Raw genomic sequence first — 57,671 nt, 5'->3', positions numbered from 1 at the left:
TTCAAACGCAATCGCCGTCGCCTCGTCGGGGTCGGAGGTCACCTGCGCGTTCGAGCAGCTGTGTTGCACCTGTGCGTTTTCTCGCTCAAGCTCTGCTCTCCCCGTAATCCTATCCCGGACCCGACCCAGCCCATAGGCCGGGTTGATAGCATCGCTTTCTGTGGGTTCGTCCTGGTACCGCCACGACCCGTCCGCATTCTGCTCGACCTTTGCGGCATTGAACACGAGCCCCCCACTGAAGCTGACGGCGAGCGCAGCAGATTCCTCGACCCTGATGGCCAGCGTATTCGGCTCGGGCTGCAGGATAAGGAGGTTGCGCCGCACTTCCATCTGCTGCTGGTCGACCGTGTTGGCTTCGACGGTAATGCCGTCGGACCCGAGACGCATCTTGTCGATCGCGATGTCGAACCCGACGGAGAGTCCGGGGAGCCCCAGCGTGCCCGCGAGCTCCAGCCCGAAGCCCGGACCGTCTGGGATGGTCATCCCGCCGGCCTCGTACGTGAATGTTCCTTTTGTGCCGACGGGTAGCACGCCCCCCGACGCGTTATTTTCTGGTGTCACGTTCCAGGCCGTTCCCGACCACGAAGCGTCGTAGTGTACCACCGCAGGGCACGTCTCAATCGTGGCTGATGCTGCATACGCGCTCGTGCCATCTCCTCCGCCCAAATGGAACGGCCCCGGCTCCTGCTCGACAGGGGCGCCGTAGGCACACCCCGCATTCGGATCCAACTCTACCCGCCCAAGCACCGGACTCGTGATATCGCCATGGATACGGAACTGGCCGTTGGCATAGTCGATGGTCGCCCCGCGAGACAGGACTGTCACGGCCTCTTCGATTGTATAGCTCTCTCGTTGAGCCGTCGGGGCTGTCTCAGCGAATGTCGCATCGTAATGAACCGTGTCGATTGGGGCGGTCGTATTCATGCTGGCGGCATGACGATCGGACGGTTGGACACCGACTATGATCTCGCCGTCAGCGAACCCGTTAGTCGCGGCGATGCCTTCAAATGGAATCGCCAACCCGGCGCCGCCTGCATCCATGTCCATGTCCATCGTGCCAACGACTGTGAGCCCCTCATTTTCGCTGTACTCAATGTCGTGGATGCGGAGCGGCGTACCGGTCACCGTGGCGGTGTCGGCAAGCGCCGTTCGGGACAGTGACTGGAGTTGAAAAGCATTATTTACGCGAATATCGTAGCTGATGGCTCCTTCCGAATCGCCCAACCCGACAAAAACGACGGGCGCGGGCGTGCTATCTTTCGTCTGGATGCGCCAACCGCTCGCGACCTGTTCGGTGGTGACGAGAAGCGTTCCGTCAGCGCTGCGGAGCGGGAGGTAGCCGATCTCTTCGGTGCCCAAAGCAATCCGGTCTGGCAGGTCTGGAGTCTGTGATTCTGGAACGCCCTCAATCTGCAAACCGCTCGCATCAACCCAGGCGCGAAGAGCTGCCCCTTCTTTGAGATCGACGCGTCCGCTCGTTACGCGCATCGTTGTCTCGAAGGCAAACGTAAGCGCGTCGTACGCAGCATCCAGGCGCGTTTCTTCATACAACGTCGCATCTGCGCCGGTACCTATAGTTGTGGTGTACGAACCGGTGCCAGACCCATCCACCTGTAGTCCGGCCCGGGTCAACGTCTGCCCGGAAGGAACCGTAAGCCGCAGTGCGTCGGTGGCAGCGTCGGGGAGCGTCTCGCTATCGGCTATCGACCACACCAGGCTCGGAAGCGTCCCGGCCAGAACAAAGGACTCGTTGAACTGAACCTGTCCAGACAGAATCTCGTGGCCTTCGAACGGCACTTGTAGGGCGTCGAACGTCACAGGGACATCGGCCGGCCCCACACGTCCGTCTCCTCGAAAGGAGAGTCCGGTGGTGGTAATGTCGGCGGTCTCAACCCGAAAGTCGAAGACCGGTGCCTGTTTGGGATAAGACCAGTGAATATTCTGCATCGTAAGGTCGGACTCTCTCACCTCACCACTCACAAGATCCATGGCATACCGTCCGCTGCCCTGTCCGTTTGTGAACGCACGGCCGTCTGCAAATGTAGCCGCCACGGTGCCATCTATAATCACCTGTTGCACACCGCCATCGTAAGTGAATTCGACGGTCGAACCGGATGACGTGCCCGTGGGCGTGTAATCCAGCACCAGCGGGTCCTGCGCGACTGTTCCACAGACTGCGTGGGAGGCAGGGCCGTTCACCGACGCCAGACCAGCATTGCTCTTCAGCATGACTTCTGTCTCGTTCGAGCACTGGGAGCCGGCTGCGTCTGCCCCTGACAGCGTCACGATGTTGCTTGTCGCAATTTGGCCGCGCAGGCGCAGGTCGACGCCGTTCGCCTGCGGACCATCAAGCGGAATCACACGACCGGAAACCGAAGAGACGCGAAATACGGCACTTCCCAGCTTTACATCTGCGCCCCCATCCAGTACCCGCTCCAGCCATTCGCCGTCGATTCCGTTCTCTACAAAACGCGCATTTTGCACGGTGAAGGCTTCTTGCGACAATGCCGGCGAGCGGTCTACAAATCCCGGAAGCCTTGCTTCGAAGTCCAGATCAGGGGAAATCCCCGACGGCTGCCCGGGCGACCACGCAAACCAGTCGAAGGTTGTGGTCGGCAGGCGCAGCCCAATCAGCCCGAGCCGAAGGGCCCCGTACTGGAATGGACGAATCTCTGAATTGGTAGAGCCTTCTTGCTGAAACGACTGGCTCGGAATAAAGAATCCGTCGCGGTCCAGCTGAACATCCGCAAGCGGCACCGTGAACGGCACGTCGGGATGCCCGATTTCTGCGGCGAGAGTTGCGCGAAGCATCTGCGAGCCATCCGCCCGATACACCGCCTCCAGCGTCTCCACGCGATTTAGATCGAGCAGAGCATCGCCGAGATCAAGCGGCGTCATGTCGGTATTAGGGAGGCTCGTGACGCCAAAGAGCTGAATCCCGGATGGCGTAACCTCCATTTGTAGCTGCGCACCCGCTGCAGGCGAGGCGTTCTGCTGAATCAGATACGTACCGTTCAGATCTACATTGTATGTGGGATCACCACCCAGCAGAGGTAGATTTAGCGTCGCCGTGACCTGTGCGGGTTGAAGAACCACATTGTCTGATCCCTCCACGATGCGGATGTCATCGCCTCCGAGTTTCGAGTCGGTACCTCCAATACGTCCGTCTGGACCCACGCGGTAGCTCAGTGGCTCACGCTGTGGCAAAACCCCTTCCAGGACACGGAAATGCCCGTTCATGCGCAGTCCTCCATTGATCGGGTCGTATACAATCCCGGTTAGCAAAAATGGAAGGTTTCCCCATGTGGACTGCCCGAAGTCAAAAATCGGATTGCTGGGACTTTGGATCGCTGCGACATTCCCGTCCAGAAGGGTGGTAGTTACGGGATCAATCGTGAGGTACGGATCGAACTGGGCATCAACGGTCACGTAATTCGACTGCCAGGTGCTCCGAAGCGCGGGCACATGAATGACTGGAGCCGCGTCGCTGTTAGCGCCACTGTTAGCGAACGTGACGCTCCCATCGCCATTCACCTGTGGATCGACCAGCCACTCGCCATCGGGAGCGCCGTTTTCGCGGACGCGTAGAAAGGCAAGGTCCGAAGTGGGCAGTGGAATATCGGCCGGGATTTGTGCGAGGATGCGCTCCTCATCCCCGATCGGAGTCTCTGCTTTCGGCACGGTGAGATGAAATCCATCTCGGTCCAGCGTAGCAATCGTTGTGAGACCACGGACGAATTCCGCTTTCCCCGTCCGGACCTCCAGCGGATCTCCGTCGAGAACAAAGTCGGTGCTAAACTCGACGGTCAATGCGCCCGGCCGAATCGTCGCCTCGCCTGGCCGTGGTTGCGGGTACTTGATCATACCCACACCTGTCCCTGTGATGCTCATCCCGTTCAGGTTTACCTCCACCTCTCCGGGCTCAAAGATAAACCCGGCGTCCCCTTCAGATGGAAGCTGGATCGTACGGCCACTCGCAACGGCTTCCAGCGCTCCGACATCGAACGTTCGGGTCGTCTCCTCGGATGATGTCTCTTCCAGAAGAACAGCCTGCAGCGCGAATAGATGTGGACGAGGCTCCTCATCTTCTGCATCCGCCTGTGCAGGGTTACGATCGCTTACCTTTTCGTCTGAAGCCACCGAAGAAGCCGGCGAATTACGAACCGCGTTCGCATCTCCCCAATCAGTATCTCTCGTTACACCACGGATTGGTACATCTGTATAGACGTGAGTGGCCTTCACGGAAGACGAAGCGTTGGAAAGCCCGCCTGCCGCGACACTCGGAAATGCCCCGAACGATAGGAGAGCAGTCAGGACGCACGCAGCAATCAGGCGTCTTGCACGATTCCAGAGCAGCAGATAAGAAGTCTCAAGCTTTACCATTTGCAAGAATGCATGTTAAACGCTGGAAGTCTGTAAAAGAGGAACTGCCTGAAATTGCATTTGCGTGCTCAAGCATGCACTCCTGTTTATGCCAATGCATTACAACAATCCGAATGCAAGTGGCCACGCGTCTCGTTCAGTGTTGCTTTGGGGATCGCCTTTCGGTTGGCCTGCGCCGAAACACACATTCATTACCCAATCCGAAGCTGATGTCGCGCATTATGAACCACGCACCGCAAACCACAGCTCCGGATTTGCGGTTTATCACCCAAAGCTGTTCGCAACACGGACAATAAGATGTAACGCTACTATTTCAAATGCGTATCACTGACGTTTCATTCCTGTTGCTCATGTTGCATAATTTGGTTGATGTGTGTCTATTCACACTAACTAAAATGGACAATCGTCGCTTACTAAGTGCGTGTCTGTTGAATGGATATACAGGAACTCAACCTCATTTGTGTATCTTATATTGGACGTTTGGTAACTGACGCCAACTATCACTGCAAGCAGATGCAGCGAGACCATCTGCGCGTTGATGTTCATGCACCGTAAGCTCTCCCCCCGTTTACTACACTATTTTCCTTCTTGACTGACCGGCTTCTTTCTTTCCCTCAGGGTTCACCTTTTTGCCTCTTTCGGTTTCGGCACGCCCTCAAGCGCGGAGTGCCCATGTGCCTGATGTTTCAGCTTAACGTTTTTGCTCTGAGAACCTGTTTTGATTTCACACGTCGCGAGTGAAAACGAACGGGAGTCCGCCTCGTTTTCGGTGGTGAACAGACGTTTCACCGAAAGCGACACCGAAGCTATGCGCAAAGACTATAGCTCCGATTTGACGGACTCCCAATGGCACAACATTAAAGCGGTTCTCAATACCTCGCGCCACCGCCAACATGACCTGCGCCGCGACATTCTGGATGCGATTTTCTACGTGGTCAAAACGGGATGTCAGTGGCGAATGTTGCCTGGTGGATTTGCGCCGTGGCAGACGGTGTACTACTACTTCCGAACGTGGAAACAGCGCGGCGTAATCGCACGTCTGCTCAGCATAGCCCGGCGAGGCGCACGGCGAGAAGCCGGGCGCGAACCCGAGCCCAGCGTGGTAATTATTGACTGCCAATCGGTTTCGATCACCCGCTCAGGCGGTCTGTGCGGCTTTGACGGCAATAAAAAAGTCAAAGGGCGCAAACGGCACATACTCACGGACACGCAGGGCTGGACGTGGGCCGTCGGCATTCACGCCGCCAATGAGCACGAAAGCCAGCACGCCTTCAAGCTCATTGAACGGGCTGAACAGCGAAGCGAACGTCTTGAAGCGGTCTTCGCTGACAAGGCCTACCGCGGCGATCTCGAAGACGACCTTGAGGAAGCGCTTGGGCTTCGGCTTGAGATCACCGAATCCGACTCCGAAGAGCCGGGCTTCTCCGTCGAGCCGAAGCGCTGGATTGTCGAACGAACACTCGGCTGGTTGGGGGGCTGGCGGCGACTTGCGAAGGAGTACGAGCGCCTGGCCGAGACGAGTGCCGCCATGGTCCGGCTCGCGTCGCTACGATTGGCCCTCAGCCGCCTCTAACGGCATATCAAAACAGATTCTGATTCTCTGGGCGTTCGGTTTTGCTGATTTCATCTCTCCAGTTCAGGCCCAGAACCAACGCTCACCGCAAGAGCAAGGCCGACCCGGTATCGAACTGTACGCAGCCGATTCCTACGGCACATGGCAGGGCGACGTAAAGATCGGAAGTCGGCAGAACTGGGGTGTGACCCAGGACAGCGACGGCGTTGTCTATGTCGCGAATCAGGACGGGGTGCTAAGCTATGATGGCACCCGCTGGTCCGTTATCCCTGTTCGGTCTGAGGATCTCGGACGCTCGAATCAGGAGTCACAGACGAGCGTCTTTGCCATCGAACGCCTTCCCTCTGGTCATTCGGATGCCGGACGTATCCTGGTTGGCGCGACAGGAGCATTTGGGATGCTCCACGAAGACGACGTCGGACGGCAGACCTTCCATGCTCTCTCGCAGTACCTCGACCCAGACGAAAAGCAACAGCTCGGCACTGTGTCGCAAATTGCAGCCACGCAGTACGCGGCCTACTTCCTCACGGACCGCCGCCTCTATCGCTGGCAAGACGACTCTGTCTCTGTCTGGTCAATTGCTGACCTCCCCGACCAAAACTCTTCCGATCAACACAGTAAGGGAAACTCTGGGGACCGTCTCCGTGGTGACCGTACTGCTGACGAAAAACCCCCCGCTCCCGAATTTTCGTCACTATATACCGTGCGGGATACGCCGTATGTCCACGTGAAAGAGACCGGGCTCTTCCGGGTTAATGGTGGAGAACTTCAACCGGTCTCTCCTCAGCGGCCCTTCGCAGATGTGGATGTGCGGGTCGTTCTTCCCTCAGGAACGGCAGATCGCCCGTCGCTTCTCGTTGGAACGAAGGAAGGGGGCTTCTTTGACCTTGCAAGAAGCGGGGCGGTACGGGCGCTGGAGTGGCCCGTCGAGTCCTGGCTACGGGCCCACGACCTGTCGCATGGTGTTCGTCTGGCAGATGGCACCCTGGCCCTGGCAACGCGCGATGCAGGCGTAGCCCGCGTGACGGACGCGGGGCGCCTTCTGCATGTGCTGGGTACCAACACTGGACTCCACACCAACGTAGTCAACCATCTTTTTGTCGACGATGCGGGAAGCCTCTGGCTCTCCCTCGGAGATGGAGTCTCGCGAGTAGATGTATCGGCTCCCTTTACGTACTTTGATGAGGCATTAGGCCTCTCGGCTGGTGTGCAAGCCCTAGCAAGGCACGAAAACATGCTGTATGCTTGCACCCGAAACGGCCTCCACCGGCTCGACACATCGGAGGGCGCATTTCCACAGATGACTGCTGTACCTGGCATTGAGGCCCACTGCACCGGGCTCGCCTCCACGCCAAACGGCCTGATCACAGCAACCAACAAGGGCACCGTCGTTTATCGCACGAGTGGAACCGTGTATCCTGTGGACGCCAAGGCTGCCCCCTCGCCATCGTCCGCTACGACTGTTCTCCACCCGGACGACGACCTTGCTTTCGTCGCGGGCACCCCGAGTGGCGTACGGCGCCTACGCCTTGTCAATGGACGCTGGACTCCTGACCCAACGTTTACCCAGCCTCCCGAGCTTGCCTCCACCTCCATCCATGACCTGGCGTGGGATGACACTGGCTCTCTCTGGGCTGCCGGTCCTGATGCCGTGCTACGGGTTGCAAATGCGGACTCCCCGTCACCCACAGTCACCCGCTTCGACGAAACCAGCGACCTTCCCGTGTCGCGGGACATGCGCGTCTTTGCCGTAGATGGCAACGTCGTGGTCAGTACGCGACACGGATTGCACCGCCCGGCAGACGCGCTCGCGCCCCGTACCTTTGTTCCAGAGCCATCGTTTGGAGCCTCGTGGGCAGAAGAGGATGCATACGTCACACATCTCATCGAAACGGAGGGCGGCGGCGTGTGGGGACGCGCTATCGAAGCCGGACCGGACGGCAGCCGCGTCATTACATCAATGCACAAGGGGCCCGCCGGCCAATTCCGCAACTCCCGACCCTTTGTCCCCTTTCGCGATGGGGTTCACGGTCCGTTCTTCATTGAAGGCGCAGTCGTCTGGATCGGTGACCGCGGCCTCGCTCCGCTCTCCCGACTCGACTTTTCGAGCATCTTGCAGACATCAGCCTCTCCGCCTGGCCCGGCCTCCCGCGTCACCCATGATGATGCCTCCACCGGCGCTTTCATCCGGCGCGTCTCTCTCGGACCTCAGGACTTGACCATCGCGGGGAGACTGCAGACAGGTGCATCGCTCCGCATCCCTTTTAGCCGCCAGAATCTGACTATCGAGTATGCCCTTCCTCGATTCGTCCTCGTGGCAACACCCGTCGAGTACCGAACGCGGTTAGATGCTGGGGATGCGTGGTCATCCTGGTCTCGACACGCGGCCGTCAGCTATGCCAGTCTTTCTCCAGGAACGTACCGGTTTCAGGTACAGGCCCGACTGCCCGGCGAAGCTCCAAACGCGGTCACCACGCTATCTTTGCAGGTCGTGCCTCCGTGGTACCAATCGTCTTGGGCGCTTGCTCTCTGGGTTGTGTTGGGGCTTACCGCCCTCGGAGGACTCGTTCTTGGTGGAGTACGCTGGCGCACGCAGACCCTTGAGCGTCGGCAAAGGCGTCTGGAAGACACAGTCGAGCAGCGCACCCGTCAGGTTCAAGCCAAGAACGACCAGCTTGCCAACCAGGCCGACCGGCTCCAACGCATGGATCGCGTCAAAAGCGAGTTCTTTGCGAATGTCTCCCACGAATTCCGGACGCCGCTCACCCTCATCATTGGCCCGCTCGAGGACCTGCAAGCGGCCCCCCGAAGTTCGCTGTCGGCCGTTGCACAGCAGAACGTGGCGTTTGCCCTACGCAACAGCCAACGACTCCTCCGCCTCATCGGGCAGCTTCTCGACACCGCCAAACTGGAAACGGGGAATCTGACGCTCAATACGCAGGTCCTCAACTTAAACACGTTCGTGCACGGCCTCACTCGCTCGTTCGCACCCCTCGCCGAACGCGGAGGGGTCGAAATACAGGTCGATGTGCCGGATGCGCCAACCCCGGTCGATGTAGACCCGGATAAGATGGAGAAGATACTTGGCAACCTGATCTCGAATGCACTCAAGTTCACTCCCAACGGCAGCACGGTGTATGTGACGGTCTACCGCAAAGAGAAAGATGCCTTGCTCACCGTGCAGGACAGTGGACCCGGTATCCCCGAAGAAGAGCAGATGCGCATCTTTGACCGGTTCTACCAGGCGAATACCGCCAAACGCTCCACCCAGCCCGGAACAGGAATTGGTCTGGCTCTTGCCAAGGAGCTCACGGAACTTCACGGGGGAACGATTACCGTGCAGAACGGAGCGGAAAACGGCGCTGTCTTTACCGTCCGGCTTCCGATCAGCGACCGATCTGCCCGAGACGCTCTCTCTGTCTTTTCGCCTGCGAGGCCGATCGATTCAGAAGCGGCGGCTCAGGCTTCCATGGCGTCTGGAGACGGTGCCACGGCAAACTCCGAGTCATCGTCAACACCAACGGATTCTGATTACCAGAGTGCGAAACGTAGCAACGGAGACGGGTCTCGTAACGGCGGCACAGGGCGGTCCAGAAACGGAGCAGAAGACCGTAGCATCGACGAACGCACAACGCTTCTCATCGTCGACGACAACGAGGAGATCCGCGCGTACGTGCGCAGTTATTTCGAGCCACAGTACCAGATCTTTGAAGCTCGAAACGGGCACGAAGCTCTTGGCACGGCGCGCACCCATCTTCCCGACCTCATTATCAGCGATGTGATGATGCCGGACATGGATGGCTTCGAGCTTGTCCGCACGCTACGCTCCCAGCCGGAAACGGACTTCCTCCCGATCATCCTGTTGACTGCGCGGGCCACAGAGGACGACCGGATTACCGGCCTCGACGAGGGGGCAGATGCCTATGTTACGAAGCCGTTCAGCATGCGCGAGCTCCACACGCGCGTCGAGAACCTGATCGCCTCTCGGATGCGACTCAAGGAGCGGTACGCCGCAGCGTCGGTCGCAGCAGAAGACATACCGGAGGCAAGAGAACTGGAACACCTATCCCCCGCCGAGCGAGCGTACCTTGAACGCGCTCGGGACGTGGTCATAGCCCATCTCGAAGACGAAGACTTCGGGGTTGAAGATCTTGCCGAGGCGCTGTCCCAGAGCCGAAGTACCGTGTACCGCCGCCTTCGCGACTCTATCGAGCAGTCGCCGACAGCGTTCATCCGCGAGGTTCGTCTGCAACACGCGGCGGCTATGCTTCGGGAGAAGCGGGGTACGGTGAGTGAAATCGCGTACGCCGTCGGGTTCAAGAGCGTGTCTCACTTCTCGCAATCGTTTCGAGACGTATATAGCGTCGTCCCGTCGGACTACCTCAACCGCATGCAGCAAGGATAGCCCTGACGCTCATTTCCAGCTGTCCCCTTCTCATGTCTCATGGCGCAGGACAACGTCTTGATGCGTAGCGCAGTCTTGATGCGCAGCGCGCATTCTACATCTGCTCCCGGGCCCTCATATTCTCTCTTGAGCCCTGGAGCTCCCTTCAGGCCTGGTAGCCCCTTTCAGACCTAAAATTCCCTCTCATGCAACGTCAGTGCAACAGATTGCAACGTGGATGTAAGCGGTTCGGCGGATTCCTCTTTATATTACTGGTATCAGAATTGTCGCGTAGCGTAAGACGCCGCCTAAGCTGCAGCATAAACTGCGGCATACTTCCACACCTTGCATCATGATCATGCCCTGCATCACGATGTCACGATGTAAGGTCGCGCATCTACTACCCATTCCCTTTGCTTAATTATTGTACTTAACACACCAATGCCCACCTCGCTACGTGAAAATTCGCAACGGGACGCCTCACAATACAACTCGTTTTCTGCGCCGGCCATCCATCTGTTAAAGACCTTGCACCGGTCGAAAGCCAGCATAACAGGCTCCGCCCTGCTGAATGCAGTGCTGGATGCGTTGAAGGGGTGCTCATTGAGACAGGGGCGAGCCGGGCTATGTTTGATCGTCTCAGCCTTCTTGGAATAGCGGCGATGCCCCCATCGGCCCACGCCCAGATCTACGTGGATGCTTCGGCGTCCGGCGCAGCCGATGGCACGTCCTGGAGCGATGCCTACACCAATCTGCAAGACGCGCTGGATGAAGCCGACGGCACCGACGAAATCCGTATTGCAGAAGGCACCTACTACCCCGACGAGGGCGGGACGGCGACCAACAATGATCGTGCAGCAAGTTTCCGGATCACCGGCGCCCAGGACGGCATCGAGATCAATGGGGGATACCCGGCCGGGGGAGGAGCGCGCGACCTGGCCGTTCACACAACCATCCTCTCCGGTGATATCGACGGCGACGGCACCCCGGTTGGCAACAGCTATCACGTCTTTTACATCGATGGCGTATCCAACGGCGAGATCACCCGAGCGACGGTACTCGACGGCATAACAATCCGCGATGGCAATGCCAATGGAAGCGGATCGGCATCCGCATCCAGACGAAGTACGGAGTCTTCCCAGCTTCCCACCGCCGATCCGGACCCGGAGGATCTGATTCCCGGCCAGTACATCATCACCTTCGCGGATGCGCAGCCGTCGCCCGAACTCTTTGGGAATGCCCCGGCGTGGGAGTCGGCCCGTGAAGCTGTGCGGCAGCGCGCTGAAGAGGTATTGGGCGCGGCTACTTTGTCAACGACCGGCTCATCCTCGCAACAGGCCACCGACCCTGTAGTGGAGCGTACGTATGCCGCTGCGCTCATCGGATTTACAGCATCAGGACTTACCGAGGAAGTGGTCCGGGCGCTCCGCGCTGACCCGCGGATTAAACGCGTTGAGCAGGATGCAATGGTCTACGCTGGAACGAACAGGGAAGACGCTGGCAGGGGAGCCTCCTCACATTTGGAAGCCCCATCCGGTTTGGAAGCCCCACCCATGACACAAACGGATGCCCCCTGGGGCCTCGACCGTATTGATGCCCGTGCCGGCCTCGACGGTACCTACACGTATGATCGCACAGGGACGGGCGTCACGGCCTACGTTCTCGACAGCGGCATTCGGCCGACTCACGCCGAGTTCGAGGGGCGGGCATCCATCGGGGAGGACTTTATCGGAGACGGACAAAATGGTCAAGACTGCCACGGCCACGGCACGCACGTCGCCGGAACCGTCGGAGGAGCGACCTACGGCGTAGCCAAAGAGGTGGACATTGTGGCCGTCCGTGTCCTGAACTGTCAGAACTCAGGGTCCAAAAGCGGCGTGATTGCAGGGATGGACTGGGTAGCTGCCAACGCAGCGCTTCCGGCAGTGGCGAATATGAGTCTCGGGGGCGGTGCCAGCGCAACGCAGGACGAGGCGGTTACCCGACTGGCAACAGCCGGCGTCACAACCATTGTAGCTGCCGGGAACGACGACACGGATGCCTGTGCCTTTTCACCCGCCCGAGCCCCGGATGCGATCACGGTGGGAGCTACGAACGATGGAGACGTCCGTGCTTCGTTTTCGAACTATGGCTCCTGTGTCGACATCCACGCTCCCGGCGTGGACATCCCCTCGGCCTGGTACCAGAGCGATACCGATGTCAACACAATCAACGGCACGTCCATGGCCGCGCCTCATGTGGCCGGGATTGCGGCGCTCTATCTCGAGGCCAATCCCTCTGTCTCCCCAACCGATGTACGCAACGCGCTCCTCGGCACAGCAACAACCGGGACGATCTCGGACCCAAACGGGTCGCCCAACCTTCTCGCGTACAGCCCCCTGCTGGAGCAGGCCACGACAGCGGAGTGGAAAGGAGCAGGCATCTACTGCGACGGCACTGGGGGGGTATGCAGTCCCACACTTACACGGATCGTGTTCGTGCAAAACACCACCGACGGCATAGGCGGTGCCCTTTACGCGGGAGGCCAGAACAGCGGAGAGAGCAGTCCGCTCGTGATCAACGGACTCTTTGTAGGCAACCAGGCGTCCCGCGGGGCCGCAATCTACAGTGATGGGCGGGATGAAGGCCTCAGTTCGCCGATCATCCTCAACTCGACCTTTTCCCAAAATGGAGTGGGGGTCGGTCGAGCGATCTTTGCGAATGGATCCGGGAACGGAATCAGCAACCCGCAAACGATCAACGCCATCCTCGCCGAAAGCGGAGCCGAAGTCGGATTCAACGAGGGCACGACGACGCATGACCATACGCTCATTGAGGGCGGATGCCCAACCGAAGCCACGTGCACAGCCGCTGTCTCAGGGCCCGTTCGCTTTGCCAACGCCTTAAGACCGGACGGAGACGACGGCACGTTGGGAACTCCCGATGACGGGCTGGTGCTGCTGGGAAGTAGTCCCGCCCTGAATGCCGGAAGCAATGACGCCCTGGACCTCAACGGCGACGGCACCCGGGACGTAGAAACGGACCTCCTGGGGCGGAGCCGGACGATGGATCCGACGGACACGGTCGATCTCGGCGCGTACGAAGGCGCAGTTCCCATTCGCACGATCTACGTTGACGCAAGCGCAACGGGCATGGAAGATGGCCGGTCCTGGGAGACGGCATACACGTCGCTTCAGGCAGCGATTCGCCGTGCAGGACCCATCGCCGAGATCTGGGTAGCCGCCGGGACGTACACGCCCGGGCCGGAGCGCACGGACAGCTTTACCCTGACCGGTGCAAAGCCGGAGCTCAAGATCTACGGCGGCTTTGCGGGTACGGAAACCTCCCGCGAGCAACGCGACCTTTCGGCAGGGCCGGCAACTATTCTCTCGGGCGACATCGGCACCCCTGGTGATCCATCCGACAACAGCTACCATGTGCTGTACATTGACGGCCAAAATGACGGTCCGGTGACGCCGGACGTGCTGATAGACGGCGTCACCATCACGGGGGGCACGGCCAACGGCACGTTTCCCGAAAACGCGGGAGGCGGCGTCTACTGTAACGGATTACGAGAAGACTGCAGCCCGCGTCTTCAAAACGTCATTCTTCACGGCAACACCGCCAGGTACGGCGGCGCGATTTACGGCTACGGCACAATCGGAAACAGTCAGTTTCAGCTCGTCAACGCAGTCTTGCTCAACAGTGACGCTGAGTACGGCGGAGCCATCAACTGCTTTGGTTCCAACGGCGTCTGCAGCCCGGTCATCACAAATACGACCATTGCCGCCAACACGGCCACTCTTGGAGGCGGCGTGCTCAGTCAGACAGGCAACTCGGGAGGCAGTGTGAACCCGCAATTGACCAATGTCATTCTCTGGGGAAACAGCGCACAGGATGGTCCCCAGCTCTACAACTGGTCCTCCGGCGCCACGCCGCTCCTTCGTCATACGCTCGTTGAGGGCGGAGCCGGCGGCGTGTTCAACCGGAACGGGGGATCCATCACCTATGCGAACACCGATGGCACGCCCGCGTCCAGTTTCGACGCGAGCAGCAACCTATCCGCCCCTCCCGATTTTAGCGACCTCTCCGACCCAAGCGGTGCAGATGACGTATTCGGAACGGCAGACGACGGGCTGCGCCTTACGGGCGGCTCCCCAGCGCTCGATGCAGGCACCAATGTGCCCTTCGAACCCGGTGGGGTTGCCGAATCCGTAACGACCGATCTGACCGGAGCCCCACGCATCCAAAATGGCACCGGGTCGGGCGCTACGGCGGTCGATCTTGGGGCCTACGAACGCGCTGCGACGGTTCAACCCAACCGGGCGCTCACGCTGGACGGCACCGACGACTTTGTCCGCGCCGATGGCGTCTCGGGTGCGCTGGCCGATTCCGGTTCCGATGCCCTCACCATGGAAGCGTGGGTCTACCCGACCAGCACCGACGGACAACAGGGCCTCACCACCTTTCACACGAGCACCGGCGGCAACCGCAACCTGCTGTTCTACCGCGAGGGGCAGTTTCAGTACTTCGATGGAACCACCGGCTACGTCCCCGGCCGCAATGCCTTTCCGGCGGGGCAGTGGTACCACGTGGCGTTTACGGTTGACGCCTCTGATACCGCGACGCTCTATGTGAACGGGCGCGAGGAAGCGACCTTCACGACCAGCGTACGCCCGGAATCGGGTGGCCTCTTTTCGATCGGCCAGGAGTGGGATGGTGGCCCCACCGCCAGCGACTTTTTCGAGGGGCGCGTCGACGAGGTGCGCATCTGGAGCCAGGCGCGCACACAGGCGCAGTTGCAAGAAGGCATGACCACCTCGCTCGGGGAAGCCAACACGCTCGGCGACACGTTCGACCTGTCGGACCTGGTGGCGCACTACCGCTTTGAGGGCAATACTCTTGACGAAACGGGCACCTTCAACAGGATCGCCGAGGGCGCGCCGACCTACACCGACGACGTGGCGCAGTCCACCGCCGACGATCGCCTCATTGTACGCGTGAACGCGGCGGTGAGTGGCGGCGCCGGCAACGGCACATCATGGACCGATGCGCACGCCGCGTTGCAAGACGGGCTCGCGGGCACGGGTCCGGAGAACGAGGTCTGGATCGCCGCCGGTACCTACACGCGCACGAGACGGCTTGCTGCGGGAGATGCCCGCACCGCGACGTTTGAGATCGCCGGCGCGCAGAACGGGCTGAAGATCTACGGCGGATTTGCAAGCGGGGATGCCTTTGGTGACCGCGATCCGGCAGCGAACGAGACGATTCTCTCCGGCAACATCAACGGCGACGAAAGTGACGCCTCCGGCAACGCCTACCACGTGCTCGTCTTTAACGGGGGCGATGCGATTGGCCCAGATGTCAACGCAAACATCACGACCGATACGGTGCTGGATGGCCTCACCATCACCGGCGGGAACGCCAACGACAGCTTTCCCAATAACGTAGGAGGAGGGCTTTTCTGCGACGGCGAGAGCACCGGCAACGCGTGTAGCCCGGCGCTTACGGGGCTCACCTTCACGGACAACTCCGCAGAATTCGGCGGGGCGATCTACAACGATGGCAGCTTCGACGGCACGAGCAGCCCGCAGATTACAAATGCGACCTTCACGCGCAACTCCGCAGGCTCCGACGGCGGAGCGATCTACAACAATGGTGCCGATGGGACGAGCAACCCGCAGGTTACGAACGCGTCCTTCACGGGTAACGCTGCAAGCGCCGGCGGAGCGATCTTCAACAATGGTAGCTTTGGCACGAGCAGCCCAGTGGTTACGAACACCATCTTGTGGGGCAACGATGCCAACGATGGCAACGAGATCTACAATGAAGATGCCACGCCCACCCTTGTGCATACGCTCATCGAAGGCGGGGTGAACGGCTCAGGCATTGGAGGGGGTGCTAACACCGACGGCGGAAACAACCTCGACGCCGATCCGCTCTTCGCCGATGCCGACGCAGGCGATGTGCGCCTGACCGCCGGCTCCCCCGCGATTGCACGCGGCACGTTTGCGCCGTTCGCACCCGGTGGCGTCGCTGAAGATGTGACTACCGACCTCGCCGGCGACGCCCGTCGCTTTGGGCTCTTCCCCGACCTGGGGGCTTACGAGGTGAGCACCGTCGTCTCCACCAGCGACCCGATCACCGGCGCCACGGGGCTGGTGGGCTACGTCGAGCCGACCGGCTTTGGCGGGCTGCTCTTGCTCCGGGACGCGGCCAGTGGCGATCTCACCTTCACCCGCACGGAGGAGACGCCGGAGAGCCCGGACCTGCCGGAGAACGTGGCCCCGGTGACGTGGACGGTGGAGGCCTCGCTGGATGCAGCGCCGACCTACGACCTCGTCTTCGACGCGAGCAGCCTCTCCGGCATTGGGGACTTCGGCGCGCTCATGCTCTACAAATCCGACAACGGCGGGCAGACGTGGGATGCCGTCGATACGTTCAGCGGCGCGAGCCTGGTGCTGGATGAAGGCCGCGCTCTGGTAGCGGTGCAAGACCTCGTGGGCTTTAGCCAGTTCGCGATTGGAAGCAGCGACACGGGCAACCCCCTCCCGGTCGAGTTGGCGGGATTCGAAGCGCAGCGCTCCGGCCCCGAATCCGTCACCGTGCAGTGGCAGACCCTCTCCGAAACCGACAACGCCGGGTTTGAGGTGCGGCGCGCGGTGGGATCTGCCGGTGGACCCGTGAATGGATCCGTAGAGTCTGTTTAGGTTTGACCGCGAGAGCGAGCGTCACATTGCTGCTCGCTCTCGCCTGCAAACCAGAACCCAAACAGGTTTTAGGCAGCGTCTGCTGAAAACTCTCTGTGGGCTGCGTGCCGTCGGATAGCAGGCTGCACGTCAACGCGACGGGCGAAGTTGGCTCGGTGCTATGTCAACAACATGGATATATCATGCTATGACAGGCCTGTCGGGTGTTGGTGTACTGCAGTATAGCACGGGAGCAGTCCGGGTGCCGCGTCATGCTCGGTATCGATGAGGGCGGTAGACCTGCCCCTGCGAGCTGTCCTTCCTCTTTGGAAACGCTGTTTGCCCGCGCGGGCCGTATATACTTTTCAGGAGGCTGTGCGGTGTCGGGGGGCGTGCACCTGCATCCGGTCGAGGCGCTGGCCTGTCGCTTTCTTCTTGATCCGGGAGCGGCTGGTGTGTCCTCGCCCTTATGCTGGGCTCGGGAGCTGGGCTTTTTTGACGTTGACGGGTTTTGCGGAGCGCGATTCTTCGGACGATTCCGCGATGGTCTTGCTGGGCAGTGCGGCTGACGGGAGTTGGATGTCGGATGCCTCGGGGTTGAAGTTGAGCATCACGTCTAACACGCCCTCCTTCGTGTCCTCCTGCATGAGCAGGTGGCGCAGCTTGCTCGCGTTGCGGAAGCCTTTGAAGTAGCCGCTGTAGTTTCTGCGCATCTCCAGCACGCCGGTGCGCTCGCCCAGCCATTCGCACTTGAGCGACAGGTGCTCAGCGACAACCTGCACGCGCTCTTCCCATGACGGACGAGGCGGCACCTCGCCGGTCTCCATGTAGATCTTCGCGTCGCGGAAAATCCAGGGATTGCCGATCGCTCCGCGGCCGATCATGACGGCGTCAACGCCTGTTTCGTTGAACATGGCGTCGATAGCTTCGGGGTCGAGGGCGTCGCCGTTGCCGATGAGAGGAATGTCGCACACGCCCTCCTCTTTGATGCGCCGCAGCCATTTCCAGCGCGCCTCACCGCCGTATTGCTGCGAGCGCGTGCGGGCATGCACGGCGAGCCCGGCAATGCCGAGGGCTTCGAGGCGCTGTGCCACCTCTATGATGCGGATCGAGTTATCGTCCCACCCCAGGCGGGTCTTAACGGTTACCGGGCGCGTGCTGGCTTCGATGACGGTTTCGGTGATGCGCTCCATCTTGTCGAGGTCGCGCAGGATGCCGGCACCGCCGTCTTTGGCGATGATTTTGCGTACCGGACAGCCGAAGTTGATGTCGATCACGTCGGGTTCGGCGGCGTCGACCCGGGGCGTAGCGCGGCGCACCTCGTCGATCTCGCCGCCCCACACCTGAATGCCGATCGGCCGCTCCTCCGGAAAGATATCGAGCTTCTGCTCAGCGTCTTCTACCCCCCGGTTCAATCCGGCCGTCGACACAAACTCGCTGTAGAGCATGTCAGCGCCGAGCCGCTTGCAGATCATCCGAAAGGGTGGGTCGCTCACGTCTTCCATGGGAGCAAGAAAGAGCGGGCGGTCGCCAAATGTCAACGAGCCGAGGGTCATGGCAGGGGGTGTTTCGTTGGTAAAAATGCTGCAGCATCGTATACACGATGTGGCAGACTGCGTTCAGTCAGGCTACGTTCAGTTGAGCATGCGTAGCACGGCCTGTGCAAAGGGATCCGGCGCTTCGGCGTGCACCCAGTGTCCGGCATCCGGGATTGTGACCAGCGAGGCATTCGGAAAGCGTTCCTGAATCATCGGCCAGTCGCTGTCGGTGATGTAGTTTGATCGCGCACCGCGGATGAACATGGTCGGCTTCGTGAAGCGCCCCTCGGCCTCGATGGGTCCAACCAGCTTGTCATAGTGGGCGTCGATGGCCTGCAGATTGGGCTTCCAGACGTACGCCCCGTCGTCGTACTCCAGGTTCTTCAGCAGGAACTGCCGGATGGTCCACGACGGCACGTCTTCGGCCAGCACCTCGTCGATGGCGCTGCGGCTTTCGTACTGCGTGGGGTCGATGGCCCGGAGCGCGTTGATGAGCGCCTGATGATTGGGGGTATACGGACGCGGCGCCATGTCTACGACGATGAGACGATCCATCAGGTCGGGATAGCGCAGCGCGGCCTCCATCGCGGTCTTGCCGCCCATGGAATGGCCCATCACCGTGACCGAAGAGAGGTCGTGCGTATCCGCAAAACCGCGCAGGTCCTCGGCCATGCTCGGGTAGTCAATCAGATCGGTATGCGGCGAGCGTCCGTGGTTGCGCTGGTCTACGGCGTACACCGTTGCTTTGTCGCTAAACGCATTGCGGCTGAGCGTATGCCAGTTGCCGTGCGCCCCCAACAGTCCATGAAGAATGATGAGTGGCGGCTTTTCTTCGCCGTATGTCTTGTAAAAAAGCTGCATACTTGCTTGGTTGGTGCGATGAGATAGCGGTTATTGTGTACGATTACATTTTTGGTGGCACACCATGGCATACGACCCATGGCATACCACCAGGTGCTCCGTACGCGTAACGGGCGCGTTGACGCATCTCACCCTGCGTTTGGGTGCGGTGTTTCGATGGGCCCTCTCCCCATCCCCCTGGTTTATTTTTGCCTCCTGCTTATGCGTACTTTTGTTTCTTTGTTAGTCGCAGCCTTTATCGGGCTTGGCGCTTCGCTCGGGCCTACCCTGCCTGCAGGCGCACAGTCTGTAAACGGTCCGTCTACAAGCGGCCAGTCTGCAGATGCGCCCCCCCCCATCCAGGCCAGCGATCTGTTTCGCATCCACCAGCTGGGCGATGTGCACATTGCGCCCGACGGACGCCACGCCGTCTACACGGTCACGCGTATTGTGGATGCCGACAATGGCGACCGCACGTACCGCACACAGCTGTATGTGGCTCGCCCCGACGGACGCATGGCACCGGAGCCGCTTACGCGGGGCGCCTCGGCCTCGCAGCCTGTCTGGCATCCAGATAGCGACCAGATCGCTTTTGTACGCAGCGTAGACGGTACGCCTCAAGTCTTCGTAACGCGCCTTACCGGCGGCGAGCCTTACCAGCTTACCGCGCATCCGTACGGCGCCTCGCAGCCGCAGTGGATCGATGGCGGACGCCGCCTGCTCTTCGCTGCCTCGGTGCCGGGCGACTCGCTGGCCGCGCAGGGCGATCCGGTGCCCGCATGGTTTGAGGCTCGCCCTGGCATCGCAAACCGTTCCACCGCGTACAGCGCCCCTACGGTAGATCGGCTTGTGCTGCGGGATACGCTGGCGCATCGCACCCTCGATACGCTGGCAACAGATGTAGACCTGTCGGCTCTCAGCATGGATGCCGATTACCTGAGCGCGCGTGATGCCCCCATGCGGGTAGATTCGCTGCGCGCCCATGCGCTGACCCGCCGCGCTATCGTCGATACCATTTCGGTGGAGCAGCCCGTGTCGCCCTCGCCTGACGGCCCACTTCCTCTGCAGCGCCAGTGGCTCGACGAGCGCGCCAGCGAGCGCAACCCGGATGTGATTACGCGCCTCGACTTCCAGGGCGAGTTCGACCTGCGCGGACTCATCTCGTTTCAGCACTACTTTACGGTCGATGTGCCCGGCACAATCTGGACGGGCGACCCGGACCAGCCTACCGCTACCCGCGTTACGGAGGGCTTTCGCAGCTACAGCGGTGGGCAGTGGCTCAACAGCACCAACCAGATGGTCGCCAGCACGCGTCCGCTCGACGGGCGCCACCCCGACGACGTGCGGGCTCGCCACATCGTACTCGTTGATCCCGATACCCGCGAGGCCGAGCGCTTCTTGCAGATCGACCCGTATGCGCTCTCTAACCCACGCCTGACGGACGACGGCACCCAGCTGGCCTTTACGGCGTCGGATACGACGGCTGCTGGCTACGCACAGCCCCAGATCGGCATCTTTGCAATGGATGGCCGCACCGAGCCCCAGCTCATCACAGCCGGACTCGACCGGTCGGTGGGCACGCCGCGTTGGTCGCCCAACGGATGGTACGTCTACGCCACGGCGCCGGCGGAGGGCGGCTTTCCGCTCTACCGCTTTGCTCCATTTGCTCGCGACACCACCGATGCCGAGAACGGAGCGATGCAGCCTCCCGAGGTGACCGATTCACGCACCGTGTTCGAGGCCGACTCGACCATGATGCAGGCGCTGCAGCCCGAGCAGCTCTCTTCGATTGAGCGCGGCATTCGCTCGTTCGACATTACCGACGCCTCAGCCGTGTACGTCGTCACCGAAATCGAGAACCCCTTCGAGCTCTATGCGGCAAGCGCCGACCTCTCGAATGAACGGCGCCTGTCCAGCCACAACGCACGCTGGCTCGCCAATCGCGTGATCAGCCGCCCGGAGCCGTTTTCGGTCACCATGGAGACCGATAGCGACACGTTTGCAGTCGACGGCTGGCTGATGCCGCCGACCGAGGTTGACCGGCGCCAGGAGGCTGCCTATCCACTCATGGTGCAGATGCACGGCGGCCCGTCTGCCATGTGGGGACCCGGAGAGGCCTCGATGTGGCATGAGTTTCAGTTCATGACCGGACAGGGATTTGCCGTGGTGTACAATAACCAGCGTGGCTCAGGCGGATACGGCAACGACTTTCGCCGGGCGAACTACCGCGACTGGGGCACCGGCCCAATGCGCGATGTGCTCGCTACGACCGATTACGCGATCGCTAACAACGAATGGATCGACGCGGACCGGCAGGTCCTTACCGGCGGCTCGTATGCCGGCTACCTCACGGCCTGGATCGTAAGCCAGACCGACCGTTTCGACGCGGCCGTGGCGCAGCGCGGCGTGTACGACTTGCCTACGTTCCTCGGTGAGGGTAACGCCTGGCGCCTCGTACCCTCTCACTTCGGCGGCTTTCCGTGGGAGGGCAACGTGCCGCCACCGGTGAACGCCCCCGCCGATACCGTGAGCGTGTACACGGACTCGCTCGACACCGCGCGTAGCACGCTGATCCGTAACTCTCCGCTTACGTATGTCGACCAGATCACGACGCCGTTGCTCATTATGCACGCAAGCAACGACTTGCGCACCGGTGTCATACAGAGCGAGATGCTCTACCGGAGCCTCAAGCTGCTGGGTCGGCCTGTGGAGTACGTGCGCTACCCCAATGCCGGACACGATCTTTCGCGCACCGGCGATCCCAGTCAGCGAATCGACCGGGTGCTCCGTATCTACGAGTTCATGACGCGCTACGTAGAATGAGTGGCTCTGTAAAGGAGGTGCTCCTGCAGAGGAGATGGTCTTGCAGAAGCGGTGGCTTCTGTCGCGAGACCATCTCCTCGTAGGCTCGCGTCCGTTCTACGCTTTCTTGTTATTTGCCGATACAAAAACGGCACTGAGGCCCAATCGCCTTAGTGCCGTTTGCGTTAGTGCCGTTTGTGGGTGTAGCGGTGTGCTCTACACCTGGTACCAGCGGTTTGCATGGCCCCCTCTTCGCGGAACTATCTTTTCTCGGAACTATCTCTTTCTGAAGCGGACACCCCCCGTCTACTTTCGCCCGCCCTGTTAGGATGTTTTCTCCACCGAGCGGAATGGGGCTGCTCCCTTTTCTCCAGCTTATTCGTTTTCGAGGCTACATGGCGGCAGCCTCTGCTTTTTCAGGTGCTGCCTGTTCATGCTCGGGAAGCCCCTCGCCTTCAGGCCCCTCGTTGTACTGCTCGCGGATGTTTGGATAAGCGGTCTGGAACATCTCGTTGACCTCTTCAATCTCGCCCGCGTGGTGTTCGGTGCGTGCTTTGTGGAGACGCACGCAAGCCTTCCACACGGCGCGGCGCAGGTTCCACTTGCGCACTGAGTACGCCGCGCTACGGCGCGTGCCGTCACCCTCCAGCCAACTTAACTGCACGTAGGGCTTGGCCGTACCGCTGCCATCGTCTTTCCAGCAGAAGTTAAGCCCGATAACCCCGGTCTTTGAGCGCGCCTCTGCCGATCGTCGAACAGGGTCCATCGGGTCGGGAAGCTCGTCCAGTAGCTCGTCGCGGTAGGCAATCGCCTCCTGAAGCGCCTCGTCTTTGCCGCCATGGCGCTTGTCAGAGAAGTACTTGGTGTGCTGCTTCTTCTGCCGCTTGATGCGTACCTGCCACCCGTGCGTCGGATGGCGGTCAGGGTGTTCAGGAGTCGGCTCGATATCGATTCGAAATATATTCTTCGGCTTATCGCTCATCGTTCTATCTTTATAATGATAAAAATCAATGTCGGACTTGGAGCGGAACAGGCGTGTTGATCTTACCACACGGGCCTGCACAGGCATGCACCGCCCCCTCACAAATTATGTGGCATGGGTGGGTTGTGAATGCCCGTTTTCGTAAGCGGCATCAGTCGCTGTCGAAACAAAGACCAACTGCCGACTTGGAAATATATGAATGCAAGCTGTAATCAGCAAGTGTTTGAGCACCTCTACCCCCGCCTCCTTCTGTAGCCTGCACGGCCCGCTTTCACAGAACCTCGCCCCAGATCGTCTTTGCAGACCGTCTTTCATGGTGTCGGAGACGATTCTACTTCGTTACACCAAGGTGGTCATCATAGCGTGCAAAGTAAAGCAGCATGAACATACTTCTTCGTTTGATGCAACCAGGTAACGGTTCTGCGCCATGAATCGGGCCTGGGGCAACTGTGCGTAGTACCATCTAACCACCTGCCTCCCCAAACATGGCGAGGCCCGCCGCGCCAGGGTGGCGGGGTGGGCCTCGTAGTCGGCTTTTCAACCGAGGTGGGAAGAGCTACGCGCAGTCTCTCTTGACGCTATCTCAGATGCGTTATGAACGATGTGTTATGAACGGCCTATAGCAGTCCACGGCTCTTCGTCCATGAGCGGAAGCCATCGACCAGCTGCTCAAACGAATCCATCACGAAGAGCTCATCCTGTAGATTGTAGACCTCGTAGTCTTTCTCCGTGATGTGTGCCGGGTCGAACGCGTGGGTGGTTACCTCATCGGAGAGCGCGTGGGTCACTTCCTCGTTCGACGACACGATACCAGCCCCAAAGATACGGGTGTCGCCCCCTTCATTCAGGAGCCCAAACTCTACTGTGAACCAGTGGAAGCGCTCCAGGCGCGGCCGGTCGGCTCCCTCGGCATTCAGCGCAGCTTTGCCGAAGAGCTGGTAGAAATCCGCAAAGTCCGGCTGCGTGAGCATCGGCATGTGCCCAAACATATCGTGGAAGCAGTCGGGCGCCGGCGTGTAGTCGAGCTCGTCCCAGTTGCGTACGTAATCAGTCGACGGAAATTTACGATTGGCGAGCAGCGTGAAGAAGTCCTTCTCGTGCAGCAGCCCCGGAATCCGTGCTACCTGCCAGCCGGTCTGGTCTTCAAGCTTGCGGCTTAGCGCACTTAGCTTGGGAATGCGGTTCGGGGTGATGTCGAGCACGTTGAGGCCACGCGTGTACGCGTCGCACGCCCGGCCGGGGAGCTGCTCCATCTGGCGCTCAACGAGCGTGCCCCAGATCTCGTGGCGATCGTCGTCGTAATCGGGGTATGCAATCTCGTCGCCCACGGGCGGCTCCTCCTCCAGATTCTGAGGAACGCATCGCGGATCGATCTCTTGTCCGTCGGCAGGTGCTTTTTCATAGGCCGAGCGCTCGTCGGCTGCCTGCGAAGCGGTCTCTGCAGAGGCGGTATTCGAATCCATAGCAAGTAATAGTCAGTAGTGTGGGCGATACAGCGAACACATGCGGCTGCTTCTCGGAACCGCTTCCAAAGCGGAGAGGCTTCACGAGGCAAATCGCACATGACAATGCACGTGGAGCCTTATGTCAAGCAGCGTTACTGTATTGTAATGCCTGCTGCACGCATATGATTCTCTCTCCCGATGTGCCCTCTATGCCGTGTATCGTATTCCGGCAAGCTCAATACGAATGCTCCGCATTCCCCTATGAGTTGCGTTAGCGATAGCCCCGCCGGCCGCACGCACCTGCCTGCGCAAACCATCTGCTACCTGAGACGTGCCTGGCGAATCTGATTGCCCTGTTGCTTGTTTGTGAAGCGATACCCGTTCTTCTGTCCTACGATTCTTGTATCCTACCCTCCTGCTATGCTCGACGCCGTCCGCACCGCTGCCACCCGTTACGAAGCCGACGTCATTGCCTGGCGACGCGCTTTACACCAGCAGCCAGAACTCTCAACCGAAGAGATGCAGACAGCCCGGTTTGTGGCCGATGCGCTCGCCCCGATCAACCTGCCCCTGCGCACGGGCCTGTATGATACGGGACTGATGGCTACGCTCCAGGGCAAGAAGCCGGGCCCTACGGTGTTTTTGCGGGCAGATATGGATGCGCTGCCCATCCAGGAGGAGACGGGGCTGGACTTCGCCTCTCAGAACGACGGCACGATGCACGCCTGCGGACACGATGCGCACACGGCGATGCTGCTTGGCGCTGCGTATATTCTCGAAGGGATGCGCGAGGATATTCACGGGGCAATCCGGTTCTGCTTTCAGCCGAGCGAAGAGCGTCTCCCAGGCGGGGCCCCGTTTCTCATCGAAGAAGGCGTGCTCGACGACGATGAACATAGCCCGGCCCCACAGGTCGTCTACGGACAGCACGTTGCGCCCGACCTGCCTGCGGGTACGATTGGCGTGCACAGCGGCATGTACATGGCCTCGGCGGACGAGATCTACCTCACGATTCACGGCGAGGGCGGACACGCCGCCGCCCCGCACGAACTGTCGAGCGATGCAGTGGTAGCAGCGGCTCATGTGGTTATCGCGCTGCAATCCGTGAACAGCCGCCACCGTCCGCCCGATGTGCCAAGCGTGCTGTCGCTGGGCCGCGTGCAGGCCGACGGCGCCACCAACGTGCTCCCCGATGCCGTGCAAATTGAGGGCACGTTCCGCGCGATGGATGAGGCGTGGCGGCAGAAGGCGCACGGGCTCATTGAGCGCATCGCCACACAGACTGCGCAGGCTCACGGTGCCACCGCCACGGTGGATGTAAAAACCGGCTACCCGGCGCTCTATAATCACGATGCCCCCACGGCCCTGGCTCGCAACGCTGCGCTGGACTACGTGGGCGAAGACCGCACTATCGACCTGGAGAAGTGGTATGCGGGCGAGGACTTTGCCTACTACTTGCAGGAGTGTCGGGGCAGCTTCTACCGGCTGGGTACGGGCAGCGCCCCCGGTCACGACACGCACGGGCTGCACACATCGCGCTTCACGATCAACGAAGACGCGCTCTCAACGGGTGCGGGCTTCATGGCGTACCTGGCGTGGCGATATGGGGCTGAGGCATCGCGCGGCTGAGGCGGTGTGTTGCGTATCCCCCGAACAGAGACCGCCCACGCCGACGATGTGTCCGGGTGGGCGGTTGCATGTGGTGCAATAAGGGGGCAGATCAAGCGGGCGAAGTGGCGTTGACGGCTTCCACGCGCTGCACCTGCGGTACCGAGCGTTTCAGGGCCTGTTCGATGCCCGCGCGCAGCGTCATGGTGCTCATGGGACAGGTGCCGCACGCGCCCAGGAGCTCCAACTCGACGACGTTATCGTCGGTTACGTTGAGCAGACGCACCGAGCCCCCGTCGGCCATGAGGTACGGGCGAATGGTGTCGAGCGCTTCCTCAATTTGATCGCGCATTTCCGGATCGATGGAAGCCTCAGCGTTTGAGGCAGCAGAATCAGACATAATACCAACAGGTTGTACGATAAGCAGTCGGGCGGAGCCACATTAGGTAACCTCGCACAAAGCATACGGAGACGCTCTGGAAAAGATCACGCCTCGCGCAATTTGATGCAACGTAGTATTTGATGCAGCGTAGTGCGTGGCTCGTAGTTTGAGCGATACCGAGAGGGCCGCTATCGATAGAGAATCTCTACCTTATCTGTGGGGTCTTGCGTTGCATTGCGAATCTCGACCTGCTCCACCGAGCGCTCAGCAATCTGCCGAAAGGCCTGTGCCGAAAGCGAATCAGGGTTGCGGAGCACGACAGGCTCGCCTTCGTCGCCTCCTTCACGCACGGACTGCTCGATGGGAATTTCACCCAAAAACGGCACCTCCAGGTCGCGTGCCAGATCCTGCGCGCCGTGCTGACCGAACAGGTAGTACTTACGGTCGGGCAGGTCGGGCGGCGTGAAGTAGGCCATGTTCTCTACGATGCCGAGCACGGGCACATCCACGTTGTCGAACATGGCCACGCCCTTACGGGCATCGTCGAGCGCCACGTTTTGCGGGGTGGATACGATGATTGCGCCCGTCAGCGGAATGGTCTGCACAATAGTAAGCTGGATGTCGCCGGTGCCGGGGGGCAAGTCGAGCACCATGTAATCGATTTCGCCCCAGTGCACATCCCCCAGAAACTGTCGGATGGCTTTCGTAACCATGGGCCCGCGCCAGATGACGGCTTTGTTTGGGTCGACCATGAAGCCCATCGACAGTAGCTTGATGCCGTGCTTTTCAAGCGGCACGATCTTGCGTTGGTCGTTCACACGCGGCTTCTTGCCCTTCATCCCCATCATTGTCGGAATGGAAGGGCCGTAGATGTCCGTATCTACCAGGGCAACGTTGTAGTCTTGCTCGGCCAGCGCAATCGCCAGGTTCACGGCCACGGTGCTCTTGCCCACGCCGCCCTTGCCTGAAGCCACGGCAATTGTGTTCTGTACGCCTTTGTTTTCGGGCTCTTTATCGCCGCTCTGATCGCCCACGGCAATGTCGTCGCCCAATGAGATCATTTCTGCATCCACCTCAACGTCGACATCCAGCGAGGGGGCGACCTCGTCGTGGATGGCCCGGGTGCAGGCTTCGGCTACCTGCTTTTCGAAGGGCGTGCCCGGCTCGGGACAGACGACCGTGAACGACACGCGGTCGTTGCTCACTTGCAGGTTGCGCACCAGGTCGAGACGCACGATGTTCTGGTCGCGATCGGGCTCAATGACGTGCTTGAGGGCGTTGAGGACGGCTTGTCGGGACACGGCCATATCAGCAGTAGCTTGTTGAGCGGGCGGAAAACGGGTGGAGATGAGCGCGTATTGTGCACCTTGCCTGCAAGCGCATTGTTCCTCTGGCAGGGCGTGTACAGGGGGGATTCAACAGGGTGTCATGCAGCGCGGTCCGTAGGTCATGCCTGTTGTACGAAGGGGCCGACAGGTCTCCCTCGTGGGAATCTCTCCCGCTGGGAGCCCAACAGGTGTAATACGGAGATTTTCTACCGACAGCCGTCGGCACCACTACGCTTAAAATGATAGCCATGTAGATGGCAACTTGAGTTATCGATTACACGCGTTCTACGCTTCACCGAACATCGCGCTTCAAAAGATACGTCTGCTCATGCAGCGTCCGTCTCGTGACTTGGTGGGTTGTGCGCTATTCGGGTTGGAATGTCACCGTTCTTTGTACCAGAGGTTATGTTAGTGCGGTAGCGGGCAAACATTAAATGATGCGAGCGATACAGTTCGGATGCGTGTTGTGACTTTCGTTCAAGTCGTTCTTCGACCGATTGATTTTCGACCGATGATTGAAGAGACCACAACCTACCAGTGCCGAAAGTGCGAAAGCGCAAACATCGTCAAAAACGGCAAGAATGTCTGCGGCAATAAGCAGTATCATTGCAAGGACTGCGGGGCCTACGGCGTGATCGATCCGACGCCCCGAGGCTACTCTGAGGAAGAGAAAAAACGCATTCTTCAGGCCTACCACGAGCGCGGCTCAATGCGCGCTGTAGAGCGGATCTTTGGGGTCAGCCGTCCGACGCTTTCGCGGTGGCTCAAAAAAAGGGACGCCTCCTCGACGCAGTCGCCCACGAAGTAGAGCCCGGCCAAGCCGATGACCTGCTTGAACTTGATGAATGTTGGACCTACGTCCAAAAGCGTTCCAATAAGCGATGGCTATGGGTTGCTCTATGTCGGCGCACCCGGCAAGTCGTAGCGTTTGTGATTGGAGACCGGAGCGCTCGGACCTGTGCTCGGCTCTGGAGCCGAATCCCTGCGTCTTATCGTGCGGCACAGAGCTTCAGCGATTTCTGGACCGCGTATCAGCCGGTGTTCAAGGACGATCCCAAGCATGAGCAAGTAGGCAAAGCCAGCGGCGAGTGTTCGCATGTCGAACGGTTCTTTGGCCTGCTTCGGCAGCGGTTGGCTCGCTATGTGCGTCAGACACGAGCAGCCTCCGAGTCCGAGCGGCCTCCGAGTCTGAACGCATGCTGCACTTGACGACCCGGCTGTTTATCGCACGGTACAACCGAAGCGTCACTTAACATCTTACCGCTACCGTTAGTGCCAGTGCCGGTTCAGGAGTAGTTGCTCGTTTAAGTTCAGCAGCATAAGCTGATGGTGCTTGGTTCGGGGAGGCTGCCTTCAGGCGAGTGCATCCGTTCTCACTTGTGCCCAGCCGGCGGCGCGACGGGCTTAGAAGGTTCCCTCAGCGACCTCCTTCAAAATATCGACGTCCAAGGCCTGCTCGGCCACGAGCTTCTTTAAGCGAGCATTCTCTTTATAGAGCGCCTTCAGCTGTTTGAGCTGGTTCTTTTGCATGCCGCCGTACTCGTGGCGCCAGCGATAGTAGGTTTGCTCGCTGACCTCGATCTGTTTGACCGCCTCCTTGACGGTGGAGCCTTCCGCAGTGAGTCGCTCCACTTTGCGGAGCTTGGTGATGATCTGTTCGAGGGGGATGCTTCTTCATAATGTCGTGTCTGGTTTAAGGGGCACGACATAACATACGACCTCGATCAGTTTATTGGGGGCATTCCAAGTGCAGAGCCAACTGACCATTGAGGGCGCTGTCGATGAGCAACAGCACGTGCGGGTGCAGATCTACGACGTGCTTGGGCGGCGCGTTACGACGGTCTACGACGGCCCGATGGCGCCCAACGAGATGAAGCGCCACGGTGCAGCCCGGAGCCGACGGCCTGAGCAGCGGCACGTACTTCCTGCGCATGACGGGGGAGCAGTTCCAGACCACCACGCGCATTAGTGTCGTGCGGTAGACGTACATGCCGGACATGTCAGATTCAGGGCGTCCCTACGTTTTGTGGGGCTGTTATCGTAACGGCTCTTTAAGATTCTGAAATCAGCTGGCGTACGCTAATTTTCTCTTTGTCAGAGGACTTCCATAGCTGGCTGGGGACACTTGTATCCTCTGCGTGAAAACGGGGCAGAAGCCCGACACGAGCCCGTAGGACGACTGATGGAGCGAAGCGGAATAAGGGAGAGGGGGGCGAGCGAAACGAGGTGCGATGTCTCTTCACTTTATCACTTATCACTTAGCGTCTACCCACTACCGAGTTTCTTATCATCACACCCCTACCAAGACAAGGAGCCCACCCTGAATACAACTCACGCCGCCGCACGCGTCAGGTGTACAGCCCACCAAGGCGCGTGGGTGCGTTCGTTCGTGACAGCAAAGCCATGCGCACGCGCAGCCTCTCGCATAGCAGGAGCGTCGTCGGGGAGACAGCCTGAGCAGATACAGGCGCCTCCTGGACGCACTCGAGCTGCAAACTCGGGCATCAGGTCGATGAGAACGCTCCGGTGGATGTTGGCAAGGATGACATCTACCGGACGCTCAGGCACCGCCTGTATCGTGCCATGGTGCACCGTAACGCAGTTGACCACCCCATTCTGTTTAATGTTCTCCTCCGCATTCTCAATGGTCCCTGCGTCGACGTCGCAGGCATCGACACACTCGGCCCCGGCCCGGCACGCAGCAATGGCCAGGATGCCCGTGCCGGTGCCCACGTCGAGCACATGGGCATCGGTCAGTAGCACCTGGGTTAGCAGCTCAAGCACAAGCCGGGTCGACGGGTGGTAGCCGGTGCCAAAGCTCATCTTCGGGTCGATGACGAGCGGCGGGTACGCGTTGGGGGGAGGCGCGGCATCGGACCACGACGGACGCACGAAGAACGGTCCGATATGCTGGGGTTTGACCGAGGCCTCCCACTCTGCATTCCAGTTGCGCGCCGCAATCGTATTGATGCATAGCGTCGCTTCAGGGGCGTGTGCGTCAAGCCAGTCCTGCACGGCCTGCGTGTCGGCCTCGCTCCAATCCGGAGCAGCCACGTACGCCCGAAACACCGCATCGGTCTGAAACCCGTGTGCGCCGCGTGCTTCGAGCAATGCTGTGAGGGCGTCATGCCGCGCCGCTGCACCCTCGATGCAAACCTCAATGGTTGGTACGTTGGAATTCATGCTGGAATCAGTCATGAGCAGGTACGCGTCCGCGATAGAGCGAGGCGATCCCGAACGTAAGGGGCTCCCACCGCAAGTCCGTGTAGCCGGTTTCGTGCATCCGGTCGAGGAAGTCGGGGCCGTCGGGGAAGGCTGCAACCGAGTCGGGCAGGTACTGGTAGGCACCGGCGTCGGGACTCAGCGTGCCGCCGATGCGTGGCAGTACGTTGCGCGAGTACCAGTCATAGAGCGGCGCCATGAGGGCCCCGCGCGGATGGCTGAACTCCAGCACGACCAGTACCCCACCGGGACGAATGGTGCGGCGCATATCGCGAAGCCCGGCGTTGAGGTCTTCGAAGTTGCGAACGCCGAAGGCCACAAGGGCGGCATCGAAGCTATCGTCGGCAAACGGAAGCGCCGCCGCATCAGCCTGAACCAGTTGGATGCGCGGGTTGAGTCCGCGCCGGTCGAGCTTCTTCTGGCCGAAGCGTAGCATTTCAGCGGAGATGTCGACCCCCACCACCTCGCGCGGATGCAGCTCTTCTTCGGCCATGATAGCAAGATCGGCGGTGCCAGTCGCCATGTCCATGAGCCGTGTGATGCGCTCCGAACGCAGCAGGTCGATGGCGCGGTGGCGCCAGTACTGGTCGATGCCGAGACTCAGAATGCGGTTGAGCAGGTCGTAGCGGGGCGCAATCGCATCGAACATAGCCTCGATGTGTTCGCGCTTACCCGCAACCTCTCCGATAGGGGGATGCGTAGGCATGGGCAGGTAGGTCGTGACAGGGAGTTTGAATGCAGGTGATACCGATCTGCCGCCTTGAAAGTGCCCCGCACGCAGCGTTTAGCTCAAAATCTGCGTGAGCTTTAGCAAGTCATAGTCGATGCTCTTTTTGCGACCCCAGACGTTGCGGAGCGGCGTCAGCTTCACCTCGTGGTTTACGATGCCGACCATGACCTCGGAGTGTCCGTCAAGCAGGGCTTCGGCGGCGCCTACGCCCAGGCGGCTGGCCAGCACGCGATCGCTGGCTGTGGGCGAGCCGCCCCGCTGAATGTGCCCGAGGATCGTAGAGCGCAGATCGATCTCGTCGAAGTCCGCATCGTCGAGCAGGGCCTGCTCAATGCCGCGTGCCCCGCCGAGTTCGTCGCCTTCGGCTACGACTACAATGGTGGAGCGCCGCTGGGCCGACATGAGCGAGAGGATACGCTCTTTCACCACCTCCATTTCGGTAATGGTTTCGGGGATAAGCACCATCTCTGCGCCCCCGCCAATGCCGCAGTTCAGGGCAATGAATCCGGCATCGCGCCCCATCACCTCGATGAGAAAGAGGCGGTTGTGTGCGTCGGCCGTGTCGCGTACCCGGTCGATGTTCTCAATCGCGGTGTTGAGCGCAGTGTCGTACCCGATCGTCGTGTCGGTGCCGTACAGATCGTTGTCGATCGTACCCGGACAGCCTACAACGGGCACGTCGTGCTCGTCGTGGAAGACATGGGCGCCGCGCATCGTACCGTCGCCTCCAATAGCGACGAGTGCATCGATACGGTATTCTTTTAGCATCTCGGCAGCGCGAGCGCGTCCTTCAGGTTCTCTAAACGCCGGAGAGCGCGCGCTCTTGAGTACGGTTCCTCCGCTCTGCACGATATTCGAGACCGACCGGCGATCCATCTCTACGTAGTCGCCTTCAATCATCCCCTCGTATCCGCGCCGAATGCCCATCACTTCGAGGTCGTTGGCCAGGGCCGTACGCACAACAGCACGCAGGCAGGCATTCATGCCGGGTGCATCGCCCCCGCTGGTGTAGACGCCGATCCGTTGGATATCTTTCATGACAGAGCACGTTGTGTTCGTAACAGAGAGTTTAGAGAGTTATGACAGAGCCTGCAGCCGCAGCTCCCGAGTTGCACGGGATTTACGGATTTTACCGTCCGGGGTCTACTGGACCTGCGGACGTGCTACTACGATACCGATCTGATGACCGATCTGTTGGACGTACCGTTGAAGATCGGGCGAAACAAGCACTTCGCCGCTAAGCGAGGCATGTAGTACGCCGAGCTGCCCGTTTTCGCCACGAAACGCCAGTCCGGTGTGTGCAATGTCGAGTCCGCTGATGTCGGTTGCAAGGCCCAGGATGTCACCGGCTTCGATCTGACTGGCCACGGCATCAATCTGATCCTCGGGCACCACATGCCAGTGATGGGCACGGGCCTGCAGGCTGGCTTCCATCTCCTGAACGCATGCGTAGAGGCTGTCGTTGTCGGCGAAGCGCGCGTATGCCTCGCGGTTCTCGCTCATAAACGTAAGCGGCCGGTCGACCCGCTCTCCGCCCAGGTCGGCCGTGATGTCGCGCACGATGCCGCGGTCGTGGTTATCGGCAATCCACTCGCTAAAGTAGTGCAGGCGTTCGCAGTAGCCCGGCGTGGCGCCGTCGCGGTAGCGCTGCTCCTGCAGGCGATCGGCATATCCGGCGAAGCTGTAGTCCTGCGCGTGAACGCCCCGCCCCAGCGCAAGCGCTACCTCAACAAACGTGACGCAATCGAATCCGTCAAGGCGCGTTACCAACCGCTCGTCCGGGGTCGTATCGAGCGTGTGTTCGAGGTAGGGGGATCCGATGAGCTGCTGCCCAATCGATTGCATGGCGCGGCCCAGCGGGACCTCGTGCAGCGCTTCGCTATGTGCGTGGTCGATGAGGCGATCAAACCGCACTTCGGTGAGCGAGTCGGGCGCGGGCGGAGCGGTCTGCGCTTCTTCGCTGGCCGTAGATGCGGAGGCTGCTGGCGTGCCATGCTCATTGGGAGACTCGGGGGAGGGTGAATTGGTGTTGCATGCGAACAGGGTGAAAAGCCCCATCGTGAACACGGCAAAACGAAGCATAGCAAGGCGGCGGACAAGGTCAAGGTTAAACGATCCGAGGGGGCGGCCCCGGTGCGGATCCCAAAAGATGCCGCCCAGAAGATGCCGCAAGAGCGTTCCTGACGTGCAGCATGGTATGACGCGGCATATAGCATACGGCATGATGCGCGGAGGCTACCACTCGGGCGGCGTTTCCTTCATATCCGGAAGGGTGTCGAAGGGTTCGTCGGGCAGGGGCCACCACACGGGGTTGAGCGAAACCGATGTGCGGAGCGCGCTGAGGTACCGGGGCCGGGGCACCTCGTGGGCCCCGAAGCGCTCCAGGTGTGAGGTCGTGTACTGCGTATCGAGAAGCGTGTACCCCCCGGCCCGCATCTGACGTACCAGGTGGGCAAGTGCGACCTTTGAGGCGTTGGAACGGCGAAAGAACATGGACTCGCCAAAGAACGCTCCCCCCATCGCTACGCCGTAGAGTCCGCCTACGAGCTCACCGTCGGCCCAGCATTCAACGCTGTGAGCGAAGCCGCGATCGTGCAGCTCGATGTATACGTTTTTGATGGGCGCGGTAATCCAGGTCTCCTCGCGATCGGCGCATGCAGCCAGGACCTCTTCGAAGGCGACGTCGGCGCTTACCTCGAAGGTGCCCCGCCGTACGTGCCGGGCCAGGTTGTGAGGCATGTGGAACGTGTCGAGCGGGATCACCCCCCGCGGATCTGGCGCATACCACTGAATGGTCTGTGCGTAGGGCGAGCCCATGGGGAAGAGACCTTGCGTGTAGGCCCAGAGCACTTGATCGGCGGAGAGGGTATCGGACATGCACCATGTGGGGAAATCAAAACAGATTTACGCAACTCAAACTGTGAATGAGTCTGCGCGTTCGTATGTTATCGTCACGCCTTGAACAAAAACCTAACCGCCCCTGCCCATGTCTGATACCTCGTACCGCGCTGAACTTGACGTCCGTTCCTTCGACCTGACCGTTACCGACGAGGGATTGGCAGTCGACAGTGCCACCCACGACATCTCTGTAGAGCGTGTTGGCAACGGCTATCTGTCGTTGCTGGTTGATGGCGAGAGCGTGTCGGCCGCGGTAGAACCGGTCGACGGCAACCGCTATCGCGTTACCATTAACGGGCGGATGACAGTGGTACGGGTGAAAGACGAACGGGCCATGCTGCTGGAAGCGTTTGGGTTAGAGGATGCGGCCGATGCGGGCGAAGCTGAACTGCGCGCGCCCATGCCGGGGCTGGTGCTTGACGTACTCGTAGAGGAGGGCGACGCGATCGAGGCCGATCAGGGGCTGGTGGTGCTTGAAGCGATGAAGATGGAGAACGAACTGTCGGCGCCTGCCGCCGGCACGGTCGAAACCATCCACGTTGCTGCGGGCGATGCCGTTGACAAAGATACGCTTCTCATTGAGCTTGACCTGGACGCGTAGCTGCTTCTTTTTGGCTCTCGCCAGTGTGTTATCGCCGGTGCGCTATCCTCGCGGATGCGCAATTGCTGTTGTGCGGCGGCGGCCGCATCGTTGCCTTTTGTGTTGGCGTTTTTTCTGTTGCTTTTGTCTGTACATCGCCCCTTCATGTGTATTCTTGTTACCGGAGCCACCGGACTTGTCGGATCGGCGCTGGTGCGCCAGCTTGTCGCGCAAGATGCCTCGGTGCGTATCTTGCGGCGTGCTTCTTCTCCACTGGGTGCGCTGGGCGAAACGGCGCAGCAGGTGGAGCACGTAGTGGGCGACCTGACCGACCCGCTATCGGTGCGCGAGGCGGTTCGTGGCATTACGCATGTCTATCATGTGGCTGCGCGCGTCGACCTCGGTGCCGACCTGCGCACACTGCGCCCGGTCAATGTGCACGGCACCGCTCACGTGGTGGATGCAGCCTGCGAGGAGGGCGTCGCGCGGCTGGTGCACACGTCGAGCATTGCCGCGCTGGGCCGCCCCGACGACTCGGACGTCCTCATTTCGGAGGAGACTCCGTGGGCAGGCACGCCCGGACGCTCGGCATACGCGCAGACGAAGCGCGAGGCGGAGCTGGAGGTGCACCGGGGGATTGCAGAGGGGCTCGATGCGGTGATTGTGAACCCGGCGCTTGTCTTCGGCACGGGGCGCCCGGATGCGAGCACGCATCGCCTGGTTGAGGCGGTGCGCCGCGAGCGCCTGCCGGGAGTGCCTCCAGGAGGCACCTGCGTGGTTGATGCTGAAGACGTAGCCACGGGGATGCGCCGGGCGATGCTACGCGGCGAAACCGGGCGGCGGTACATTCTGGGAAGCCAGAACATATCGTGGGCCCGCATCATCCACACGCTTGCTGAAGCGCACGAAGTGTCGGCTCCAGAGCGCGTTATTCCAGCGTCATGGCTTCGCGCGGCCGGACGTGCGGCTGAGGCCTGGGGCTGGGTTACGCGCTCTACCCCGCGCTTTTCGCGTAGCATGGCCCGTACGGCTGCCAAAACAATGCGCTACGACACCACCCGGGCCCGCACCGAACTCGACTGCACCTTCCGCCCATTTCGCGATACTGCGGCTCGCATCGCTGCCGGAGAAACACGTGAGGCAGCTTAAGAGCCTGTTTGGTTTTTGGTTTGCAGGCGAGAGCGAGCGCCGCTGAGGCGAAAATTAGACCCCGATGGCGGTTCGTAGCCGGGGCTACGGGCCGACATCGGGGGCAATTTGCACCAGGGGCATGCCCTTCGGCCCCAGTCCAGCGCCGCCGCTCGGAGCCCAAATTAAGAAATCAAAACAGGTTCTAAGAAGCCACTACTGCGAAGCTATTACTGCGGCAGTGGGACATTCATCTCGTAGGCTTCCACGCCGCCGCTTTCCGTGCCGACCATCAGCATCAGGCGTTCGTCATTAAACCAGCGCACGAACGAGGGCGTGGCCTGCCCAGGCGCAGCAACGGGAAGCTGTTCGGGCTCATCGGTAAAGCGGGGCGCCCCCTGCGTGCCTATGTTACGGTGCACAACGAGCCCCTCTTGCTCTGACCCGACAACCAGATCGAGCAGGCCGTTACCCGTCAGGTCTTCGAAGACCGGGGCGCTGCGCCGGTCTCGCTTCACTGCGTCGAACAGATCGCTCTCCTCGCTGAGTTGAAACGAGACGTTCCCATTGGCGCTGGTGTTTTCGAAGAGATACAGGCGTCCGTTGGAGGCCCCGGCTACAAGATCGAGCTGTCCGTTTCCGGTTGCGTCAAACAGCGCCGGGTTGGCATTGCCGCTCCGGGGCAGTTCGAACGTGAAAGCAGGCTCTGGGTCGAACGCAACGGAGCCGTCATGAGGCTCCGACACATTTTTATGTACGGCCAGGCTCCCGTTCCACATGCCTACGACCAGGTCAAGCTGTCCGTTGCCGGTCAGGTCGGCCAGCGCCGGGGCGTAGTGGTAGTTGGGCGGCAGGTCGAGTACACGCCGCTTCTGCAGCTGGGGCTCAGACGCCGTGCCCGTATTCTCAAAGAAGAACACGTGCGAGGTCTGCCGGTCGTCGGGAGCGATGCGGTTGGCCAGAAGCATATCTGGGGCGCCGTTCCCTGTCAGGTCGCCAAACGCAGCGCTGGTTTCGCTTCCCACGTCAATGCCATTCAGAAAGCGTTCGGTACGCTTCGTGTGGGTGCCGTCGTCATGCGCTTCGTAGTAGTAGAAGTTATCGGACAGCGTAGAGTTTGGATCGTAGGCCCCTCCGAGCACGCCAATGAACAGGTCGAGCTGCCCGTTGCCGGTCCAATCGGTGAGCGCGGGGGCGTTGTATCCGCTGGAGGCGACCGGCTCGGGCCGGGGGAACGGAGCGGGGGCGCCCGTCAGATCGGGCCGTCCACACGAACCGCGATTTTCGAAGTAGAGCAGACTCGATTCGAAGAAGTCGCCCCAGAGCAGGTCGATTACGCCGTCGTTGTTGACGTCGGCAAACGTGAGGGAGTTAGCCCCGTGCGCAGCCGATGGCATCGGTCCAAACTCCTCGACGATCTCGATGCCTTCAAAATTATCCGTGACGTGGCGGAAAACCGGCACCCCGGCCTCGTCGAACGAGTCGGCGCTGTAGCGGGTGATGGTTCCATCCATGCGTCCGAGCAGCAGGTCGGGCATGCCGTTGCAGCTAAGGCTGGCGATGTTGGGGATGTTCTGCCGATCTGAGAAGATCGGCTCCCCCTGTACGTCGCGGAGCGTATCAGCAGCCAGCTCAAACTCCGGCTCTTGCGTGGTACCCACGTTGCGGTAGTAGCGGATGAAGTTGTACGGCGACTCGGTGAGCAGGTCGTACGTGCCATCCTGACGCACGTCCACAAAACGGAACCACTCTCCTACCTCCAGCTCCTGGAAGCGATCGGTCTTCCACACGAGTTGGTCGCCTTCGCTGCCGCCCTCATTTTGGAAGAACATGAGCTGGTTGTTATGCTCTTGCACAAAAAGATCGGGCGCGCCGGAGCCGTTGATGTCCACAAACTGCGGACGCGGGTTGGTGAATCCACCCAGAAACGGATGGGCGTACGGCTCCCCTTCCGCATCCAGCACGGTGAACGGAGCGATAGCTCGTTCGAACATGGGGGCTGGTTCTTCAGGGTCGGTATCGACCGCTGCACCACTGCCTCCACAGGCAGACAGAGCACATGCAACGGCTACGAGCAGGGTACACAGGGGCCAGAAACGAATCATACAGCGTATTGAATGACGGTGGAGGGTCTTGAACGAGCAGGAAGGCACCACAGATCGCTCCTTAGTAGCTCATCTGTGTCCCGATGCCGGTCGGGTAGACGCCCACTTCAATGACCCGGACGACCTCGAAGGTTTCCGTGTCGATTACGCTGATCGTTCCGCGACGGTCATCGGTTTCGTGGCCGTGCCCATCATGCCCGTCGTGTGTAGCATGCTCGTGCTCTTCGTGCTCGTGCTCTTCGTGCTCGCTATCATGCGCATGATCATCGCCATGATCGTGGTGCTCGTGGTCACCATCGTGATCATGATGTTCGTGGTTGCGGTGCTCGTCGTCGCCGTGTTCATCTCCCATCGCACTGGCGTCCATGCCCATGTCGCGTGCCATCTCTTCCATCATCTGCCGCTGATGATTGTTCGAGACGTAGAGGTAGCGTCCGTCGGGTGAGAGCACGGCTCCATGCGGCTGCACAAACGAGTCGTCGGCGATCGTTTCGATTACGGCACGCTCGTTCGCATCCACCACACTGATGGTATTGTCTTGTTTATTGGGGACGTAAATGCGGCTTCCGTCGGGGCTATAGACGGGATGCCAGGGCTGTGCGCCTACTGCAACCTCATCGATCAGCGTGAGGCGTCCGTCGCCCGCGCGGTCGAAGAAGAGCAGCTGCGCGGTAAGCTGTCCGGTACCCACGATCTGCGTGCCGTTGGGGTCCGGTGCCAGCTGCACGATGACGTGCGTCATGCCGCTGAGCGGAGTAAGCTGGCCGCGCTGCGTTTCCACGTTGAGTCCGATCAGCTGGTTGGTAGCGAGGCTTGCAGAGTAGACGAAGGCTCCATCGAAAGGGATGGTGAGCGCATGCGGGCGGTCGAGAAACACATCGACCTCTTCGAGCGCAGCGAGATCATCGCGCGGGGCCATGCCGATGCGCTGCGGCGGGCTCACGGCCATCATGGAGCGGGCGATGAAGAGCTGATTATGCTCGGGATGAAGCGCCATCAGTCCCGGCGCTTCCATCGTGCCCTGGCTGACGAGTTCGTTTTCGGCGTTGAACTTGAGCACGGTGTTCTCGCTGATCAGCGACACGTACCATGCCGATCCATCGGGTTCGCCAATCACGTGATGGGGGCTGGCGTTAGATGAGAACCCCAGTTCGGTGAGATCGACGGTGGTCTCGATCTCATGGGTGTCCATGTTAATGATGGATACGGTCGCTTCGCCCTGGTTGGCGACGTAGAGACGCGGCGGCGTATCGGGCGAATCAACGGTATCGTTCTGCCCTGCGAACGCAAGCGCAGGAAGGGTTGCTATCAGCAGCCAGGCTGCCGTAGCGAGGAAGAGGCGGCGGAAACGCATAGCCGGTATGAGCTTGAGTGAGACGGGTCGAAGTTGAGGTAAAGGCAGGGGGGTATTTTACACAACGGGAAGGGGGCGGCTCCTCGTATATGATAGCCGCCCCCTTTCCATATCGTGTACGCGATGTAACAGCGTTGCACCAGGGTGTTACGCCACGGTGCTATGCCGTAGCGCTGTGCCGTAGCACACCGCGCAGTGGCTACAACGGATCTTGCTGCGGGCGCAGCATGAAGATCCCTTCGCCAATGCTGTTCACGAGGATCGTTCCGCTCTCGAAGTACGGATAGTTACTCCACGAACCCGAGAAGCCAGGCCCTTCCTGGAACGGTGCCGTGTCGAACTGCCCAATCACGGTTGGATTCGCACGGTCGGTGATATCAACCAGGTGGAGTCCGGCGCGGTAGTTCGAGAGGTACATCAGGTTATCCTGAATGTAGATGTTATGCGTGCTTGCGGTAGTCTCGAAGAAGAACTCGTTGACCATCTGCGGGTCTTCAAGATCTTCGAGATCCCAGATGAGCGTGCGCGTGTTATCGACCAGCCCTTGCAGCTCATCGAGCTCATCGTTCATGTAGAAGTAGCGGTGATCTTCATCGAGCCAGCCTTGGTGGGTGTAGCCCACGTTCGGGTAGCTACTAACCGAGACGGCTTCGGGGTTGTCCTTATCCGTCACATCTGCGATGCTGAGCGCTGTTTCGTTGGATCCGAAGCAGAGCTCGCGGCCCTGGTAGCGTTCGTCGGGACCGTCGTAGATCACGCACTGCACGTCATGCGAGTAGCCGGTGCCGCTGCGTCCGGTACGCTCATCGGCGAAGCAGCCGCGGAAGTCCGGGTTGAGCGGATCGCTGATGTCAACCATATGCAGGCCGCCTCCGCAGGTCTCGCCGCCCCCGCTGCTGCCTACGATGTAGGCAAAGTCGGTCTCGGTGTTGACCTCAACGTTGTGCGCGCTGTTAATGCGGTCGTAGAGCACAGTCGGCTCAAACGTGACCGGCTCCTCGGTGTCGTAGTGCTCGCGCAGCTGGGTCAGATCAAAGATCTGCATGCCGTGCTCACCTGCGTTGTCGGAGACGGTAAACGAAAAGTTATTGTGGACCTTCGTATCACGCCAGGCGCTGGAGCGAGCGCCTTCGGTCATCGGCAGATCGCCGATGAAGACCGGGTTTACTGGATCGGTCACGTCCACAAATGCAAGCCCGTTGGTGCGCCCTACGAGGCCGATCTCACGGCCGGTTTCTGGGTCGGTCCAGCCCCAAACATCGTTGGTGCTGATGCCGCGCTCGCCTCCAATTTCATGAATCGGCAAGAACGAGAGCATGTCGATGCGGTCGCAGTCGAACGCGCCTGCAGTGCCGTCTTCACAGACTGCTTCTCCGCCCGTGTGAGCTTGCAGTCCGGCATCGAGGGCTCCTTCAACATGCTGGTGCGCCATCCAGGTGCCTGCGTCTTGCCTCAGGATAGCGGCTTTGCCTGCACTGTTGGCTCCGCCCGGCAGACCGGCAGCAACTACGCTGCTGTTGGCAGCGAGTGTTGCACCCAGCTGAAATCCAGACTCGGTTTCCGGTACAAAGACGCGCTGGGCCGAGGTCCACTGCATGTCTTCGTAGGTGTAGCGGTAGACGCCTCCGCGGCGGCTATCGGCATTGGGGGCGCCGATCCAGGCGTTGGTGCCGTCGAACGCAACGGCAGTGCCGAAGCGCGAACGGTCAACGCCGTCGAAGGGCGCGAGTCCACGTGCAGGGGCCCATGCGTCAATATCTGCCTCGTAATTGAAAGCAAACACAGCACCGGTACCCGCATCCTGACGGGGAGCACCGACGAGCATCACACCGTCTTGCACGGCCAGCGAGGCGCCGAACTGCGCACCGCCGGTCAAGTTATCGTGGGTGATGCGGTCTTGCTCAACCCAGGCGCCGCTCTCTTCGTCGTAGGTAAAGGCAAAGACAACACCGCGCTCATGCCCGGGGGCACTCACGAACACGGTGCCATTGTGCACGGCTACGCTGTTGCCGAAGTTGGCCCGGTCGTCAAGATCGATTCCTTCTGTAGAAATGCGGCTCTGCTGCCAGGTGTCGCCATCATTCCAGAACACGACAGCAGCTCCTTTGCGATCATCGTGGGCCGTGGCGCCTGCTACGATCAGATCGCCGGCATGGGCAACGCTGCTACCAAATCCGTCGAGGGTGTCAGCCGGGGTCATTGCGTGGGTCTGTGCCCATGCTCCGTCCTCCTGGCTAAACAGGTAGACGGCTCCGAAAGGCTCGGCGGTGGGTGCCGAGATAGCGAGTTGGTCAGATCCAACAGCGATGGCACTTCCGAATCCGTCGCCTACTGTGCCGTTTTCGGCGCGCAGGCGAGCCTGTTCGGCGTATGTGCCGTCAGCGTCGGGGCCGAAGACGTATACGAGGCCGGGCGTATGCAACATGTCGGGCTCACCGGCTACAACCAGGTCGCCGTGCACGCCAAGCGCACGGCTAAATCCGTCGGCGGCGCTACCTACTGTCCCAAATGCGGAGGACTGTGCAACGGCTGACGGGCCGCCCACAAGCAGGAGCACGCTGCATAAATAAAGTAAAAGTCGATTCATAACGAGTCGGTCAGAGCAAAGAAACGATGGAACGAAAAATGGGTCGGGGCTTCACGTAGAGCCGCCCCCAGACACAACGCAGAGCGCGTGCGATGATGCGATGGTTGTGTGCGACGCAAAAGCGATACGCGACCATTTAAGAGGTATACACCGAAGTGTTGATCGGGTTACATACACCGCTTTCACACTTCAGTTATAGGGAAGCCTGCGAGAAAAGTTTAGCGTGATTGGAGGCTGTGTTATCAAATGCTGTACACAGATGTGAACAGTTTGCGAGAGGAACAGAGCCTTTTCAGCACACGTTACGCCTCCGTAGCTATCCAGATAGGTCCACGCGCTGTGCTCAAGGCCGGTCCGTGGCATTTGTTTACTCTTGTCTTTTGCTGTCGACCTGCTGTCTATGTACCGTTCTGTTTGCGCCATGCGCTATCTTATCATCGGGGTTGCCCTGTGCGGCCTGTTCCTGACCGCGTGTTCAGGGAGCCAGCGCATTGTGCACAACTCTGCTGAGGAAGCGTACCAGAAAGCGTCTGCGCTGTTTGAGGAAGGCGACTACGAAACCGCTATCCAGTATTATCGCGGGGTTTTTCAGTACGGACGCGGTACGGAGTGGGCGCCGAGTGCGCAGTTCATGCTGGCTCGTGCCCATGAAGAGCGTAGCGAAAATCTGATGGCAGCGACCGAGTACAACCGCTTCACACAGCTCTATCGCAACCACGAGCGGCTTCCCGAGGCCGAGTACCGCCGCGCCCTCATGTACTACAACGAGTCGCCGCATTACAAGCTTGACCAGACCGACACGGAGCGTGCGCTGGCAAACTTCCGACTTTACATGCAGCGCTACCCCAACGATGAGCGCGTTGATGATGCGCAGGCCAAGGTGCAAGAGCTACGCAATAAGCTGGCCCGTAAGCAGTTTGAAGCGGGCGAGCTGTACGAGCGGCGGCGCATGTACCGTGCGGCAGCGTTCACGTACGAGGGCGTATTTGACCAGTATCCCGACAGCGACTATGCCGACCGGGCTCTGCTTGCCTCCATGCGTACCTACATCGAATACAGCGACCGCAGCATCCCGCAGCGCCAGGCCGAACGCCTTGAATCGGCTATCGCGAACTACGAGCGCCTCACGCAGGTCTTCCCCGACAGCCCGCTCTTGAGCGATGCTGAGCGTCAGTACGAGCGTGCCCAGTCGCGGCTTGAGCGCATCCGCGAGCGCGAAGACGGGCAGATCGCGCAAGACACGCCATAGCGACAATTCAATAGCTGCCTCTTCCTTCCGGCCTGGCACCCGCCTCCGCGTTCCCGTTCTGTGTGCCGGGCCTTGCCTGTTTTTGTATCGTATCGCTTGCTCCTGCGCGTTCATGCACGTAGCCCTTTTCGGCGGATCGTTTAACCCTCCTCATATTGCTCACCTCATCGTTGCCGAGGTGGCGCGCGACCAGTTCGGCTTCGACGCCGTCTGGTGGATTCCAAACGCAACGCCTCCGCACAAGGAGAACAGCAAGCTTGCTCCAGCTGCCGATCGACTATCCATGACGCGCGCTGCGATCAAAGGGCATGACGGATTCGCAGTCTGCGACATCGAGATCGAGCGGCCCGGCGTGTCGTACACGATCGATACCGTGCAGGCGCTTCACGAACAGCATCCCGACACCACCTTCTCTCTTATCATAGGCAGCGACAGCCTCGACACGTTTCACACCTGGCGCGAGCCGACGGCCATCGCCGATCTTGTGGACCTGATCGTGTACAAACGGCCGGGCGGACTGGACGCTGTCGCGCAGCCTGAGTTCGCGAATCAAGCCCACTACGTTGCCGCTCCCATGCTCGAAGTGTCGAGCACCGAGATCCGCCAGCGCTGCCGTAGCGGACGCTCAATCCGGTATATGGTGCCAGAAGCGGTTCGGCAGTACGTACGTGCCCATGGGCTCTACACTTCCTGATCCGCCCGTCTCTCGGGCTCCCTCTCTCCGCTGCTGAACCGACTCTGCATGGCTGACCTTGCTTCGCTTCGCAATCGTGCTGCGCGTCTGGTTATGGTGCGCATGGGATCGTATCTCTCACCCACCCGCACGGCAACCGACGACTACGACCGGATCGCAGCGCTCGCTGCACGCTACCCGATAGGTGGCGTGCTGCTCTTCAATGCCGCCTGGCCGCAGTGCGCCGATACGCTCGCTGCCCTTCAAGACAGCGCCTCGGCGCCGCTTCTTGTTGGGTCTGATATCGAGCGCGGCGTGGGGCAGCAGGTCGACGGAGCCACACGCTTTCCGCATGCGCTGGCTTGCGGACACGCCGGCCGCCGCGCCGTTGAGATGCTGGCGCGCATTACCGCTCTGGAGGCGCGAGCGTGTGGCATCCACTGGGCCTTTGCACCGGTGGCCGATCTGCGCAACGAACCCCGCAACCCGATCATTGCCAACCGCGCCTTCGGCGATACCCCCCATTCGGTGTCTCGCCACGTAGATGCGTTTGTACGTACCGCGCAGGCGCATGGACTCGCCACTACCGCCAAGCACGCGCCTGGACACGGACGTACCACGACCGACTCGCACGTCGATCAGCCTCGCGTATCCGCCGATGCCGATACGCTGGCTGCTACCGATGCACTTCCCTTTCGCGCAGCCATTCGTGCCGGCACCACAGCTCTCATGACCGCTCACGTCGTCTATCCGGCGCTCGACGCGGAGGCCCGCCCGGCCACCGCCTCCCCACCCATTCTGTGCGACCTCTTTCGTACGTCGTGGGGCTTCGACGGACTCGTTGTCTCCGATAGCCTGCTCATGGATGGCATTGATGCCTCAGAGGGGGATGCGGGCGCACAGGCTGCTGCACTGGTGGATGCGGGCGTAGACATGCTACTCGACCCGCCTGATGCCGAAGCGGTTATTGACGGCATTGCCCGCGCCGTGGCCAACGGCACGCTCAATGAATATCGCCTTAACGAAGCCGCCACGCGCGTTGAGCAACTCGCTTCCTGGATCAAGCAGATCCGCCCTTCTGGACTCGCGCCCGACCCTGACCTCCACGATATCGTGGGGCAAAAGCTGCACACGCGCGCAGCGCATGCGATTGCAGCCGAAGCAATTGATCTGTCTCCAGCTCGAAGCACGTCTCTGCCGCACCCACCTGGCCCTGACACAGACACACTGGTAGTCCGCTGCTCGGCGCGTCCGTCTCAGACCGACGATGACCAGGCGCTGCGCGACGCGCTGGTCGAGTACGGTGCAGCCGTGGACTACATCGCCTGCCCTGCCGATGCCGCGCTGGTGCGTTGTGTGGAGGCGGCGAACCGCATCCACCAGGCCGGCCAGGTGGTGGCGCTTCTGGCCGTTGAGCCGGCGGCCTGGCAGGACTTCCGCCTTGCCGATGCACATCGCCCCGTCGTAGATGCGCTGCGTGCGCATCCGCAGGCCCTGATCGTGGCCACGGGCAGTCCGCACGTGCTCGATGCGTTTTCGGATGCGTGGGCCTGTGCCGCCACCTACAGCGACAGCCCCGCGTCGCAGCGCGCACTGATCGAGCGTCTGTTCGGGGCTGCTGGCCGCTCCGGGCCGTAACGAATCCCCAACGCAGCCCCCACTAACGAACTCTGGTCGGATCCAGCCTGTTTGGTGCAGTGATGTCCATGCTTCTCCTCACCAGCTTCCTTTGATACTATGGCTGCCGTCGAATCGAACATGCGCGCACTGGGCACGAAAGCGCCCGACTTTGACCTACCAATTGCCAATCCCGGAGTCGACGACCTGCACGGCGTTCGCCGGTCGCTCAGCGACTACAGCGACGCTCCTGTGCTGGTTGTGATGTTCATCTGCAACCACTGCCCATACGTGCACCACGTCGAACCCTCACTCATCGAAACGGCCGAGACCTACAGCGAAAAGGGCATTCAGTTTGTGGCGATCTGTGCCAACGACGCCGAGCGCTATCCGGATGACGGCTTTGAGCGGATGACGGAGCGCGCCCGCGAGAAAGGATATCCGTTCCCCTACCTGCAAGACGAAGACCAGACCGTGGCGCAGGCGTACAATGCCGCCTGCACGCCCGACTTCTACGTGTTCGACGACGAACGCACGCTTGTTTATCGCGGACGCTACGACGAGACGCGTCCCAACCAGGGTACGGCCCACGGGGGGGACCTGCACGCGGCGCTTGATGCAGCGCTTGAAGGCACCGTGCTCTCCAAAGAGGAGCAGCATCCCTCCATTGGATGCAGCATCAAGTGGAAGCCCGGACGCGAACCGGCCTCTGCCGCCTAACACCCGGCCGGCCCGCTCGCTGCTCTCCTCCCTTTGCCCTACGTCCCTATGTTTGACGGACGCGGCTTCTCCACCTGGCCCTTGGCTACGCTGGGGGCCGCTCTAATGGCCTCCTTCTTTCTGCTCATCATGACGCTTATGGAGGCTGCCCTTGGCAACCCGGCGCAGATTACACGGGCTGGCATCAGCGTTACCGCTGCTGCGTTTTTCGGCTACCTGGGCGTGGTCTTCTACCTGTGGCATACCGATGACGAATCGGACCGGCAGGTGTAGGACCGGCAGGTGTAGGGCTGAAGAATTGAGTGTACTGGAAGACAGCGTGTCGCACGGTCAAAACAAAGCCGCTGTGCTCATAGACAGAGCACAGCAGCTTTTGTGGTGTTACGTGGTTCTCCCGAATCAGCACACATGTACCGTGCACACGCTTTCGGTACCGGGTTGCTGCTGACCTACTCCAGTTCGCCCGTCCGGCTCACGAGAGTCCATCCGCGGGCCCAATTTTCGCTTCCGAACGCACCGTAGAAGTCAACGGGCACGTAGGTGCCATTCACTCCATCCGTGTCGAACTTGGTTGGCGCTTCTGGAGGAGCCTCCAAGGCCACACCTGCAGCTAACGGATTGAAAGAGGTGGTGCCGCTTCCATCCCGTGCGATACTCGTGATCGGCGATGCGGTGAGCAGTTGATTGTTATTCTCCCGAAGGTAATCGGCAAAGAGGCCCCGGAAGTCCTGCCCGCTCTGTTCGTCTGTCAACTGGATGATATCCTCAAATACCGTTGCCTCCGGATCGTAGTCCGGTCCGATGTTCCACCAGAGGTTGTTCTCGTATCGGAGCTCACCATCTTCCCACTGCTGCCGGCTGTCTTCATTGCCGGCTCCCAGATCTTCAATCTGGATGCCGGCACCGAGTCGCGAGTCCATAAAGATGGAATTGAAGTAGGAATTGGCGTTGTTATCGCGGTGGATGATGAACGGATCACCGCCGTCGCCCGCGACATTCGCATCTGCAAATTCGGGACCGATGCCGATGTAGGTCGCATTGGCGATGCGTGCATCGGCCAACGGACGCCCGTCTTCCGGGTCGGTGCCACCGTCTTGCTCAGCGATGCGCCCCGTTTCGTCTGCGGGCTGCACGGCGAGCCAGAACTGGTTGTTGCCCCGGTAGCCTTCATCCGTGTCAAACAAGTCATCCGACGCCCAGACAGCAATGAGATACCGGCTGTTGACTGTACCGCCAAACCACTCAAATCCGTCGTCATCACTGGCATAGGATTCGACGTATTCAAGCGTGGTTCCATTGCCCACGCCTCCAAGCGTGAGTCCCTGAATTTCGTCGCCATTGGCCAGTTGGCTGCCCGTGTGGCGAATGGAGACAAACCGGAAGATGCCGCTGTTGTCGTTGTCGTCGTCTCCACCGTAGAGCGTGCGTTCGCTGCCAGGCACACCTTCGATATTGGTTTCGCCCGGCTGCGAATTGAGTCCAGCACGCCCAAGCATAATGACTCCGCCCCACAGGCCTCGCGTGTCGGGCCCCAGACCAATATCTTCGCTCGGATCCATGCCCGGTTCGACCGGATCGGCATCAGCAGTAAAGATGATGGGGTTGGCATCATCCGGGTTATCACTACCCGGGTTACCATCGGCAAAGATCTGAGCCCCCCGTGTAACGATAAGTGCGGCTGCGTTCTCCCCAGATCCCGGCAGCCCTTTAATAACCGTGCCTGGTTCTATGTTGAGCGTTTGGCCTTCCAACACGAAGACAAAATTATCCAGCTTGTATACGAAGTCGCTGGTCCACATAACCTCGTTGACCTCGTTTCCATCCTCGTCAATGTAGCCAATGCCGAGATCGTCTTCGTCGTCTGACACGACGATCTCGGTACCCGTTGTGTCGTAGGTAGCTACCGTAAAGTCTTCGCCACCCCCTCCATTTCCGGGCGGTGGTGTTACGACACCTCCGTTGTCGTCGTCGCAGCCAACGAGCACGAGGGCGGGCAGCATGAAAAAGATGGTCAGTGCTTTTAGCGCAGCAGCGCTCCACCCTGTCGGGGCGGGCTGCTCATTTGCAGGTAGAACGGTCATAAATGTAGCAGTCGCTATGCGTTGTATGAGCGTAAAAAGGGCAGCATGATTTTATTTTGGTAACATGCTGTCTTGAACTACCGAAGGGACGCACCTGTCGGGTGCGTCCCTTCGACTAAAACGTGCAATGCGTTACTGCACGTGTTGTAAGGGGCCTCTACAGTTCGTAGGAAAACCCTACAGAGACAGTGCGCCCCAATGGATTGCGATCGTTGATGAAGGATTCGTTCTGGAATGCCTGCGCGGTCATATAGTCGGCGTTCAAGAGATTCTTGACCGAGGCCTTGAGCGTAACGTTACTCATAAGCTGCTGCGAAGCAGTTACATCGATCGTGCTACGAGCCTGCTCAAATATGTCAAGCCCGTTCCGCGTAACAATGTCGAGCCGGTCGCCGAAACGGTTGTAAAAGATGTTGGCTCATGTTAAGTCTGTGATGAAGCTTACAGTCCACACATCCGCTGTAGGATATCAGGACTCACATGGTCGTGGTTGAAGGCTAACTCAAACATCGCGACATACCCGGATAGGTAGTCTTTGTGTACGCCTCGAAACAGCCGCAGTCGGTTCCGTAAGCCGGTCCAGATGCCTTCGATCGTATTCACGTGCACCTCCCGAATTCCATCTCCATCCCGGTCGGCCGCCCAACCGGTGGAGTGGTTGATCGCCATCCGTTCTCGCGGTTCCTCCTCATCTTCAAGCCATAGGTACGAACGATTTTCATCGGTGTAAATGAGCGCCTCTTCACCAGTTTCTTCAGTAACGACCTCCTGGAGCGTTGCGGTTGTTGTGTCGGGGCAGACTTGGAAGCGGGCCGATCCAGTCTCACGACCGACCAGCCCGACAATCGGTACGCAGTCATTGGCATACGTTCCTCGTCCGCGCTGCTTGTTCGCTCGCTGTCGCGGGGGATCATTGGGATCGCGATGCGGATCTCCTTTTTTCCCCCGCATGTTGATACATCTCATCGACTTCAACTTCCTGATCCGAGGGTTCAGCCCCCTCTTCTGAATCCTCTTCTGGCCCTTCTGGACGATTTTCAGGAAGCCCTTGAGGACGTCTTTCAGGAAGCCCGACGCGTTCTCCGTTCTGAACCGCCTCTTGAATCCGGTGACGTCGCTTCAGCACGGACGGGTAGGCCAAATCCATCTCATCGGTCAACCATTTGGTCGGAATGCCCTTTGCAAATCCTCGAAGAAGCATCACAATGGTAGCGCAGTCGTACTGGGTCTTTGACCAGACCGTACCGGTGAAAATGTTGAACACCGACCCACATTCTCGGCACCGGTAGTCCAACACCGGGGCCCGACGGCGATCGTGGGGAGCCTGGTCGTCAGGCAGGGCATGTCCGTTCGGACAGGACAGGCCCTCCGGGTGAAGCGACCGCTTCAGATACTGATAACACTCGTCCTCGCTCAGAAGCTCATCAATCGGGAAGCCAATCATTGCAGCGGGCAAAGCGCTTGTTCTTGGAAACACATCGATGGAAACACATCGATGAAAACACATCGATGAAAACACATCGATGAAAACACGTTGGCTATAGCCTTGCAAAAATCTAAGCCAAAATTGTTCAGCCGCGAGCTAACATGAGCCAAGATGTTAATACCCGTGCCACTGTCGGGACTTTCGTATCCGGCATTCACGTTCACGATGTAAGGCGACTGCCCCTGCAGCGCACGTGTCGTACTCGGATTGTCGTCAAACGCTCGTATAGCCTCCAGTTCGTCTTCACTTCGGCTTACCTCCGACTGAATCAGTGTAACGTTGACCCCCACCTGCACGTGGCGCAAGAGGCGAGAGAGCTGGTCAAGTCGTTTGCGGAATTCAAACTCAGCACCGTAGACCTCTGCACTCTCCTTGTTCACGTAGTTGATTACCACGTCGGATCCTGCAGCCCGGGTGTCGATGGTGCGCTCGATTGGGTTTTGAAACGACTTGTGAAAAATACCTGCTGAAAGCAGCTCGCCACGGCGCACAAACCACTCCCAACGAAGGTCAAAGTTATCTACTAAGGTCCGCGTAAGCTGTGGATTGCCAATCTCGATGTAGTCAGCGATAAAGTTGAAAGACGTGAACGGAGCGAACTCGCGGAAGGAGGGTCGCGCCAGCGTGCGCCCATATGCGACACGCAGATTCATATCGCGTTGCGCCGACCAGTTTACATTTGCGGAAGGCAGTATATCGGTCTCTTGGAAGCGGCCTGCGCTGCTGCCATCCACGGTTTCAACAGACATATCGGTATGCTCTACACGTGCGCCCCCAACAAACTCCAGCGAGGGGACGCCCGGCACAGGGACTTCGGCCATTGCAAAGCCTGCCCAGATGTCTTGTTCACCGTTGTAGTTGCTGGAGGGCTGGGTACGGTCAAGGATATACGTCCCAAAGCGGTTGCGCCCCCGCGAGTCTGTACCCGTGCGGCCAGCCTGCTCGTTAATATAGCGATTTGGGTCGCCCTCATAGGTCGTCTGATCGTCGAGGTGTTCGAATCGGCGCTCCCGAAAGGTGCGCGAGCGCTGACGCAGACTTCCACCGGCCTTCAGCAAGACCGTGCCGACCGTTCGCTCGGCCGACAGACGTCCTGAAATATCTTGTTCTGAGAGATCACGAAAGTAACGTGTAGGCGCCTGGTAGATCGACCGAGAGATGCCGTACGTCGTGTCGGCACCGGCACCTCGTGTTGAAAACTGGTTCGCAAAGAGCCGGTAATCTGGCTCATCGCGGCTCGTCTCCGAAAACGATGATGCCCACTGCACACGCAGCCCACCACTACCCTCCTCCAGTTGATGAGTCCCTTTCAGCTCTCCGGAAAGAACCGACCGATCAACCGTTCGCAGCGCCCGCGTCTGGAAGACCTGATCGCCGCTCAGGTCACGCGGCAGCGCGCCCGTGCTCAACTGCGCCTCCTCTTCCAGGCTCTCCGTGTACATGACTCGCGCTCCAATCTCGTGGCGAGGGGTGATCTGAAAAGAGACGCCGACCAGTCCTCCCAGAAGGGTCTCTTCACGTCCTTTCTCGGTTAAAAAATCTGCTGATGGAACGAGTGTCTCCGAAGATAGCCCCACCTGGTTGAAACGCGTGGTGGTGCCATTGGAGAAGCCTGAGAACGACTGGTCGTAAGACAGCGACGCGATGATCCCCAGCGCTCGCCCTCCAAGTACGCTGAACTGATTGCCTACAGCGAGCTCCGCACTTCGGCTAACGGTAATTGTCTCTTCCGTTGGTGCAATCGGGGTTGAAAATGCCTGTGTGGCTGCTTCGAGTTGCTGCGCACGGCTGTCGTCATTGAATACCTGCGCGATGTTATCGGGCAGTCCGCTGTTTGCTTCTACCGGTATGGCACTGAGCCCACCTACCGGCCGTATCACACGTCCCCCAATCCCTACCTCGGTGTCAAAAGAGGACGATACCGAGGCGTTGAAGAAAAAGCTCTCGGGAAGGGCCCGCGTTGATATGTCGATGGAGCCGCCCGTGAAGTTTCCGGGGCGATCCGGTGTGAAGGTCTTTGTAGCGACGATATTGTCGATCAGATTGGCAGGGAAGAGATCAAAAGCCACACTGTTTCCATCTGGATCAGAGCTTGGCAGGTCGGTGCCGTTGAGCTGCGCGTTTACGTAGCGCCCTTGCAGCCCCCGCATGGTTACGTACTTGCCTTCGAGCACCGACGCGCCCGTCACCTTGCTCATGGCATCGGCGGCGTTGCCTGCGCCGGAGCGGCCAATGGCCTCCGCACTAATGGCATCGCTGACTCCGGTGGCCCGCTGCCGCTGGCGCAGCAGTCCGGCTTCCGAGTCACGAGCGGCCTGTGCTGAGACAATTACCTCGCTGAGTTCACGGGTTTCGGAGGTGAGGTCCATCTCCAGTCGCGTGGTCTCTCCAGCCTCCACCGTAACCCCTTCAACCGTCTTGGCCTGGTATCCGGTGTACGAGAAGCGCACGTCGTACTCACCCGGCTCCAGATTGGTGAGGCGATAGCGCCCTTCCAGATCGGTGGCCGCGCCCTGCGTGGTCCCTACAATAGCTACCGTAGCACCGATGAGCGGATCGCCCTGCTCCGAATCCACCACCAGACCGGCAATCGTACCGGTTTGGGCTTGCGTGATCGATCCGATGCCGCAGAGAAATAGAAGCGCGAGCGTTGTGGCGAGGTAGCGCACAGTGTGCGGGAGCCTGGTCATGCAGATAGTGAGCACATCATTGAGCCCTTTCTTTGACTCGCTGTAATGCACCGCACAACCTACCCGTGAGTTTTTACCTCAAGATTACCCCATTATAGTGCTTCTGTTATGATCGTCCTGCCACGCGCTCCGTGTGACGATCCCGATGCGCTATGCGGCTTCATGGGCCCAACTGGTAGCACACTGCTTGCTCTTTGCGTTTCCGAATCATGCCTGCCCATTCCCTAAAATGCTGTCTCGTGGCCGCCGTCGTGTTTGGTGCCCTACTGCTAAGCACCGTCCCCCCTGCTTTTGCAGATGATTCTCTTGGGCCCGCCCCACGCGTCGTGGCCGATACCACAAACATCCCGCATCCCTCCAATGACAGCGACCACGAATGTGCCGATAATCTGGCGGGATGCGCGGTCGGCGCGGCACTCTACGCCCTATTTGCCCCCGCCTTCAACGCGCTTTTATCGGATGCAAGAATTGCGGGCACAGGCGGTCCGGCATCAGCGCTGAGCCTGCGGGCCGGGCGCACGATCCGCTACGATTCAGGTACTGGTATAGCCCTTTATCCTTATACGGCATTAGGCATTCGGTCGCAGCAGGTAGCGCCCGTTTCCCCGCAACCCCGCAGCGAAAAAATCTTTCCGGAGGCAGTGGTCGGTCTGCGCTCGCCTGTACACACCTGGACATCCGGCGGGGCAGATTGGCTAAAGCGGGTCCATCTTTCTGCAGAAACACGATGGCTGCATCGCGGCAGCACCCACGACCAGTTGTGGATTGAAGCGGCTCCGGGACTCATGACGACCAGCGGCTCGTCATCTACCCACCTGGTGCTGGCGCCCACACTGGCAGTCGGCATCGCCGGCCCCGAACGCGGCACTGTGCAGCCGGGATTGAGTCTGGGTGTGCACTGGTAGAAGGGAAAGTTGGACGCGCTATCCGTCGAGTGCCTCTGTATCATAGCCCAGCTTGGTGAGCACGGCATCCTCAGTCACGTAGTAAATATACCCATCACGAACGTAGAAAGCGGATCCTGGCGCTCCCAAGTCGATCGTGCCAACAAGATCGCCGCTTGGATTCAGCACGAACACCATCTGTTTCAGTTCGTCGGTCACGGATCCACCTTTCACAAAAACGTGCCCGTTGTCAACAGCCAGGCCACCGATGACGCTGCCCGACGGTATTTCTGACTCCCGAGATCCTGCCGTTTCCACCTCGATTTCTGGCTCTTCTTCAATTGGAAGTTCGACGGTAATGTGCGACTCGGAGCTGGACGACGTATTTATAACTTCAATCACGTTGCGAAATGAGTAGGCAAACACGGCAACATCCCCGTGGCTACGTAGCACACCAATGTTTCTCCATAGACTACCTAATTCTTCTTGGTCTTTTAGCTCAAGGAACGGAGTGAACTCTTGTGTATCTTCGTCAAGCACACGCAGTCTGGTTGATACATACGTTTCTCCTTGCTCCCTGTCTACTTCCATCTCCATGACAGGAAAAATGGTTTTGCCGTTTGCAAAAGAAAAGTTGAGACTACCAATGTTTTGGGGGATGTCTATTGTCTTAAGAAATGACAGGTCTTCATCAAATACCGACATAGTACGTGTACGTGTTGCTTCTCCCACGTACAGCTTATTGTCATGATGCTCAACAAATCGAGGGCCATATTCAAACTCACCGGGTCCCTGGCCCTGTGTGCCTACCATGTTGACCAGTTCCCCTTCGCTGCTAAAGGCCATTAGCTTATAGAGGTTGGGAGCCGTCAGGTATATCGTGCCGTCTCCGTTAACAGTGAGCGCACCGACCTCAGCCACTTCGCTACTTATGTCTTTTTGGAATACACTTACAGCTTCTATATTTTCTATATTCTTTGCCTCTCTTCTCTCGTCCTCTGAGCTTTCACATCCCGGTGCAATCGTGAAGACTACTAATATCAAGACCAGTTGTATGCATTTTTTCATTATGTGCTATTAAATTGGTTAGACTGACGGCAAAAAAACGGGCCAGGGGAACAAAGAAACTGCAATATAAAAAGCAACGATAAATCTCGTGACAGGGGTGTTTCCAAATTTGCATTATTACGAAATGAGAGGATATACTAAATCACTGTAGCCTTGCTCTATGCAGAAGTGCAAGAATGACTACGACCTCTCTATGAGGCAAGCTCTATCGATATGAGTGATGCTTCGATACACAAGAGATTGTATTTACAGTATGCCCATTTTTAGGCAAAAAAAAAGATTACCATGTAACAGATGTGCAACTGGCCCTAAAAGCGCCCACGCGTCTGCTTCGCGTCCTCTTCAGGGACTTTGGAGTTGTCTTGGTAAACAATCGTGGATGTGATCTCTTCCTCGTCTTCGCTTCGCCTCTTTCGGAGACGTCCGCGCCAGGGGCGTTTCCAGTCTCCGGCTACTGGTTCGTCTTCCTCCACCACGTAGCATTGAACTACGCCCCCTGTACCGAATGCTTTCGGCATCGCTCGCATCTCCATTAGGTGAAAAAGTCTCCTCTACGCCGCCACCACATCCCGGTCAGCAATGTGGTCCATTACCTTTTCGGCATGGAAGCGGCCGTTCTCAATAAACCAGCGGCTCGTGTCGCAGCCGCCGCAGATGGTGCCCGCCAGGTAGAGCCCCTCGCGATTCGTCTCGAAGGTTTCGCCTGCCTCGTCGTGCACCGGCGTGCGGGCTTCGTCGTTGCGGATTGCCACGCCCATCGTCTCCAGCAGCGCATAGTTCGGCTTGTAGCCAATCAACGGCAGCACAAAGTCGTTGGCGATGGTCACCGGCCCCTCGGGCGTGTCCATCTCGACCGCGTCGTCGGTGATGGCCGTCACCTCACTCTCAAAGTACGCCGTGATCGAGCCTTCCTTGATGCGATTCTCCAGATCGGGCTTAATCCAGTACTTCACGCCGTCGTCAATGGCGTCGTCGCGGATGATCATCGTCACGTTCGCGTCGGTGCGGTGGCAGGCCAGCGCGGCCTTGGCAGCGGAGTTGCCGCCCCCCACAATCGCTACGTCTTGGAGCGCATACGGGTACGGCTCCTTGAAGTAGTGACTCACCTTGCTCAGCTCCTCACCCGGCACGCCCAGCCGGTTCGGGATGTCGTAAAATCCGGTGGCCACCACCACGTTGCGGGTCCGGTGCGTCCCTTTCTCGGTAACCACCGTGTAGTCCTGTGGCGTTCCTTCCAGTCCGGTCACCCGCTCGTAGAGGCGAATGTCCAGCTCCTCAGCTACTGCCACGCGGCGGTAATAGTCCAGCGCATCCTCGCGGCGGGGCTTGTAGTCGCGCGTCGAGAACGGGTAGCCGCCAATCTCAAGCGGACGCGGCGTCGAGAAGAACTCCATGCGCGTGGGGTAGCCGATAAACGAGTTGCAGAGCGCCCCCTTGTCGATGATCCGCGCCGAAAGACCGCGGCGCTGGGCCTCAATGCCGCACGCGAGTCCGACCGGACCCGCTCCAATGATGATGACGTCGTGCATAACGAGGTGGGCTGGTTGGTTTGCGAGGGAGTACTACGTGCACCTACAAGATTGAAGGCGCAGGGTGAGCATGCAGTTTCAAGGCCACCTGAGGCGTTGCGAGCCTGGCACATCCGTGCGCATCCCTTAAAAATATGTGTCAACACACGGAACGCAATCTTCGTTCTGGTTTCAGGGGGATGCGGGGCGCTGTAAGATTGTTGAAACAGCGATACGAACAGGGCACTTCTCAGGCCATGCGGGGTAGGTTGCCATGATTCGCACACTGATCTTCTTGACCAACACCCATCGCCCATGAAACTGCTCTCGACCTACGACCTCGGGCCGCTTACGCTGCCGAACCGCGTGATCATGGCGCCCATGACGCGCAACCGCGCCGCCGGTGATTCGGGCACAGTGCCCACCGATATGATGGCGACCTACTACACGCAGCGCGCCTCGGCAGGGCTCATCATCACCGAAGCCACGCAGGTCACGCCGCGAGGGCAGGGCTACCCGAACACGCCGGGCATCCACAGCGAGGAACAGATTGCAGCCTGGCGGCGCATCACCGACGCGGTGCACGAGTCCGACGGGCGTATCTTCAGTCAGCTGTGGCATGTAGGCCGCATCTCGCACGGGTCGTACCACGACGGCGCCAAGCCGGTAGCCCCCTCGGCCATTGCCGCCGATGGCGAGGCGATGACCGCATCGTTCGAGATGGAGCCGTTTCCGACGCCGCACGCGCTTTCGACGGATGAGGTGCGTGAGGTCGTGGAGCAGTTTCGGCACGGCGCCGCCTCGGCCAAGGAAGCGGGCTTCGACGGGGTGGAGATCCACGCCGCCAATGGCTACCTGATCGACCAGTTCATTCAGAGCGGCACCAACAGGCGCACCGACCGCTACGGCGGCGCGCTCGACGACCGCCTGCGTTTCTTGCGCGAGGTGGTAGAGGCGGTCTTGCAGGTGTGGGATGCTGACCGCGTGGGCGTGCGCCTTTCGCCCGGGGGCTCCTTCAACGACATGCACGACGATGATCCGGTGCAGACCTTTGGCCGCGCGGGCGAAGTGCTGAGCGAGTACGACCTGACGTACCTGCACACCGTCGAGAACGAGTTCGCCACTGGCGAGACCGCCTCGTCGCTCATGCGCCAGGCC

39 protein-coding genes and 1 pseudogene (2 of these 40 cut by a window edge) are annotated in these 57,671 nt (G+C 60.0%); 16 read left to right on the top strand and 24 right to left on the bottom strand.

Features of this window, described 5'->3' with window-relative positions:
* Positions 1 to 4,140, bottom strand: partial view of a hypothetical protein gene (locus ACZ48V_RS07570; RefSeq protein ID WP_464538144.1) — the 5' end (the start) only. It extends 7,590 nt beyond the left edge of the window; only the first 4,140 of its 11,730 coding nucleotides appear in the window; the start codon lies at positions 4,138 to 4,140; its stop codon lies beyond the left edge, outside the window.
* Positions 4,141 to 5,101: 961 nt separating this feature from the next.
* On the opposite strand from ACZ48V_RS07570, the gene ACZ48V_RS07565 reads away from it, so the two are divergent.
* From ACZ48V_RS07565 to ACZ48V_RS07555, 3 genes are all read left to right on the top strand, one after another.
* A complete protein-coding gene (locus ACZ48V_RS07565; RefSeq protein WP_464538143.1) occupies positions 5,102 to 5,956 on the top strand; it encodes an IS5 family transposase in 855 nt (284 codons plus the stop codon).
* Positions 5,904 to 10,361, top strand: a complete 4,458-nt coding sequence (locus ACZ48V_RS07560) for a hybrid sensor histidine kinase/response regulator transcription factor (RefSeq protein WP_464538142.1) — start codon at positions 5,904 to 5,906, stop codon at positions 10,359 to 10,361. Before ACZ48V_RS07565 ends, ACZ48V_RS07560 begins: the two co-directional genes overlap by 53 nt.
* Before the next feature lie 605 nt (positions 10,362 to 10,966).
* On the top strand, positions 10,967 to 17,029 hold the full coding sequence (locus tag ACZ48V_RS07555) for a S8 family serine peptidase (RefSeq protein WP_464538141.1): 6,063 nt from the start codon (positions 10,967 to 10,969) through the stop codon (positions 17,027 to 17,029).
* Between the two features lie 446 nt (positions 17,030 to 17,475).
* Here the strand turns inward: ACZ48V_RS07555 and ACZ48V_RS07550 are convergent, their stop codons facing one another.
* The gene (locus ACZ48V_RS07550; RefSeq protein ID WP_464538140.1) at positions 17,476 to 18,564 is read right to left on the bottom strand and encodes a tRNA dihydrouridine synthase; all 1,089 of its coding nucleotides are present in this window, start codon (positions 18,562 to 18,564) and stop codon (positions 17,476 to 17,478) included.
* Positions 18,565 to 18,642: 78 nt separating this feature from the next.
* Positions 18,643 to 19,407 (bottom strand): alpha/beta fold hydrolase, encoded by a 765-nt coding sequence (locus ACZ48V_RS07545; protein WP_464538139.1) that lies wholly within the window; start codon positions 19,405 to 19,407, stop codon positions 18,643 to 18,645.
* A 201-nt stretch (positions 19,408 to 19,608) separates the two neighbouring features.
* On the opposite strand from ACZ48V_RS07545, the gene ACZ48V_RS07540 reads away from it, so the two are divergent.
* Positions 19,609 to 22,209, top strand: coding sequence for a S9 family peptidase (locus ACZ48V_RS07540; RefSeq protein ID WP_464538138.1), 2,601 nt, complete (start codon positions 19,609 to 19,611; stop codon positions 22,207 to 22,209).
* A gap of 370 nt (positions 22,210 to 22,579) precedes the next feature.
* On the opposite strand, the gene ACZ48V_RS07535 is transcribed toward ACZ48V_RS07540, so the two are convergent.
* Both ACZ48V_RS07535 and ACZ48V_RS07530 read right to left on the bottom strand, forming a co-directional pair.
* The gene (locus tag ACZ48V_RS07535; protein ID WP_464538137.1) at positions 22,580 to 23,170 is read right to left on the bottom strand and encodes an AP2 domain-containing protein; all 591 of its coding nucleotides are present in this window, start codon (positions 23,168 to 23,170) and stop codon (positions 22,580 to 22,582) included.
* 617 nt (positions 23,171 to 23,787) lie between these two features.
* Complete coding sequence (locus ACZ48V_RS07530) at positions 23,788 to 24,633, bottom strand: phenylalanine 4-monooxygenase (RefSeq protein WP_464543082.1); 846 nt, start codon at positions 24,631 to 24,633, stop codon at positions 23,788 to 23,790.
* 402 nt (positions 24,634 to 25,035) lie between these two features.
* Between ACZ48V_RS07530 and ACZ48V_RS07525 the strand changes: the two genes are divergently transcribed.
* Positions 25,036 to 26,244, top strand: a complete 1,209-nt coding sequence (locus ACZ48V_RS07525; protein ID WP_464543080.1) for a M20 metallopeptidase family protein — start codon at positions 25,036 to 25,038, stop codon at positions 26,242 to 26,244.
* A gap of 91 nt (positions 26,245 to 26,335) precedes the next feature.
* Here the strand turns inward: ACZ48V_RS07525 and ACZ48V_RS07520 are convergent, their stop codons facing one another.
* The gene (locus tag ACZ48V_RS07520) at positions 26,336 to 26,623 is read right to left on the bottom strand and encodes a NifU family protein (RefSeq protein WP_464543078.1); all 288 of its coding nucleotides are present in this window, start codon (positions 26,621 to 26,623) and stop codon (positions 26,336 to 26,338) included.
* Positions 26,624 to 26,793: 170 nt separating this feature from the next.
* The gene (locus ACZ48V_RS07515; RefSeq protein ID WP_464543076.1) at positions 26,794 to 27,912 is read right to left on the bottom strand and encodes an Mrp/NBP35 family ATP-binding protein; all 1,119 of its coding nucleotides are present in this window, start codon (positions 27,910 to 27,912) and stop codon (positions 26,794 to 26,796) included.
* Positions 27,913 to 28,444: 532 nt separating this feature from the next.
* Here ACZ48V_RS07515 and ACZ48V_RS07510 point away from each other — a divergent pair.
* Positions 28,445 to 29,186: pseudogene (locus ACZ48V_RS07510) on the top strand (IS1 family transposase).
* A 151-nt stretch (positions 29,187 to 29,337) separates the two neighbouring features.
* On the opposite strand, the gene ACZ48V_RS07505 reads toward ACZ48V_RS07510, so the two are convergent.
* A complete protein-coding gene (locus tag ACZ48V_RS07505) occupies positions 29,338 to 29,565 on the bottom strand; it encodes a transposase (protein ID WP_464543075.1) in 228 nt (75 codons plus the stop codon).
* A gap of 100 nt (positions 29,566 to 29,665) precedes the next feature.
* Here ACZ48V_RS07505 and ACZ48V_RS07500 point away from each other — a divergent pair, with 100 nt between their 5' ends.
* Positions 29,666 to 29,902, top strand: a complete 237-nt coding sequence (locus ACZ48V_RS07500; RefSeq protein ID WP_464543073.1) for a hypothetical protein — start codon at positions 29,666 to 29,668, stop codon at positions 29,900 to 29,902.
* A gap of 362 nt (positions 29,903 to 30,264) precedes the next feature.
* Here ACZ48V_RS07500 and prmA read toward each other — a convergent pair whose 3' ends face one another.
* The 5 genes from prmA to aat all read right to left on the bottom strand — a co-directional run bounded on the left by prmA (position 30,265) and on the right by aat (position 34,762).
* Entirely contained in the window at positions 30,265 to 31,131 is an 867-nt protein-coding gene (prmA, locus tag ACZ48V_RS07495) for a 50S ribosomal protein L11 methyltransferase (protein WP_464543071.1), read from the bottom strand.
* Positions 31,124 to 31,861, bottom strand: a complete 738-nt coding sequence (gene ubiE, locus ACZ48V_RS07490) for a bifunctional demethylmenaquinone methyltransferase/2-methoxy-6-polyprenyl-1,4-benzoquinol methylase UbiE (RefSeq protein ID WP_464543069.1) — start codon at positions 31,859 to 31,861, stop codon at positions 31,124 to 31,126. Before ubiE ends, prmA begins: the two co-directional genes overlap by 8 nt.
* Positions 31,862 to 31,939: 78 nt before the next feature.
* Positions 31,940 to 32,923, bottom strand: coding sequence for a 6-phosphofructokinase (gene pfkA / locus ACZ48V_RS07485; RefSeq protein WP_464543068.1), 984 nt, complete (start codon positions 32,921 to 32,923; stop codon positions 31,940 to 31,942).
* A 105-nt stretch (positions 32,924 to 33,028) separates the two neighbouring features.
* Positions 33,029 to 33,967: an N-acetylmuramoyl-L-alanine amidase-like domain-containing protein gene (locus ACZ48V_RS07480; RefSeq protein ID WP_464543066.1), complete on the bottom strand. Its 939-nt coding sequence runs from the start codon at positions 33,965 to 33,967 to the stop codon at positions 33,029 to 33,031.
* 153 nt (positions 33,968 to 34,120) lie between these two features.
* On the bottom strand, positions 34,121 to 34,762 hold the full coding sequence (gene aat, locus ACZ48V_RS07475) for a leucyl/phenylalanyl-tRNA--protein transferase (RefSeq protein ID WP_464543065.1): 642 nt from the start codon (positions 34,760 to 34,762) through the stop codon (positions 34,121 to 34,123).
* A 109-nt stretch (positions 34,763 to 34,871) separates the two neighbouring features.
* Here aat and ACZ48V_RS07470 point away from each other — a divergent pair, with 109 nt between their 5' ends.
* Together ACZ48V_RS07470 and ACZ48V_RS07465 are read left to right on the top strand one after the other, a co-directional pair.
* A complete protein-coding gene (locus ACZ48V_RS07470; protein ID WP_464543064.1) occupies positions 34,872 to 35,384 on the top strand; it encodes an acyl-CoA carboxylase biotin carboxyl carrier protein subunit in 513 nt (170 codons plus the stop codon).
* A gap of 144 nt (positions 35,385 to 35,528) precedes the next feature.
* Positions 35,529 to 36,512: an SDR family NAD(P)-dependent oxidoreductase gene (locus ACZ48V_RS07465; RefSeq protein WP_464543062.1), complete on the top strand. Its 984-nt coding sequence runs from the start codon at positions 35,529 to 35,531 to the stop codon at positions 36,510 to 36,512.
* 209 nt (positions 36,513 to 36,721) lie between these two features.
* Here ACZ48V_RS07465 and ACZ48V_RS07460 read toward each other — a convergent pair whose 3' ends face one another.
* From ACZ48V_RS07460 to ACZ48V_RS07450, 3 genes are all read right to left on the bottom strand, one after another.
* Positions 36,722 to 38,596 carry an FG-GAP repeat domain-containing protein gene (locus tag ACZ48V_RS07460; RefSeq protein ID WP_464543061.1) on the bottom strand — a complete coding sequence of 625 codons (1,875 nt, stop codon included), beginning with the start codon at positions 38,594 to 38,596 and terminating at the stop codon, positions 36,722 to 36,724.
* 61 nt (positions 38,597 to 38,657) lie between these two features.
* Positions 38,658 to 39,950, bottom strand: coding sequence for a hypothetical protein (locus ACZ48V_RS07455; protein ID WP_464543059.1), 1,293 nt, complete (start codon positions 39,948 to 39,950; stop codon positions 38,658 to 38,660).
* 199 nt (positions 39,951 to 40,149) lie between these two features.
* On the bottom strand, positions 40,150 to 42,537 hold the full coding sequence (locus ACZ48V_RS07450; protein WP_464543057.1) for a choice-of-anchor B family protein: 2,388 nt from the start codon (positions 42,535 to 42,537) through the stop codon (positions 40,150 to 40,152).
* A 400-nt stretch (positions 42,538 to 42,937) separates the two neighbouring features.
* Between ACZ48V_RS07450 and ACZ48V_RS07445 the strand changes: the two genes are divergently transcribed.
* From ACZ48V_RS07445 to ACZ48V_RS07425, 5 genes are all read left to right on the top strand, one after another.
* Positions 42,938 to 43,786 carry an outer membrane protein assembly factor BamD gene (locus tag ACZ48V_RS07445; protein WP_464543055.1) on the top strand — a complete coding sequence of 283 codons (849 nt, stop codon included), beginning with the start codon at positions 42,938 to 42,940 and terminating at the stop codon, positions 43,784 to 43,786.
* 112 nt (positions 43,787 to 43,898) lie between these two features.
* Positions 43,899 to 44,480: a nicotinate (nicotinamide) nucleotide adenylyltransferase gene (nadD, locus tag ACZ48V_RS07440; RefSeq protein ID WP_464543053.1), complete on the top strand. Its 582-nt coding sequence runs from the start codon at positions 43,899 to 43,901 to the stop codon at positions 44,478 to 44,480.
* A 48-nt stretch (positions 44,481 to 44,528) separates the two neighbouring features.
* Positions 44,529 to 46,097: a glycoside hydrolase family 3 N-terminal domain-containing protein gene (locus ACZ48V_RS07435; protein ID WP_464543052.1), complete on the top strand. Its 1,569-nt coding sequence runs from the start codon at positions 44,529 to 44,531 to the stop codon at positions 46,095 to 46,097.
* A 99-nt stretch (positions 46,098 to 46,196) separates the two neighbouring features.
* Positions 46,197 to 46,796: a thioredoxin family protein gene (locus ACZ48V_RS07430; RefSeq protein WP_464543051.1), complete on the top strand. Its 600-nt coding sequence runs from the start codon at positions 46,197 to 46,199 to the stop codon at positions 46,794 to 46,796.
* 33 nt (positions 46,797 to 46,829) lie between these two features.
* Entirely contained in the window at positions 46,830 to 47,069 is a 240-nt protein-coding gene (locus ACZ48V_RS07425) for an ABC transporter permease (protein ID WP_464543050.1), read from the top strand.
* Between the two features lie 176 nt (positions 47,070 to 47,245).
* Here the strand turns inward: ACZ48V_RS07425 and ACZ48V_RS07420 are convergent, their stop codons facing one another.
* The 5 genes from ACZ48V_RS07420 to ACZ48V_RS07400 form a co-directional block, all read right to left on the bottom strand.
* Positions 47,246 to 48,877 carry a hypothetical protein gene (locus ACZ48V_RS07420; RefSeq protein WP_464543048.1) on the bottom strand — a complete coding sequence of 544 codons (1,632 nt, stop codon included), beginning with the start codon at positions 48,875 to 48,877 and terminating at the stop codon, positions 47,246 to 47,248.
* A gap of 157 nt (positions 48,878 to 49,034) precedes the next feature.
* On the bottom strand, positions 49,035 to 49,181 hold the full coding sequence (locus ACZ48V_RS07415; RefSeq protein WP_464543046.1) for a hypothetical protein: 147 nt from the start codon (positions 49,179 to 49,181) through the stop codon (positions 49,035 to 49,037).
* A 137-nt stretch (positions 49,182 to 49,318) separates the two neighbouring features.
* Positions 49,319 to 49,828, bottom strand: coding sequence for a transposase (locus tag ACZ48V_RS07410; protein WP_464538270.1), 510 nt, complete (start codon positions 49,826 to 49,828; stop codon positions 49,319 to 49,321).
* Positions 49,788 to 50,321, bottom strand: coding sequence for a transposase (locus ACZ48V_RS07405; protein ID WP_464538271.1), 534 nt, complete (start codon positions 50,319 to 50,321; stop codon positions 49,788 to 49,790). Before ACZ48V_RS07405 ends, ACZ48V_RS07410 begins: the two co-directional genes overlap by 41 nt.
* A complete protein-coding gene (locus tag ACZ48V_RS07400; protein ID WP_464543044.1) occupies positions 50,318 to 53,032 on the bottom strand; it encodes a TonB-dependent receptor in 2,715 nt (904 codons plus the stop codon). Before ACZ48V_RS07400 ends, ACZ48V_RS07405 begins: the two co-directional genes overlap by 4 nt.
* Before the next feature lie 230 nt (positions 53,033 to 53,262).
* Here ACZ48V_RS07400 and ACZ48V_RS07395 point away from each other — a divergent pair, with 230 nt between their 5' ends.
* Positions 53,263 to 53,958: a hypothetical protein gene (locus ACZ48V_RS07395; protein WP_464543042.1), complete on the top strand. Its 696-nt coding sequence runs from the start codon at positions 53,263 to 53,265 to the stop codon at positions 53,956 to 53,958.
* 18 nt (positions 53,959 to 53,976) lie between these two features.
* Here ACZ48V_RS07395 and ACZ48V_RS07390 read toward each other — a convergent pair whose 3' ends face one another.
* From ACZ48V_RS07390 to ACZ48V_RS07380, 3 genes are all read right to left on the bottom strand, one after another.
* Positions 53,977 to 55,005, bottom strand: a complete 1,029-nt coding sequence (locus ACZ48V_RS07390; RefSeq protein WP_464543041.1) for a 6-bladed beta-propeller — start codon at positions 55,003 to 55,005, stop codon at positions 53,977 to 53,979.
* Between the two features lie 308 nt (positions 55,006 to 55,313).
* A complete protein-coding gene (locus ACZ48V_RS07385; RefSeq protein WP_464543039.1) occupies positions 55,314 to 55,523 on the bottom strand; it encodes a hypothetical protein in 210 nt (69 codons plus the stop codon).
* Between the two features lie 33 nt (positions 55,524 to 55,556).
* Positions 55,557 to 56,534, bottom strand: a complete 978-nt coding sequence (locus tag ACZ48V_RS07380) for a YpdA family putative bacillithiol disulfide reductase (protein ID WP_464543037.1) — start codon at positions 56,532 to 56,534, stop codon at positions 55,557 to 55,559.
* A gap of 294 nt (positions 56,535 to 56,828) precedes the next feature.
* Between ACZ48V_RS07380 and ACZ48V_RS07375 the strand changes: the two genes are divergently transcribed.
* Positions 56,829 to 57,671 carry the 5' portion of an alkene reductase gene (locus ACZ48V_RS07375; protein ID WP_464543035.1) on the top strand. The gene runs 249 nt beyond the window's last position, so only the first 843 of its 1,092 coding nucleotides appear in the window; its start codon is at positions 56,829 to 56,831; the stop codon falls past the right edge of the window.

The organism is Longimonas haloalkaliphila (assembly GCF_055379825.1).
This window is presented reverse-complemented; position numbering and strand designations above follow the sequence as displayed.

Excerpts from the sequence above, each read along its gene's own strand:
- ACZ48V_RS07555 (WP_464538141.1), top strand. The coding sequence starts at position 10,967 with ATGTTTGATCGTCTCAGCCTTCTTGGAATAGCGGCGATGCCCCCATCG.
- ACZ48V_RS07550 (WP_464538140.1), bottom strand. The coding sequence starts at position 18,564 with ATGACCCTCGGCTCGTTGACATTTGGCGACCGCCCGCTCTTTCTTGCT.
- ACZ48V_RS07545 (WP_464538139.1), bottom strand. The coding sequence starts at position 19,407 with ATGCAGCTTTTTTACAAGACATACGGCGAAGAAAAGCCGCCACTCATC.
- ACZ48V_RS07540 (WP_464538138.1), top strand. The coding sequence starts at position 19,609 with ATGCGTACTTTTGTTTCTTTGTTAGTCGCAGCCTTTATCGGGCTTGGC.
- ACZ48V_RS07535 (WP_464538137.1), bottom strand. The coding sequence starts at position 23,170 with ATGAGCGATAAGCCGAAGAATATATTTCGAATCGATATCGAGCCGACT.
- ACZ48V_RS07530 (WP_464543082.1), bottom strand. The coding sequence starts at position 24,633 with ATGGATTCGAATACCGCCTCTGCAGAGACCGCTTCGCAGGCAGCCGAC.
- ACZ48V_RS07525 (WP_464543080.1), top strand. The coding sequence starts at position 25,036 with ATGCTCGACGCCGTCCGCACCGCTGCCACCCGTTACGAAGCCGACGTC.
- ACZ48V_RS07520 (WP_464543078.1), bottom strand. The coding sequence starts at position 26,623 with ATGTCTGATTCTGCTGCCTCAAACGCTGAGGCTTCCATCGATCCGGAA.
- ACZ48V_RS07515 (WP_464543076.1), bottom strand. The coding sequence starts at position 27,912 with ATGGCCGTGTCCCGACAAGCCGTCCTCAACGCCCTCAAGCACGTCATT.
- prmA (WP_464543071.1), bottom strand. The coding sequence starts at position 31,131 with ATGACTGATTCCAGCATGAATTCCAACGTACCAACCATTGAGGTTTGC.
- ubiE (WP_464543069.1), bottom strand. The coding sequence starts at position 31,861 with ATGCCTACGCATCCCCCTATCGGAGAGGTTGCGGGTAAGCGCGAACAC.
- pfkA (WP_464543068.1), bottom strand. The coding sequence starts at position 32,923 with ATGAAAGATATCCAACGGATCGGCGTCTACACCAGCGGGGGCGATGCA.
- ACZ48V_RS07480 (WP_464543066.1), bottom strand. The coding sequence starts at position 33,967 with ATGCTTCGTTTTGCCGTGTTCACGATGGGGCTTTTCACCCTGTTCGCA.
- aat (WP_464543065.1), bottom strand. The coding sequence starts at position 34,762 with ATGTCCGATACCCTCTCCGCCGATCAAGTGCTCTGGGCCTACACGCAA.
- ACZ48V_RS07470 (WP_464543064.1), top strand. The coding sequence starts at position 34,872 with ATGTCTGATACCTCGTACCGCGCTGAACTTGACGTCCGTTCCTTCGAC.
- ACZ48V_RS07465 (WP_464543062.1), top strand. The coding sequence starts at position 35,529 with ATGTGTATTCTTGTTACCGGAGCCACCGGACTTGTCGGATCGGCGCTG.
- ACZ48V_RS07460 (WP_464543061.1), bottom strand. The coding sequence starts at position 38,596 with ATGATTCGTTTCTGGCCCCTGTGTACCCTGCTCGTAGCCGTTGCATGT.
- ACZ48V_RS07455 (WP_464543059.1), bottom strand. The coding sequence starts at position 39,950 with ATGCGTTTCCGCCGCCTCTTCCTCGCTACGGCAGCCTGGCTGCTGATA.
- ACZ48V_RS07450 (WP_464543057.1), bottom strand. The coding sequence starts at position 42,537 with ATGAATCGACTTTTACTTTATTTATGCAGCGTGCTCCTGCTTGTGGGC.
- ACZ48V_RS07445 (WP_464543055.1), top strand. The coding sequence starts at position 42,938 with ATGTACCGTTCTGTTTGCGCCATGCGCTATCTTATCATCGGGGTTGCC.
- nadD (WP_464543053.1), top strand. The coding sequence starts at position 43,899 with ATGCACGTAGCCCTTTTCGGCGGATCGTTTAACCCTCCTCATATTGCT.
- ACZ48V_RS07435 (WP_464543052.1), top strand. The coding sequence starts at position 44,529 with ATGGCTGACCTTGCTTCGCTTCGCAATCGTGCTGCGCGTCTGGTTATG.
- ACZ48V_RS07430 (WP_464543051.1), top strand. The coding sequence starts at position 46,197 with ATGGCTGCCGTCGAATCGAACATGCGCGCACTGGGCACGAAAGCGCCC.
- ACZ48V_RS07420 (WP_464543048.1), bottom strand. The coding sequence starts at position 48,877 with ATGACCGTTCTACCTGCAAATGAGCAGCCCGCCCCGACAGGGTGGAGC.
- ACZ48V_RS07415 (WP_464543046.1), bottom strand. The coding sequence starts at position 49,181 with ATGAGTAACGTTACGCTCAAGGCCTCGGTCAAGAATCTCTTGAACGCC.
- ACZ48V_RS07410 (WP_464538270.1), bottom strand. The coding sequence starts at position 49,828 with ATGCGGGGGAAAAAAGGAGATCCGCATCGCGATCCCAATGATCCCCCG.
- ACZ48V_RS07405 (WP_464538271.1), bottom strand. The coding sequence starts at position 50,321 with ATGATTGGCTTCCCGATTGATGAGCTTCTGAGCGAGGACGAGTGTTAT.
- ACZ48V_RS07395 (WP_464543042.1), top strand. The coding sequence starts at position 53,263 with ATGCCTGCCCATTCCCTAAAATGCTGTCTCGTGGCCGCCGTCGTGTTT.
- ACZ48V_RS07390 (WP_464543041.1), bottom strand. The coding sequence starts at position 55,005 with ATGAAAAAATGCATACAACTGGTCTTGATATTAGTAGTCTTCACGATT.
- ACZ48V_RS07385 (WP_464543039.1), bottom strand. The coding sequence starts at position 55,523 with ATGCCGAAAGCATTCGGTACAGGGGGCGTAGTTCAATGCTACGTGGTG.
- ACZ48V_RS07380 (WP_464543037.1), bottom strand. The coding sequence starts at position 56,534 with ATGCACGACGTCATCATCATTGGAGCGGGTCCGGTCGGACTCGCGTGC.